Origin of the sequence: Streptomyces sp. NPDC005374, from assembly GCF_042872225.1 — a bacterium.
Taxonomy (GTDB): Bacteria; Actinomycetota; Actinomycetes; order Streptomycetales; family Streptomycetaceae; genus Streptomyces.
The window spans coordinates 226,949-277,211 of the sequence record NZ_JBIAKA010000014.1 but is presented as its reverse complement, the minus strand read 5'-3'; the positions used below and the strand labels follow the sequence as shown (position 1 = coordinate 277,211).

The 50,263-nt window shown below is 68.1% G+C and carries 27 protein-coding genes (1 of these 27 only partly in view); 15 read left to right on the top strand and 12 right to left on the bottom strand.

Annotated elements, in window-relative coordinates:
- Positions 1-678 precede the first annotated feature (678 nt).
- Together ACFYRX_RS32670 and ACFYRX_RS32665 are read left to right on the top strand one after the other, a co-directional pair.
- Entirely contained in the window at positions 679-7,434 is a 6,756-nt protein-coding gene (locus ACFYRX_RS32670) for a DUF3320 domain-containing protein (protein WP_389107521.1), read from the top strand.
- Positions 7,435-7,735: 301 nt separating this feature from the next.
- The gene (locus tag ACFYRX_RS32665; RefSeq protein ID WP_389107518.1) at positions 7,736-9,622 is read left to right on the top strand and encodes a DNA/RNA helicase domain-containing protein; all 1,887 of its coding nucleotides are present in this window, start codon (positions 7,736-7,738) and stop codon (positions 9,620-9,622) included.
- 95 nt (positions 9,623-9,717) lie between these two features.
- Here the strand turns inward: ACFYRX_RS32665 and ACFYRX_RS32660 are convergent, their stop codons facing one another.
- The gene (locus ACFYRX_RS32660) at positions 9,718-11,529 is read right to left on the bottom strand and encodes an HNH endonuclease (protein ID WP_389107515.1); all 1,812 of its coding nucleotides are present in this window, start codon (positions 11,527-11,529) and stop codon (positions 9,718-9,720) included.
- Positions 11,530-11,931: 402 nt separating this feature from the next.
- Here ACFYRX_RS32660 and pglW point away from each other — a divergent pair, with 402 nt between their 5' ends.
- Together pglW and pglX are read left to right on the top strand one after the other, a co-directional pair.
- Positions 11,932-16,635, top strand: a complete 4,704-nt coding sequence (pglW, locus tag ACFYRX_RS32655; RefSeq protein WP_389107513.1) for a BREX system serine/threonine kinase PglW — start codon at positions 11,932-11,934, stop codon at positions 16,633-16,635.
- Positions 16,632-20,258, top strand: a complete 3,627-nt coding sequence (gene pglX / locus ACFYRX_RS32650) for a BREX-2 system adenine-specific DNA-methyltransferase PglX (RefSeq protein ID WP_389107510.1) — start codon at positions 16,632-16,634, stop codon at positions 20,256-20,258. The genes pglW and pglX overlap by 4 nt, the downstream gene beginning before the upstream one ends.
- Here pglX and ACFYRX_RS32645 read toward each other — a convergent pair.
- Complete coding sequence (locus ACFYRX_RS32645) at positions 20,185-20,769, bottom strand: ATP-binding protein (RefSeq protein ID WP_389107506.1); 585 nt, start codon at positions 20,767-20,769, stop codon at positions 20,185-20,187. The two genes, pglX and ACFYRX_RS32645, sit on opposite strands and share 74 nt — an antisense overlap.
- Before the next feature lie 203 nt (positions 20,770-20,972).
- Between ACFYRX_RS32645 and ACFYRX_RS32640 the strand changes: the two genes are divergently transcribed.
- The 3 genes from ACFYRX_RS32640 to ACFYRX_RS32630 all read left to right on the top strand — a co-directional run bounded on the left by ACFYRX_RS32640 (position 20,973) and on the right by ACFYRX_RS32630 (position 23,234).
- On the top strand, positions 20,973-21,803 hold the full coding sequence (locus tag ACFYRX_RS32640; protein WP_389107504.1) for a helix-turn-helix domain-containing protein: 831 nt from the start codon (positions 20,973-20,975) through the stop codon (positions 21,801-21,803).
- Positions 21,800-22,003 carry a DUF397 domain-containing protein gene (locus ACFYRX_RS32635; RefSeq protein WP_389107502.1) on the top strand — a complete coding sequence of 68 codons (204 nt, stop codon included), beginning with the start codon at positions 21,800-21,802 and terminating at the stop codon, positions 22,001-22,003. Before ACFYRX_RS32640 ends, ACFYRX_RS32635 begins: the two co-directional genes overlap by 4 nt.
- A 364-nt stretch (positions 22,004-22,367) precedes the next feature.
- Entirely contained in the window at positions 22,368-23,234 is an 867-nt protein-coding gene (locus tag ACFYRX_RS32630; protein WP_389107499.1) for a hypothetical protein, read from the top strand.
- Between the two features lie 161 nt (positions 23,235-23,395).
- On the opposite strand, the gene ACFYRX_RS32625 is transcribed toward ACFYRX_RS32630, so the two are convergent.
- The 4 genes from ACFYRX_RS32625 to ACFYRX_RS32610 all read right to left on the bottom strand — a co-directional run bounded on the left by ACFYRX_RS32625 (position 23,396) and on the right by ACFYRX_RS32610 (position 29,858).
- Positions 23,396-23,848 carry a hypothetical protein gene (locus tag ACFYRX_RS32625; protein WP_389107497.1) on the bottom strand — a complete coding sequence of 151 codons (453 nt, stop codon included), beginning with the start codon at positions 23,846-23,848 and terminating at the stop codon, positions 23,396-23,398.
- 116 nt (positions 23,849-23,964) lie between these two features.
- Positions 23,965-28,446: an RICIN domain-containing protein gene (locus tag ACFYRX_RS32620; protein ID WP_389107494.1), complete on the bottom strand. Its 4,482-nt coding sequence runs from the start codon at positions 28,444-28,446 to the stop codon at positions 23,965-23,967.
- Positions 28,447-29,163: 717 nt separating this feature from the next.
- The gene (locus ACFYRX_RS32615; RefSeq protein WP_389107491.1) at positions 29,164-29,562 is read right to left on the bottom strand and encodes a hypothetical protein; all 399 of its coding nucleotides are present in this window, start codon (positions 29,560-29,562) and stop codon (positions 29,164-29,166) included.
- The gene (locus ACFYRX_RS32610) at positions 29,559-29,858 is read right to left on the bottom strand and encodes a hypothetical protein (protein WP_389107488.1); all 300 of its coding nucleotides are present in this window, start codon (positions 29,856-29,858) and stop codon (positions 29,559-29,561) included. Before ACFYRX_RS32610 ends, ACFYRX_RS32615 begins: the two co-directional genes overlap by 4 nt.
- A gap of 109 nt (positions 29,859-29,967) precedes the next feature.
- Between ACFYRX_RS32610 and ACFYRX_RS32605 the strand changes: the two genes are divergently transcribed.
- Together ACFYRX_RS32605 and pglZ are read left to right on the top strand one after the other, a co-directional pair.
- Complete coding sequence (locus ACFYRX_RS32605) at positions 29,968-33,846, top strand: phage resistance protein (RefSeq protein ID WP_389107485.1); 3,879 nt, start codon at positions 29,968-29,970, stop codon at positions 33,844-33,846.
- Positions 33,843-36,740 (top strand): BREX-2 system phosphatase PglZ, encoded by a 2,898-nt coding sequence (gene pglZ / locus ACFYRX_RS32600; RefSeq protein WP_389107482.1) that lies wholly within the window; start codon positions 33,843-33,845, stop codon positions 36,738-36,740. The genes ACFYRX_RS32605 and pglZ overlap by 4 nt, the downstream gene beginning before the upstream one ends.
- A gap of 87 nt (positions 36,741-36,827) precedes the next feature.
- On the opposite strand, the gene ACFYRX_RS32595 is transcribed toward pglZ, so the two are convergent.
- The gene (locus ACFYRX_RS32595; protein ID WP_389107480.1) at positions 36,828-37,874 is read right to left on the bottom strand and encodes a CBS domain-containing protein; all 1,047 of its coding nucleotides are present in this window, start codon (positions 37,872-37,874) and stop codon (positions 36,828-36,830) included.
- Positions 37,871-39,688, bottom strand: a complete 1,818-nt coding sequence (locus tag ACFYRX_RS32590) for a DUF262 domain-containing protein (protein ID WP_389107547.1) — start codon at positions 39,686-39,688, stop codon at positions 37,871-37,873. The genes ACFYRX_RS32595 and ACFYRX_RS32590 overlap by 4 nt, the downstream gene beginning before the upstream one ends.
- Before the next feature lie 172 nt (positions 39,689-39,860).
- Between ACFYRX_RS32590 and brxD the strand changes: the two genes are divergently transcribed.
- From brxD to ACFYRX_RS32565, 5 genes are all read left to right on the top strand, one after another.
- On the top strand, positions 39,861-41,201 hold the full coding sequence (gene brxD, locus ACFYRX_RS32585; RefSeq protein ID WP_389107477.1) for a BREX system ATP-binding protein BrxD: 1,341 nt from the start codon (positions 39,861-39,863) through the stop codon (positions 41,199-41,201).
- Positions 41,201-43,399, top strand: a complete 2,199-nt coding sequence (locus ACFYRX_RS32580) for a DEAD/DEAH box helicase (protein ID WP_389107474.1) — start codon at positions 41,201-41,203, stop codon at positions 43,397-43,399. The genes brxD and ACFYRX_RS32580 overlap by 1 nt, the downstream gene beginning before the upstream one ends.
- 393 nt (positions 43,400-43,792) lie before the next feature.
- A complete protein-coding gene (locus ACFYRX_RS32575; RefSeq protein ID WP_389107471.1) occupies positions 43,793-44,410 on the top strand; it encodes a hypothetical protein in 618 nt (205 codons plus the stop codon).
- 2 nt (positions 44,411-44,412) lie between these two features.
- The gene (locus ACFYRX_RS32570; RefSeq protein ID WP_389107470.1) at positions 44,413-45,003 is read left to right on the top strand and encodes a hypothetical protein; all 591 of its coding nucleotides are present in this window, start codon (positions 44,413-44,415) and stop codon (positions 45,001-45,003) included.
- A 135-nt stretch (positions 45,004-45,138) separates the two neighbouring features.
- Complete coding sequence (locus ACFYRX_RS32565) at positions 45,139-46,821, top strand: SWIM zinc finger domain-containing protein (protein WP_389107468.1); 1,683 nt, start codon at positions 45,139-45,141, stop codon at positions 46,819-46,821.
- A gap of 121 nt (positions 46,822-46,942) precedes the next feature.
- Here ACFYRX_RS32565 and ACFYRX_RS32560 read toward each other — a convergent pair whose 3' ends face one another.
- The 4 genes from ACFYRX_RS32560 to ACFYRX_RS32545 all read right to left on the bottom strand — a co-directional run bounded on the left by ACFYRX_RS32560 (position 46,943) and on the right by ACFYRX_RS32545 (position 49,906).
- Complete coding sequence (locus ACFYRX_RS32560) at positions 46,943-47,545, bottom strand: hypothetical protein (RefSeq protein ID WP_389107466.1); 603 nt, start codon at positions 47,543-47,545, stop codon at positions 46,943-46,945.
- Between the two features lie 176 nt (positions 47,546-47,721).
- Positions 47,722-48,849 carry a M24 family metallopeptidase gene (locus ACFYRX_RS32555; protein WP_389107464.1) on the bottom strand — a complete coding sequence of 376 codons (1,128 nt, stop codon included), beginning with the start codon at positions 48,847-48,849 and terminating at the stop codon, positions 47,722-47,724.
- A gap of 90 nt (positions 48,850-48,939) precedes the next feature.
- Positions 48,940-49,296: a MazG-like family protein gene (locus ACFYRX_RS32550; protein WP_389107462.1), complete on the bottom strand. Its 357-nt coding sequence runs from the start codon at positions 49,294-49,296 to the stop codon at positions 48,940-48,942.
- Between the two features lie 37 nt (positions 49,297-49,333).
- The gene (locus tag ACFYRX_RS32545) at positions 49,334-49,906 is read right to left on the bottom strand and encodes a DoxX family protein (protein ID WP_389107459.1); all 573 of its coding nucleotides are present in this window, start codon (positions 49,904-49,906) and stop codon (positions 49,334-49,336) included.
- 130 nt (positions 49,907-50,036) lie between these two features.
- Here ACFYRX_RS32545 and ACFYRX_RS32540 point away from each other — a divergent pair, with 130 nt between their 5' ends.
- On the top strand, positions 50,037-50,263 hold the 5' portion of the coding sequence (locus ACFYRX_RS32540) for a nuclear transport factor 2 family protein (RefSeq protein ID WP_389107457.1). The gene runs 100 nt beyond the window's last position; the window shows 227 of its 327 coding nt (coding positions 1-227); it begins with the start codon at positions 50,037-50,039; the stop codon falls past the right edge of the window.

The following is a 50,263-nucleotide window of genomic DNA, read 5'->3' as shown; positions in this document are numbered from 1 at the left end:
CGCTCGTCTGCGCAGCTCAAGAGGGTAAGGGGAAGGGCGTGCCATGACTCGATCCTCTCAAATGATCGAGTCCCTACCGAACCCGGAACGGTTCAAGGAGCTGCTCCAACAGGTGGTTGTCACCGAAGAAGCTCTTCACCGAGGCGTCCTCGTTGCGTTGAGGGCCCATGCCTGACCAGTTCAGGACGTATCCCCGTCGGTCCTCGTTGGGCAAGGAACGCCCGCTGGGCACGGCCGTTGCTCTCACGGAAGGGGAGGAGGACGTTCATGTCGCCGTACGGCGAGGCGAGTTGGATGATGAACTCCTGACGGGGGAGATCTCGCAGAGGCCGGACGAGGCGAGACGGCCGAAGGCCTCTCCGGCGTACAGCCCGACTCGTCTGACCTGACCGACGGGCCGTAGGCGAGGTGGCTGCGTTCGATGGAGGACCTGCAGGAGACGCCTGCGCCAGGCGGGCGCACCGAGGTTTCGCGAGCGCTGAGGAAACCGTTCGTAGTTCACGCTTCACGCACTGGTGAACTGACCGTACAATTCCGCATTCAGGGGGGATCAGCGGGACTTGTGCGGCCACCAGGACAGTACGGACGTCTGTGGCCGCGCTTTGCGTTGGAGGCAGAGGGGACTGCCGTCGACGCACATGCTCCGTTGGCCCAGAGGCGACAACATCAGGGGCCAGCGTGACGAACTCGGGTGATTTCGGGGGCAGCCAGGAGATCGACCGCCTCAAGTCGATGCTTGAGAGCTGGCGTAGTTCTCTGGTGGACCTGAGTGGCCGCAACCGGCTCCTCAACTTCCGTCACACCAAGTCGGCCACGCTGGAGATCTCGATCCCGTCCGCGCAGGAACTCCTCGAAGGCCTCGGCCGTGGCTGGGACTTCGCGCCGCTACCCGACGAGGAAGCGGAGACCGGCAAGGCCACGCGGACCGGCGATGTCGTCCTCGCGAAGAAGGGCGACCGCGCCGATGGAATCTGCACCCAGAAGACCACCGCGCCTTCTCTCTCGCGTGCGTTGAACAGCCTGCGGGCCAAAGCCACGCAGGTTTTCAACGACTACGGTCTGTGGACCCTCAACCTCGGTGTCGGCATGCTCCGTTGGTGTGAGGACGGAGCCCAGACAAGTAGCGACGCCCCCTTGGTTCTGATGCCGGTCGTCATCGAGCGAGCGCGCAACGGCCGGATCCGCCTCAGGGCCAGCGACGTCGAGGAATCGCGTCTCAACCCGGCTCTGAAAGCGAAGCTGCAGCAATTCCATATCGACTGGACGCCGGTCGTCGAGCAGGACCCCACGGACTTGCAGGCGGTGCTTTCCGCCGCGACTCGCGCGGTGGCCGGCAAACCCGGATGGCAGGTCTCCGACCGCGTGGTGCTCGCGCTCTTCGCCTCTCACAAGGAGTCGATGTACCAGGACCTGCTGGACAACGAGGACCGCGTTCTGGGCAGCGACCTTGTACGGGCGATGGCGCTGGGGCCGGACTCCGGACTGGCCTCCGACCATTTCGACTTCGAGGAGATCGAACTCGACCGGATCGACGAACTGAGTCCGCCGGAGGACAGCCCGCTGGTGCTCGACGCCGATGCCTCACAGAGGCAGGCCGTCGCCGCCGCCGTAGCTGGACAGTCGTTCGTTCTGGACGGTCCTCCCGGCACAGGCAAAAGCCAGACGATCACGAACATGATCGCCGGTCTGATGCACGCGGGCAGGAGTGTGCTGTTCGTCAGTGAGAAGGCGGCGGCCCTCGACGTCGTCCTCGACCGGCTGAAGTCGGTCGGACTGCACTCGTACGCCCTTGCGCTTCACAGTCACAACACCAGCCGCAAAGCGGTGGCCCAGGAGCTGGGTCGGGCGCTCGCGGAGGAGACGCGCGCACCACAACTGTCACAGCAGACCCTGGCGCAGGCCAAGGAACTGCGCCTCACGCTCAGCGCCTACGCCGAAGCGATGAACGAGGTCCGCGACCCGCTGGGACGGACCCTGCACGACGTGCTCGGTCTGGTCGGGCGGCTGTCCGAGGCGCCGGTGGCCTACCTGAGCCAGGGTGACGACATCTCCACGGAGGCAGAGACGAGGTTTCACGCCGAGACGTTCAGCGGCGAGGACCTGCGCCTGATCATCGAGGCGACGAAAGTCATGTCCGACGCCTGGGAGGCGGTTGCCGATCCGTCGTTCCCCTGGCGTCACCTGCGGGTGGGTATGCCCCATCCACGTCCTGTGCTGGAGCAGGCGCAGGCGGCGCGGGACGCGCTCGCGACGGCGGTCGACCGTTACCGAGACCTCGCGTCCGAGGGAGCGCCTGTCACGGATCAGAGTGGAATCGACCGTCTGATTGCGCTTCTGCGGCTGCTCGACGTGCGAAGCCCTGTTCCCGAAGCCTGGCTGACCACGGATGCCTTCGCAGACGAGGTGGACGACCGGGTGGACACCTTCCTGGTCGAGCTGCGCAAGGTGCAACGTACGAGCACCGCCGTCCGCGCGACAGTGGGGGAACGGTGGCAAGAACTGTCCACCAGGCTGAGGGCTGAACCCGGTGAGGCTGAGAAGGCGCTCTCGGCGATGGCGCCGCGCGGTCTCGACCTCGCCGGCCTCACGGAAGAGCGAGCGCGACAGTTCGCCGGCGAGTTCGGCGCCACCGCTGGTGTGTTGGAGAGGACTCTGCAGAGCCTCACCCGCGTCAGCCACATCGCCGGGCTCACGAATCCCGGCACTCCCGATGAAGCACGTCATCTGTGTGATCTGCTCGCCGTGGCCGCCACTGAACACCGTCCTCTTGAGCAGTGGTTGGTCCCTGACGGTCCTGCGCGGGCGGAGGAAGCGGCCGTGCGCAGCATCGCCGACGCACTGAGCGACTTCTTCTCACGACAGCACCAGGTGCTGTCCGCCCAGGCGTTCGCTACCGACCAGGCGGGGCCGGGGTGGGCTGAACTGCGCCCTGAACTGAGCGCAGGACGACCGGCCAACGAGCAGGCCCTTGCCACACTGGAACCGACGGGCGCGGACATCGCGTCGCTGACCGGCCGCGAAGCGGCAGACCTGGCCGAACGGTTCGACACGCTCGCCGACACACTTGAGATGGCCGCCAAACACGCCGACTCGGTGTCCGAGCGCCTCGGGTGCGGTCGGCCGAAGGCGACATCCGAAGCCGAGGACCTGGCCACGCTCGTAGTGCTCGCCACGGCCGAGGACCGCGGGCTCGAAGCATGGCTCGACCCCCGGACACTTCCCGGTGTCCAGGCAGCTGTCGCGGAGATCTCCTCGGCCGCCGAAGAACTGGCAGTTGCCGCGGAAGCGGCAGGCGACACTTTCCTGCCCGACATCCTCTCCACGCCTGAACTGCGCGAAGTGATCCACCGGCTCACGGAGGGCCGTCAGGGACTCACCGGCATGCTGTCCAGCGGCGTCCGGGCCGACCGCAAGCTCATGGCCCGACTGACGCACGGCGGCTCATGGCGCGGCGAACTCTACGACAAGCTGCCACTCGCCGACGCATGGTTCACCACGCACAGGAAGCTGCGGTCGCTGGCCACGACTCACGCCGAACTGATCGGCCGCTATCGCGGCACGGTGTTGCCCGACGTCCCGGCACTGCGCAAAGCACTCGCGCACGCCCAAGCGGTTCACAAGCTTGCACCGGAGACTGTCGCGGACCCCTACCGCCGGAGCACGCTGGCGGCTCACTTGGCCGACGGTCGGGAACCACACCCCGCGCTCGTCGAGCAGGGCACAGCACTGCGTAGTGAACTCGCAACGTGGCGAAGGGACTTGGACAGCCCATCGCTGGCGCCGCATGCGGCGGCCCTTGCCAAGCAGCCGCTGGATGACGCCGCCCGGTGGCTGCGGGCCCACGTCGCCCCGCTGCGACAGGCCGTTGCGCTGCTGGACACCGTGTCCTCGGTCGGGCGTCGGGACAACGGACCCGGTTCCGAGCACACGCTCGCCTCCGCGCGCACGGCGGTCACGGCCGCGCACTCAGCATTGAAGGAGACAGCCGCGTTCGCCGCTCAGGCGATAACTGACCGCAGCCTCTTGGGCCCCTGGTACCAAGGCCTCGACACACAGGCGGAAGACCTGCGGGACGCTGCGCCCAACAGCGTGACGGGCTATGAGCCCATGGGGCAGCTCCTGCTCCGTGGCCTCGACCTGACACGACAGCGACCAGGTCCGTACGCCACCGAGCAACAGCGCGAGTTGCTGGGCCGCTACGTTGCGGAAGGACACCCTCACACCGAGGCCTTGCGGACCGCTCTGGACTCCGCCCGGCTGGTCGCGCGCCTCGCACCCGACACGCTCTCGGAACCAGTACTTCGGGTCAGCCTTGTCGACGTACTGGCCGACGAACGACCCGAACCGGGCGAACTCCTCGCGCAGACGGACCAGATCCGCCGTGACCTGGACCTCTGGCAGGCGTACACCAGGCAGCCCCAGGTCGCGGCGGTCGGCACGGCACTCGCCGTGCGCCCCCTCGAACGGGCGGCGAGCTGGCTTCGCGCGCATGTGGAGCCCTTCGAAGACGCGGCCGACCTCATCCGCTCAACCGCCCGCGTCATCGACGCGGCGACTGGCCTCACCCTGTCCCGGGCCAGGGAAGCGGTGGCAGCCGTCGTCTCCGCCCGCGCCGCCGAGTCCTCATTCGCGGAGAACGACACCTCGTATCGAAACCTTCTCGGTTCCCTCTACCAGGGCCCCGAGACAGACCGCGATGCAGTCCTGGATGCGCTGGACTGGGCCCAGAAGGTACGCCGTACCGCGCACGCCGGCCACTCCGCACCGCTGTCGCAGGCGGCGGCCCGGCTGGTACTGACTGCACCCGCGGACTCTTCCGTTGGGGCTCGCGCCAACGACTGGCGCGGCCGGCGCGAGGCACTCGCCGGCTACTTCGAGCCTGAGCGGGCTGAGGAGCTTCGAGGCGAACTCGCAGAATCCCTCACCGCAGCGCAGTCCGTCTTGTCCCGCCTCGACTGCGACCCCTCCGGCCCGGAAGCCTGGACCAGCTGCGCCAACGCACGGACCCTGCTACGCCGATACCACCTCGACGGGCTGCCCGACCAGCTCGCCCGTCGAGAGGTCTCCGCCGAGGACTTCCCCGCAGCGATGGAACGCGCAGTGCTCACCGCGTGGGTCGAGCACCAACTCGCTGCCGACGGGAGGCTGAAGCCGATGCGTGCGGTGGAACGCGACCAGTTGGTGGAGCGCTTCCAGAGGGCGGATCAGGACCTGGTGGCGGCAGCACACGCCGAGGTCATCGCCGCCTGCAACTCCCGCATTCCCCGCCGGACATCGGTGGGTCAGGCCGCCGTGATCCGCCGCGAAGCAGAGAAGCAACGCCGTCACATGCCCGTGCGGCACCTGTTGCAGGAGACACGCGCCGTCGTACGGCTGGTCAAGCCTTGTTTCATGATGAGCCCACTGACGGTCAGTCAATTCCTACCGCCGGACTTCGAGTTCGACGTCGTCATCTTCGACGAAGCGTCCCAGGTGCTGCCCCAGGACGCGGTGAACTCCGTCTACCGGGGCAAGGCTCTCATTGTGGCGGGTGACCAGAAGCAGCTCCCGCCGACTTCTTTCTTCGCCGCAGCCAGTGACAGTGACGATGACGAGTGGGACGAGGACGCGACCGACAGCTTCGAGTCCATCCTCGACATGTGCAAGGCCAGCGGAGTCCTGCGCGGACTGCCCCTGCGCTGGCACTACCGCAGCCGACACGAGAACCTGATCGCCTTCAGCAACCACGACTTCTACGACAACTCCATGGTCACGTTCCCGGGCGCACTGGAACAAGGGCCGGACATCGGCGTGGAGTTCATCAAGGCGGACGGCGTCTACGACCGCGGCGGGAGCAGCGACAACCCTCTCGAGGCCGCCAAGGTGGCCCAGCGCGTCCTTCACCACTTCGACACCCGCCCCGAGCACACCCTCGGCGTGGTCGCACTGTCGAAGGCACAGGCGGAGGCGATCGAGGAGGCGGTGCAGAAGGCCAGGGAGACCCGCCCGGACCTCGAGCACCACTTCACGGAGGGACGGCTCGACGGTTTCTTCATCAAGAACCTCGAAACCGTCCAGGGCGACGAGCGCGACGTCATCATCCTCTCCATCGGCTACGGTCCCGACCACCGGGGCAAGCTGCTGTCGACGTTCGGTCCCATCAACCGGGAGGGCGGCTGGCGGCGCCTCAACGTGGCTGTGACCCGCGCCCGGCGTCGCATGGAGGTCGTCGCCTCCTTCCACGGAGGCGATCTGCCGGACAGCGGCAACAAGAGCGTGCAGCACCTCAAGCGGTACCTGCAGTACGCCCAGCACGGTCCTGCGATCCTTCAGACGGCGGCCGCCGATCCGGATGCGGCTCCCGAAAGTCCCTTCGAAGAGGAGGTCATCGACGTCCTGCGCGGCTGGGGGTATGAGGTCCAGCCGCAGGTGGGGGTCGCCGGCTTCCGTATCGACATGGCGGTACGGCACCCGGGCGCCCCCGGTACGTACGCGTTGGGTATCGAGTGCGACGGCGCTATGTATCACTCCTCCCGGGCGGCTCGGGACCGTGACCGGCTCAGGGAAGCGGTCCTGCGCGACCTTGGCTGGAAGCTGCACCGAATCTGGGGTACGGACTGGTACCGGAACCGGCGCGATGCGATGGCACGGTTGCGGGCCGCGGTGGAGGCTGCGTGCGCGGAGGATCCGCACGCGGTGCGAGCGGCGCCACCCGTGAGGGCGGTTGGAAGCGGCGACAACGGTGACAGCACGGCGGAGGCTGTGGAGGGGCCCGTGAGCACGGAGGGCGGGGGGCCTGGAGAGGTGTCCGGCGGTCCGGGAGTCTCGCGAGTGGAGTTCGTGCCTGTCGTCGTCGGCCCTGCGCCCTGGAGCCGTCCCTACCAGGAGGTCGACCTTCACCTGTTGGCTGAGGCACGTGACAGGTCGAGCAGACAGCGCGGTATGCGAGCCGTGGAGTTGCAGGACCCCGAGGCCCTCGACGTGGTGGCGGATGTGGCGCTGTGTGTGGTCGAGGTGGAAGGACCCGTCGAGAAAGAGGTGATCTACACCCGGGTCCGTCTCGCGTGGGGTCTCGGACGAGCCGGTCAGGTGGTTCGCGACCGCATCGACCGTGCTCTTCGCCGCCTGCTCAAGCAGGGCAAGATCGTCCACGTCGGTACGGCGTACGACAGGCCCGGCCACGAGACGGAGTTCGCCCGCACACCGACGGAGCGGTGCGCCCGACGAGTGGCGGAGGTCCCCGTGTCGGAGCGGCAGCTAGTCCTCAGGAACGTGGTCGACGAAGGACCGGGGGTGCATCGCGAGGACCTGTTGCGCGAGGTCGCCCGCTTCTTCGGGTGGGCGCGGCTCGGCGCTGATATCCGGGACGCGTTGACGGGTGACATCGACGCGTTGCTCGCCGCAGGGGACTTGATCGAGTCGGAGGGCGGACTGATGCCCGCGGAGGGTTCCTGATCCGTTGCTGACCCTTGCGCCCGCCGCATCCGTCGGGATGACGCGGGCGCCGTCGAGGTCGGCCGCGTCGGCTTTAGGGGCCAGAGGCTGCCACGCACGTCGGCATACGGCCATCGGTAGGGGAGACCGGGCACGGCGTGCGCTGCCGCCACTGGCCATCACCGGTACGACTGTGTGTACCGCCAGGTACCCTCGGACACATCGTCAACGCGGCCCGACGGGCTTCCGCTCCACCCCGGTGGAGTCTCGAAGGACATGCCCCCACCCGCACGAGTCTCTTCGTGCTGCCTGGGGGAAGTCCTTGCTGTTCCGCGCGTCCGCGAAAACGGTCGCCGTCATGGCACTCGACGGTTCGCTGTTCCTGCACCTCACCGACCAGTTCATCCACATGCACGGATATCGGCCCGGAGTATCGGAGGTGCGCTCCTGGGAGCGCAGCATCCCTCGGCTGACCGCCGCGCTCAACGACGCCGGCCTGGGCGACGTCGAGGTCATGCTGGAGTACTCGCTCCCGCTGAACAGTAAGCGTGCAGACGTGGTGCTCGCGGGAGTTCATCCGGTCACGGGCGAACCGTCGTACGTCGTGGTGGAGTTGAAGCAGTGGAGTCAGGCACTTCCTCACGAGGACGACCCGACCCTGTGCCATGTCGATGCGTATGCCCAGCCGGTCCTCAACCCCATCGAGCAGGTGCGCCGCTACTGCGATTACCTCGTCAATTTCAATGGTGCGGTCGCTGAACACGGCCAGAGGATGGCGGGAGTGGCGTATCTGCACAACGCCACCGAGTTCGGCGTGACCGGTTTGCGCGAGATCGAGCGTGACGGCCACGGACTGCTCTTCACCGAGGAACGTCGCGGTGCCTTTCTCGATCACCTTCGTACGAGGCTGAGTGCCAAGCATCCGGGGGGTCAGGCCGCGGACGAACTTCTTGCGGGTGCCAAGGTGCCGTCGAAGCAGCTCATGTCCGTGGCTGCCGAGGAGGTGCGCGAACGCACCCAGTTCGTCCTCCTTGACGAGCAGCAGGTCGCGTACCGCCTGGTGCTCAACGCGGTGGAGAAGGCGAAGCACGCCGATCGCAAGGAGGTCGTCATCGTCACGGGCGGCCCCGGCACCGGCAAGAGTGTGATCGCTCTGCAGCTTCTCGGAGAGCTCTACCGGCGCGGAGTTCCTGCTCTGCACGCCACCGGCTCGCAGTCGTTCACGAAGACGATGAGGAAGATCGCCGGAGCGCGCAAGCGTGAAGTCCAGGACCTGTTCAAGTACTTCAACAGCTTCATGACGGCCGAGAAGAACAGTCTGGGCGCGCTGATCTGCGACGAGGCACACCGCATCCGGGAGACCTCGGCCAACCGGTACACGCGCGCCGAGAACCGTACCGGCAGGGCACAGATCGACGAACTCATCGATGTCGCGTACGTGCCCGTTTTCTTCCTCGACGAGCACCAGGTCGTCCGCCCCGGCGAGATGGGCACAGTGGCCGACATCGAGGAGGCGGCGGCGAAACGGGACATCCCGTGCCGTGTGGTCCCTCTGGACAGTCAGTTCCGCTGCGGCGGAAGCGACGCGTACCTGCGATGGGTGGTACGGCTCCTCGGCTTGGAGGCAGGGGGCCCGGTCATCTGGCAACCCGACGGCCGCATGCAGCTCCTGGTCGCCGACAGCCCTCAGGAGATGGAGGCGTTCCTGGAGGCCCGACGAGCCGAGGGCTACGGTGCGCGCATGTCCGCCGGCTACAGCTGGCGCTGGTCCCCGGAGCCCAAGCCCGGCGCTCCGCTGCCGCCCGATGTCGTCATCGGTGACTGGGCCCGCCCCTGGAACCTGCGGGGCGACCGTTCCGTCTCCGGCGCGCCGCCGGCCGCTTTGTGGGCCACCGACCCGGCGGGCTTCGGACAGGTCGGCTGTGTCTACACCGCTCAGGGCTTCGAGTACGACTGGTCCGGTGTCATCGTCGGCCCCGACCTGCTCTGGCGCGAGAATCGCTGGGTCACCGACCGTGCGGCGTCGAAGGATCCCGTCTTCAAGCGGTCCACCTCCGACGCTGACGTGGACCGCTTGATCCGCAACACCTACAAGGTGCTTCTGACCCGGGGCATGGTGGGCACCGTTGTGTACGCGACGGATCCCGAGACGCGGGAGAAACTGCGGGAGTTGGCGGGTGGACCGACACGACAGGTCGTGTCGGTCTGACGCGTGACCGGATCCTGCTGGGCTCGGCGCATGGAGCGGCTCACCCTTGATGCGCATCGCGGGTGGCCGAGCGGCACGGCCGTGTGACCCGCTGCTCAGCTCTTCGTGATCCTGTTGAGTTCGCAAAGAGTCCGGTGGTAGTCCAGGTGTGCTTCGTCGATGTGATGACCATCGTGCTGCCGAAGCAGCCCCGCCGATTCGCCCCCGTGTGTATGCCTCACGACGCCGTCTACATCGACGTAGATTTCGAGCCCGTCGAAGAGAACGTGGTGGTTGGGGCACAGGCAGAGCAGGTTCGGCAGCTCGTCCGGACCGTCGTGAGGGTTCCCGAGGCCGCGTATGTGAGCGGCCTCGCTGTACGGTCTGCGCTTGTACTGCAGGCGTGTCTCGCAGACCTGGCAGGCGTGACCGTGCAGTTCCTTGACCCGCAGGGCGATCGCGGCGTCGCGAACAAGCTGAGAGGAGGTGCGCGTCCGTCGCGCAGCCGGACCGGTCGCCCGCTCGGTCGACGTGGCATCCTCCTGGCCGTCCGCGTCCTCGTCCCCGTCGAGCAGGCCATCAGCCGTGGCGTACCCGGCGAGGCCCACCCGGCTGAGCAACGCACGCTGGTCGACACCGTCGAAGTATGTGCTGCACACCTTGATCACGGCCTGCAGACGGATGAGGGGGTCTTTCAGTAGTTCAGCGCTTGTATGGGTGAGGCCGGCGACGGGCTGGATCGTGTCGAAGGCGCCTGCTCCCGGCACAGATCCGGCGTCCTGCTGTATCCCGTGCACCTCCCAGAGGCCGCTGCCACGCAGATGCCAGAAGGGGTACTCGGGGGTGACTTTGGAACCCGGGAGTCCGAACTCGTCGAGGAGCGGGCTCACTTCCGCCTGGAAGAGGGACCACGGTGTCAGACGTGGACTGTCCGCGGAAATCCGGGCTATCGCCCACAGCAAGGCCAACGGCTGGTGGCGGCTGGGCGCTTTGCTTCCTGGTTGACGATGAGTGCGGAGGGAGCCCAACTGCTGCAGCAGGCCCTCCGCGGTGAGCTGGTCAGACGTGATTGTGTCTGAAGGCGGCGTCGGTGGTGACGGAACTACCGGTCGGCTCTTCGCTGGTAGGAGCGGGAGGACGCTGCGGTATATCTCGGAGGACCGCAGAGTAAGGCTCCACAGAGGTGCCCGAACGTCCATCTGTCGCAGCAGGGGCGCTGCGAGGACAGGAGTGGGAAATTCCTCGACGTCCCCAAGCGCCATGATGTGTTCCCAGGTGGCGTTGGCATCGTCGACTCCCCAGACCCTCCGTGCCACAGGCGAGCTGGTGAACAGGTGGAGAATGCGCGCGCGAGCGAAGAAGTGGTTCGCCGTGTAGAAGTACACATCGTCGCCGACACGGCGATCTCGCAGGGCTCGCACTTTCTCGTTGTTGGCTTGCGCCGTGGGAGTGGCACCCCAGAGTCGGGCGACCCCGTCCGGATAGAGAACATTCAGCGTGGGCGCCTGGTCGCCGAGCACATCCTGAATGTCTGCGATACGGATGCCCTGGCGTACCGACTTGGCGAAGTTCTGTGCGCCTCGAAGTCGAGCTCCGCCGCGAGGCTGGAGAAGTATCTGCGGCTCCACCTGCTGCGGGGGGTCCGCATCGGTGACTCCGTCCTTGACGGTGAAGCCGAGCGCTCGCAGACGGTGTGCCACTGTGTGGGCGCCTCCGCTGAAGTCGTCAGCCGACAGCAGAGAGCCGACCGAGTACAGATGAGCTACGCCGGCTATGGCCTTCGAGTCGTAGCTGTCTCCGTCTACGACCAAGACGTACGTCAATGCCCGGCCGAAGCCGTATCGACGGCGAAACGTTTCGCGTCCCAAGTGCTGACACTCCGCGACTGCAGCCAGCACGCCTGCGCGAGTGATATCCCCAAGTCCCATGGCCAGGACATTAGTAGGTAGGTATGACAAGTGCTGTGGCGTGTTGATCCGCTGTCTCGCCACCTGGCCGCCTGCCCTGTCACTCCTGGGTGGTGTCGACGCGAACAGCGCGGTGCATGGTGCCAGGTTGTGCAGGGGGTGCCGCGTTGCAGAGCTTTCGATCGAGGCTCGGGCGCATCTGCACCAGAGGGCGCCGCCGACGTGCGGCACCGAGCTCGTCGTCTCACCTTCATAGGGCAAGAGGGATAAATCGCCCGTGTTATTTCGCGGTGCGAGGCGAATGGCCCGCAGCCCCGCTCTTCACGACCTCTTCTCGTGTCACGTGCACCCACTAGGATCTGCTGCAGGGGTCTGACCACGGGCTGCGGCGACCTCGAGGGACACGAGGAGCGGGGAACAGGCATGCGGGAAGGCCGGTGGGTCACGGTCACCGAGTCCGAGTTCGATCACGAACGCCGCGGCCTGGAGGCGATCCGGGAGAAGCTGCCGGACTCCGACCCCTGGCGTGCCTGGTCGAACTTCACCTTCACCGCGAACACCGGCCACGTCCGCGAGGTGGACCTGCTGGTCGTCGCCCCCGGCGGCGTCTGCATGATCGAGCTGAAGGACTGGCACGGCTCGGTCACCTCCGAGAACGGCACCTGGGTACAGACCACGCCCGGCGGCCGCCGCCGTACGCACGGCAACCCGCTGCACCTGGTCAACCGCAAGGCCAAGGAGCTGGCCGGCCTGCTCGCGCTGCCCGGCAACAAGCGGGTCTGGGTCGCGGAAGCCGTCTGCTTCACGGACAACAGCCTTCGTGTACGGCTGCCCGCTCACGACCAGAACGGCGTGTACACCGTCGACGAGCTGGTCGAGATGCTCAAGCAGCCGCCGCGCGACGAGCGGCGCCGCGTCACCGCGATCAGCTCGCGCGAGATCGAGACGGCCCTCAAGCACATCGGCATCCGCAAGAGCGACGCACAGTACAAGGTCGGCCCGTACGAGCTGGAGCGGAAGTCCTTCGACTCCGGCCCCACCTGGGCGGACTACCTCGCCCGTCACAGCGACCTGCCCGAGGCCGCCCGCGTCCGTATCTACCTCAGCGAGCGCGGCTCGGACGCCTCCCTGCGCCAGTCCGTCGAGAACGCCGCCCGGCGCGAGGCCGCGGTACTGGGCCGTTTCAAGCACCCGGGTGCGGTAGAGCTCAAGCAGTACTTCCCCTCCGGTCACGCGGCCGGACCCGCGCTGATCTTCGAGTACCACCCGGACACCTTGAAGCTGGACGAATACCTGGTCCAGTACGGCGAGAAGCTGGACATCCTCGGCCGGATGGCACTGGTCCGCCAGCTCGCCGAGACCATGCGCTCCGCGCACTCCAGCCGCATCCACCACCGAGCCCTCGCCGCCCGCTCAGTGCTCGTCGTCCCCCGGTCGCGCGGCAGGAAGGGCCAGGCGGTGGGGGAGGAGGCAGCGTGGCTCACCCCGCACCTCCAGATCTCCGACTGGCAGATCGCCACCCAGCGCAGCGGCGACTCCTCCCAGGGCCAGGGCATGACCCGCTTCGCGCCTACGGCCCTGTCCGCGATGCACCTGGCCGACGATGCCGACGCCTACCTCGCCCCCGAACTCACCGCCCTCAACCCCGACCCGGTCCACCTCGACGTGTACGGGCTCGGCGTCCTCACCTACCTCCTGGCCACAGGCAAGGCCCCGGCCGCCAGCCAGGCCGAGCTGCTGGCCCGACTGGAAGCCGGGGAAGGCCTGCGCCCCAGCTCCCTGGTGGACGGTCTGTCGGAGGACGTGGACTTCCTGGTGCAGGCCGCCACCGCCTACCGGCCGGGCCAGCGCCTGTCCAGCGTGGACGAGTTCCTGGAACTCCTGGAGGCCGTCGAGGACTCCCTCACCGCCCCGGCCCAGGCGGCCACCGCTACGGAGGGGCTAGCCGACGAGGATGACGAAACCGCCGCCGACAAGGACCCGCTGGAGGCCGTCGCCGGTGACCTGTTCGCCGGCCGGTGGGAGATCCGCCGCCGCCTCGGTACCGGCTCCACCAGCCGCGCCTTCCTCGTCCGCGACCTCCAGGCCGAAGCCCGCAGGACCCGCCCGCTGGCCGTGCTGAAGGTCGCCCTCTCCGACAGCCGCAGCGAGATCCTCGCCCGCGAGGCCGAGGCCATGGGACGCCTGCGCCCGCACTCCGGCATCATCCGTCTCGTCGAACCCGAGCCGCTGCAGATCGGCGGCCGTACCGTCCTGGCACTGGAGTACGTCGGCGACGAGCGCGACGACGCCGGGCAGGGCACCGAGGGCGGGAGCCGCCCGCGCCGTCGTGAGGAAACGGTCGCCCGCCAGCTCCGCGACAACGGCCGCCTTCAGGTGGACCAGTTGGAGGCGTACGGCGACTACCTCTTCGGCGCCGTCGACTTCCTGGAGGGCGAGGGCGTCTGGCACCGCGACATCAAGCCCGACAACATCGCCATCCGCATCCGCCCCAACCGCACCCGTGAACTCGTCCTCATCGACTTCTCCCTCGCCGGCTACCCGGCGAAGAGCACCAACGCGGGCACCGACGGCTACCTCGACCCCTTCGTCGACGTCATCACCCGCGGCTCGTACGACTCGCACGCCGAGCGGTACGCCGTCGCCGTCACCCTGCACCAGATGGCCTCCGGTGAGCTGCCCAAGTGGGGCGACGGCAGTCTCCTGCCCCGCATGACCGACGCGAAGGAGTGGCCGTACCCGACCATCGCGGCCGAGGCCTTCGACCCGGCCGTACGGGACGGTCTCGTCGCCTTCTTCCAGAAGGCCCTGCACCGCGACGCCGGCCAGCGGTTCCCCGAGCTGAAGCCGATGAGGGACGCATGGCGCAAGGTCTTCCTCGACGCCTCCCAGACGGTCCCGTCCAGCCACCGTTCCCGCCACCCGGCCGTCGCGACCACGGGGGAAGGGACACCCGCCGAGGGAGCCGTCGCAGCGGTGATCGCGGACGCCGAGCCGGAGACCGCTGAGCAGCAGCGCGACCGCCTCGCCGCCGAGGTCACCCGCGACACCCCGCTGACCGTCTCCGGCCTCACGCCCGCAGCCCAGTCCTTCCTCTACGGCCTCGGCATCACCACGGTCGGCGAACTGCTCGACTACAGCCGCCGCAAGCTCGTCAACGCCCCCGGCCTCGGCGCCAAGACCCGCAACGAGGTCCAGCAGCGGCAGCGCGAGTGGGGCGAGCGGCTACGCGAGATCCCGGTCTCGCCGCTCACGCCGAAGGGTCGTGCGGAGGCCAAGGAGGAGCTGGAGCAGCTCACGGCGGCTGAGTCGGCCTTGGTGGGCCACCTCGCGGCGGGCGAGTCGGCGAGTGCGCTGCCCGCCCGCACGCTGCGCTCGGTCAGCCTCGACACCCTCGCCACCGTCTTCGTGCCCGCCGTCAACAACAACGGCTCCAACCGCAACAAGGCGGAGATGGTACGGCTGTTGCTGCGCCTGCCCGACGAGCACGGGGTCCTGCCGGACATCGGTGTCTGGCCGAAGCAGAAGGACGTCGCGGAGGGTCTTGGGCTGAGCCATGGCCGTATCCCGCAGATGCTCAAGGACGAGCGCAAGCGCTGGAAGGCGGAGCCCGCCGTCCAGGCACTGCGCGAGGAGATCATCGATCTGCTGGTGACCATGGGGCGCGTCGCCTCGGCGGTGGAGATCGCGGATGCCCTGGCGGTCCGGCGCGGTACGCATCTCGCGGGGCGGGAGCAGCGGCGGGCGATGGCGTTGGCGGCCGTACGGGCTGTGGTCGAGGTCGAGCAACTGGCGCCGCAGGAGGCCGAGTTCCAGCACCAGCCGAACCGCAAGGCGACGGACGAGTCCCTGGGCGCAGGCCTGCTCGCCCTCGACGTACGGGAGAACGACGGCCCGGACACCCCGACCGCGCCGGGTCTGCTGGAGTACGCGACCCGGCTTGGTCGTACGGCGGACCGGCTGGCCAAGCTGGACACGCTGCCGACGGCGGCGACTGTCCTGGCCGAGCTGGGCGCGCTGACGGTGCCGCCCGGCTCGGTGGACTGGGACGAGCGGAGGATGGTGGAGCTGGCGGCTGCGGCGTCGGTGAATGCTGCGGCTACTCCGCGCCTGGAGATCTATCCGCGTGATCTGTCCCTGGTCCGGGCGCTGCGCCTCACGCAGGCCGGGCTCGTCCGCTGGATCCCCGGAATGCCGGAGGGGCAGCAGCCGGGCCTGACCGGCGAGGCCGTGCACGAGCGGGTCCGGGCTCGCTTCCCGGAGATGGTCGTTCCTGACGGGCGTGGCGGCACGTACCACGAACTGCCGACGGGGGGCCCGCTCACCAAGGCGTTGCGCGACGCCGGCTTCGAACTGTCCCTCAACATGCACGAACGCGAGGGCGTGCTGCGCTACCTGCCGACGCGGGTGGACGACGCGTCGAGCTATCTGACGACGGGTGCGTGGCGACAGTCGACGCGTACGGGCGCGGTGACGCGGTACGCCGACGACCCGCAACTCGCGGGCGCGGTACGCGCGGAGGAACGGCTCCTCGCGTCAGCCCGCCGGGACGGGTACCGGGTGCTGACCGTACGGCAGCAGCTGGTGCGGGACGCGGTGCGGGAGCTGGGCGCCGGGCGGCTGGGCACGGATGCGGTGTCGGTGACGGAGCTGTTCCTGGAGGCCCTGCATGCTCAGGTCACGCCCGGCACCAAGCCCACCTGGGAGACCCTGCTCAAGGCGGACGCCGCCGAGCCGGGCTCGAAGGGCGCGGTGCGGTTCGCGGAGTACACGCGGACGGCGTGGGGTGCGGTGGAGCCCCGGATCTCGGAGCTGCTGGGCAACGGTGGCGGCGGGGCCGGGCCTGTGCTGCTGACGGAGGCCGGGGTGTTCGCGCGGTACGACGCGATGGGCGTCCTGGACCGACTCGCGTCGGTGGCCCGGCAGGGCGGGCGGGGGCTGTGGCTCCTGGTCCCGCAGAGCGATCCCTCGCGCGAGCCCCGGCTCGGACAGGTGGCCGTGCCGTACCAGGCCGGCCTGGGGGAGTGGATTCAGCTTCCGGACACGTGGGTGGGCAACGCCCATCGCGGGTCCGGCGAGGGTGTGGCAAGTGCTAGTGCGAGTGGTGTCGAGGGAGACGTCAAGTGATCGACCGCAAGGCTCTGTTGAACGACCTGAAGCAGCAGGTCAAAGCGGTCGAGACCGACCTCGGGCGCCAGGTGAAGGCGCTGGGGGATGTCGGCGCGCGGTTGAAGGCCGAGTACGACCAGGCACGCAAGCTCGGGCGTACGGCGGCGACGTGGACCTCGTGGCTGGACGAGCGGGTCACGCAGGTCGCGGTGGCGTGGGTGCTGGGGACAGTGTTCGTACGGTTCTGCGAGGACAACCGGCTGATCCCGGAGCCGTATCTGACGGGGCCGGAGGGTGACCGGCGGGAGCTGGCAGAGTCGCGGTACGACGCGTATGTGGAGTCGGACGAGGATCCGACGTATCGCGGGTGGCTGGAGAGGGCGTTCGAGGAGCTGGGGCAGGGGCAGGCGGGACGGCTTCTTTTTGATAAGCGGCACAACCCGCTGTACCAGGTTCCGCTTTCGCATGACGGGGCGCGGGAGTTGGTGGAGTTCTGGCGGGGGAGAGATGAGGGCGGTGTTCTCGTCCATGACTTCACCGATCCGCTGAACGAGGACGGTACTGAGGGGTGGGACACGCGGTTCCTGGGGGATCTGTACCAGGATCTGAGCGAGGCGGCGCGGAAGACGTACGCGCTGCTCCAGACACCGGAGTTCGTGGAGGAGTTCATCCTCGACCGGACGATGAATCCGGCGGTGCGGGAGTTCGGGTACGAGGAACTGAAGATGATCGACCCTACGTGTGGGTCGGGGCACTTTGTGTTGGGGGCGTTTCGGCGGTTGGTGCGGCTGTGGGGGGAGGGGCAGCCGGGGAAGGACGTTCACGAGCGGGTGCGGGCGGCGCTGGACTCGGTGCACGGGGTGGACATCAATCCGTTCGCGGTGGCCATCGCACGGTTCCGGCTGCTGGTCGCGGCCATGGCGGCGAGTGGCGTACGGACGCTGGCGGAGGCCGGGAAGTATGCATGGCCGATTCGTCTAGCTGTAGGTGACTCCCTCATCAAGAGTCGCCAACTTGAATTGCAGCTGGGAGACGAAAGCGATGGTATCGATGCACTCGCTGATTTTGTGTATTCCACAGAAGACGTGCATGAATATCCGGGAATCCTCACTGAAGGGCGCTATCACGTCGTCGTCGGGAACCCGCCATACATTCAGGTCGAAGACAAGAATATGAGCGAGGTGTACCGGTCCCTCTATAAGAGTTGCTTCGGACTGTACAGCCTTTCCGTTCCATTCGCGGAACGTTTCTTTCGCCTGGCGCTTTCTGGTGGAGCGAGTGGAGAAGAGTTCGGTTTCGTGGGGCAGATCACCGCGAATTCCTTCATTAAGCGAAAGTTTGGGAAAGCTCTTATTGAGGCTTTTTTCGCCCGAACTGTGGAGCTTACGGAGATCATCGACACATCAGGTGCGTATATCCCAGGTCACGGCACTCCCACGGTAATTCTTTTCGGCCGCTCTCGAAAAGGTGATCTACGGGCGCCGACAGTCCGAGCGGTATTGGGCATTCGCAGTGAGCCGAAGGCTCCTGCCGATCCCGAAGAAGGTCTTGTCTGGCGCGCCATTATCCAGCAGGTTGACGCTCCGGGATGTGAATCAGAGTGGGTCAGCTCACGGGATGTGGAACGTGAACAGTTCTCGTCTCACCCCTGGAATCTCAGTGGTGGTGCAGCCATGGAAGTCCAGGGCGTGATCGAAGGGGTCAGTTCCTCGCGACTTTCGAGTCACGGGCTCCTGTACCGAATTGGGTTCGATGGTGACACGCACGCTGATGAAGCCTTCACTTTCTTCTTTTCCGGGCCATTGGCCAGGCGAGCCGGTGTGCTGCACGGGAAGGTGGGGCATCGCGGTGACCAGGTCCGGGACTGGGGGTTCGTTGATCGAGATTTCATGTCCTTCCCTTACGGTGAGGATCGGGCTCCGCTAGGCTTTGCTGAGCTGAGCCCGGACTTCGTCAGGCATTTCTGGCCGCTGCGTACGGAACTCTGGTCTCGCACTGTGGGCTCTGGAAGCACGTATTCCCAGGCCGGAAAGGGGTGGTGGGAGTGGCATCAGCTTCCCAAGGACCGACAAGCCCATGAGTGGGCGCTGGCCTTCAGTGAAATTTCTACACACAACCATTTCACGCTTAGCCGTGGTGAAACTCTCTTCAATCGCACCGCTCCGGTCGTGAAGCTCAGTAGTGGCGCTACACACCAGGACTTCTATGACCTTGCGGCCCTGTTGAACAGTTCGACGGCTTGTTTCTGGCTGCGGCAGGTTAGTCACAACAAAGGGCGGCCCGGTGCAGAGCAAGCAGGTGCCGACGAACCGTGGGAACACCGCTTCGTATTCAACTCTACGAACATTAAGAACTTTCCACTGCCTCCACGCTTTCCTACTGAACTTGCGAGGGAATCTGCTGTAGTGGCGTCCGCGTTGCAAGTTTGTTGTTCACCCGAAAAAATTGCCTCCAAGTCTCACACTCCCACCGCCCATGATCTTCGCGAAAAGAGAGCGGAGTGGCGGCGCCTTCGTATGCGCATGGTGGCCATCCAGGAAGAGTTGGACTGGTGGTTCTATTGGGCCTATGGATTGACTGACGAAAATCTTTGCTGTTCGGCAGAGGATATCCCTGACGTTGATCCCGCTGAGCGTGCGTTTGCCATCAAACTTGCAAGGGGTGCGCGTGATGGGACGTTGAAGACGTCATGGTTCGATCACCACAATCACAAGCATGCGCAAGTTTTCGATATGCCGAGCCGTTGGTCCGCGGCCTATAAGGAAATCGTTTCTCGGCGTATTCGAAAAATGGAAGAAGTTCGCGCTGTCGGGCTTATCGAGAAGCCCGAGTTTAAGCGGCGGTGGGAGAACGCGAGCTGGGATGCCTTGCAGGAGAAGGCCCTGCGTTCCTGGCTGCTCGACCGCATGGAGAACCGCGACCACTGGTTCGACGAGAACGGGCAGCCCGCCATCCTCACCCTGGCTCGCCTCAATGACGCCCTCTCCCGTGACGAGGACTTCGTCTCCGTCGCCAAGCTCTACGCGCCCCGCAAGGAACTCGCCAAGGTCGTCGCCGAGCTGATTACCGGCGAGCATGTGCCGTTCTTGTCCTCCCTGCGCTACAAGCCCTCCGGCATGAAGAAGCGCGCTGACTGGGAAGAGGTCTGGGACCTCCAGCGCAAGGAGGACGCCGCGCCCGACGAGCCCGCCAAGCGGAAGATCCGGGACTCCATCCCCGTGCCGCCGAAATACACCTCGGCTGACTTCCTCCGCGCCTCGTACTGGAAGGCACGCGGCAAGCTCGACGTGCCCAAGGAGCGGTTCGTCTCCTACGGGCAGACCAACGCCGCCACCCCCGAGCTGTACGGCTGGGCTGGCTGGGATCAGCGGGAGCAGGCGCAGGCGCTCGCCACGTACTTCACCAACACCGCGCTGTCGACCGAGGAGATCACGCCGTTCCTCGCCGGCTTGCTGGAGCTCCAGCCGTGGCTGTCCCAGTGGCACAACGAGTTCGACATGAACTACAGCGGGTCCCCGGCGGACTTCTTCGCCGGTTACCGCCAGCAGAAGCAGGGCGAGCACGGGCTCACCGACGGCGATCTCCGGAAATGGCAGCCCCCGGCCGCAACCCGAGGTCGTCGCGCCGCTGTGAAGAAGTAGTCGCAAACGACTCGGTGTTGTGCCCGTACGCCGATGCCGAGTCTGCCGGACGAAGGGCCGCCGAGTGCGTATGCGGGCGGCCTCCGGTCGGTACCCGCAGCTCCGCCCAGACCGTTTTGCCGGGGGCGGCCGGGCGAGGCGTGACGCCCCAGTCGTCCGCGAGGGCGGCGACGAGAAGCAGGCCGCGGCCGGACTCGGATGTGGAGTCGGGGGCCGGGGGAGTGGTCGGGGGCTGTTTCTCGGCGCGGGTGTCGGTTACCTCGATGCGGAAGGTGCCCTCGGCCAGAGTGAGTTGGAGGTTGAAGTCCCGGCCGGGGACGTGGCCGTGGCGTACGGCGTTGGCACTGAGTTCGGCCGTGATGAGGGTGAGTGTCTCGTTGACCGGGGTTGTGTAGGGGTGGCCCCAGTCGTTCAGGCGGTGCGAGACCAGTCTGCGGGCGAGGCGGGCACCGCGTGGGGTTGAGGTGAAGCGCATGGTGAACTCGCGTTCGGGTGCGGGGTGCTGTGGCATATGCCCATTCGGGGGAGTTGCTGACTTCATGCGGTCAACAGTCACGGACTCTGCGTAGCGTTGACCAGGAGCGACGTGCTGACGGGTGCGGGCTGTACACGTGGGCGGCGCGCTTGTACGTGGTGGCGGGCGTGACCGGTTCCCTGGCCGTGGGTTGGGCGGGAGTCCGGTGACTGTGAAGGTCGTACGGGAGGAGCTGCGGCGTGGACGACGAGGTTCAGCAGCCGGAGTACGAGGTCGGGACAGGCATGTTGTGCGTGTTCGGGCGGCAGTTGAAGTTGTTCCGTGAGCTGGCGGGCATGGACCGCGCGAGGCTCGGGTCGCTGACCGGGTACTCGGCGTCGACGATCGCGTCGTTTGAGCAGGCGAGACGTATTCCGCCGCCGAAGTTCATCGACCAGGCCGATGAAGTGCTGGACGCGGGTGGGGTGTTGAGCGCGAGCAAAGAGGAGGTGGCTCGGGCTCAATATCCGGCGTTCTTTCGGGACGCGGCCAAGTTGGAGGCCGAGGCGGTTGTACTGCATGTGTACGCCACCCAGGCGGTGCCAGGACTCTTGCAGACCGAGGAGTACGCGCGGGCGGTCTTCGCCATGTGGCGCCCGCAGTTGGATGAAGAGGTCATCGAGCAGCGGTTGGCTGCTCGACTGGCACGACAGGGGATCTTCGATCGGCGGCCAGCTCCGCATCTGAGCTTTGTGATCGAGGAGGCCGTGCTTCTGCGTCCGCTCGGTGGTGCGGCGGTATGGCGGGGGCAGTTGGAGCAGATCCTGCTCATCAACGAGAGGCGGAACGTGGAGATCCAGGTGATGCCGCTCTCCCGTCAGGACCATGCGGGATTGGCTGGGCCGTTCACCTTGATGGAGATGAAGGATGGGCACAGGATCGCCTACGCGGAGGTTCAAGGCGACAGCCGTGTGCACACGGAGCGTCAGAGAGTCCGGGAGCTTGAACGCACGTACGGGACTCTGCGCGCGCAGGCTCACACTCCGGCAGAATCATGTGCACTGATCGAGAAGCTGTTGGGAGAGAGATGAGCGGGGATAAGGCCAAGCGCGGCCTGGACGGACTGGCATGGTTCAAGAGCAGTTACAGCGCTGGCAACGGCGGCGAATGCGTCGAGGTCGCCGCCCGCCCCGGCAAGGTCCACGTCCGCGACTCAAAGGACACAACCCGTACTGCACTGGCCGTACAACCCACGGCGTGGACCGCGTTCGTCGAGTTCGCGGCACTCTGACAAGGCAGGGTCCTCGGCAGGCGTGTGCTTGCCGAGGACCCTACATGTGTCCGTCTCGCGCGGCACCTTCAGTGGTCCCGGTGTCTTGTCCGCAAGGTGTCGTCCCGGCCTGGGTCTGCCAGGACGCTCAACGCCCGCACAAGGGGACTCAGTTCGCGGCGGCAGATGACGTTCAGAGCCCTGCCGGACCCAGCCGGCGTTCGCCGGAACGCAGGGGCAGCAGGGCGTCGCCGAGCACCCAACTCAGCCGTACAGACCATGCGTTGTGGCCGACCCGCCTTCCAACCGTCACCCACATGAGTCAGCCCGAACCGAGCTGACACAACATGGTCACCGGAAGGCGGAGTTACTGTAAGTTCCTGCTATGAATGAGGGCAAAGTGAGCGAGAACCCCGAGTCGCGCTTCTCCGCAGTGCTGGTGGGCTCGGCCAGGCTTCCGGGCGTGCGTATCCACCGGGAGGCGTACCTCCGGAAGGCGCTGGCACGCTATTGCTCCGAGGACCAGATCCGCGTAGCCGTCGAGGAGACCCCCGCAGCGGCGGGTATCTCTCTCGATGTTCTGGACAAGGCGGCCAACGACTCCATCCGCTACGAGACCACGAAGGTCAGCGCTCTCTCTGCCGCTGCCGGGCTACCCGGTTTGTTCGCGCTTCCCGCCACCGTGCCCGCCGACATGGCCCAGTACTTCGGCCACATGCTGCGTATCGCGCAGAAGCTCGCCTACCTCTACAGCTGGCCCGATCTGTTCTCTGACGACGGCGATGACGTCGACGACGCGACCATGGGGGTGCTCACGCTGTTCTTCGGCGTGATGTTCGGTGCCCAGTCGGCGAACGTCGCTGTGGGGAAGGTCGCCGAAATGATGGCGAAGCAGGTCGCCAAGAAGCTGCCCCAGAAGGCACTGACCAAAGGCGTCATCTATCCCGTAGTGAAGAAGGTCGCGGCCTACATCGGTGTCCAGATGACGAAGCAGACCTTCGCGAAGAGCGTCTCGAAGGCCATTCCCGTCATCGGGGCCGCTGTTTCCGGCGGGCTCACCTTCGCCACCTACCGCCCCATGGCCAAGCGGCTGAAGAAGCACCTCTCCGAATCGGAACTGGCGAAGCCTATGCACCGAGTCGTGGTTGTGGATGCGGAGGAAGTTCACGAGCCCTTCGCCACAGAACACGCTGAGCAGCAGCATGATGCGGACGAAACTGCCGTCGAACTGGAGAAGCCTCATACCTCTTGACGCACCGGCGTTGACCGGTAGTGGTGATGTCGTGACTGGCGTCCCCGCTCCAGGTCGTGCCGAAGTCGACGACGCCGCCTTGCCGCTGGAGCGAAGGACGATGCTGTTGGCGGCATTGATGTCCCGATGAGTCAGGTCCGTCCCGTCTCAAGCACCGCTGCTCACGAAGACGACGGCGTATCGGCGTGAACGTACACATCGCCCTCGGCGACATCGTCGATCTCCTCGGCTCGCACGACGGAGAAGCCGGCCAGCCGCAGGATCCCGATCAATGCCGTCTGCATCAGACGAACCACCTCGGCGTAGTGCTTCCACTCCGGCGCCGCCGGATCCTGCCGTTCCGTCACCGCCCGCATACCGGCCTCTGCCAGCTCCGGGGCGTTCCAGCGGACGTAGAGGCCCCCGGCGTACTCGCCCTGGGTGTCGACTTCCACCCAGACGCCGGGCTGGTTCGGCTCTTCCGGACGCTCGACATGGGCGGGAAGACCGGCGCGGTGGAGTTCTCGGCAGACCCGGCCTGCCAGATCGTACCCAGCGGCGATGATTTCCTCCGAGGCATACGGTTGACCGTCCGCCTCGGCTTTGGCTCGACTCTCGGGGTCTATGTAAGTCACTCGGCATCTCCTGGCGTGCGGTCGTCCTCGATGGTACGGGTACGGGAAGTCTCATTCTCCGGTACGCACAAGAAGGGGGGCGTCAAGGGTTCAGCTCTCCGCCCCCCGTTCATGCGCTACTCAGACGGAATTGTCTTTGTGGTGCGTGCGAACTTTCCACGCTCGAACATGTCGAGCATGTACTTGATCATTTGGGCTGAGCCGGGTCCGTCCGGAGTCGAGTAGGTTACCGGGATGCCTTCCATGAGAGGGGAGCATATGGCCTTGCAAGGGCTGCGTTCGCTGTAGAGTTCTGCGATCTGGCTCTTGTTGAACCCCTTTTCTTCCAGCTTCTTGATGATCAATTCTTCGGAATGAAGCCCCAGGGGGATATTCGCGAAGGCGACGTAATCAGTCTTCGCGCCGGTGGCCTTGGCCCATCCAGGAACCCTGGCAACAGCGACGTTCCGTCCGAACTTGTACCTGAGTCCGCTGTCCACCCGGAACTTGTAGGCGACAATGGCCAGTTCCGTGCTGGCGTACCGGATGATCTCCGCGCAGGCGCCGCCTTCAGAGAGCGCTGCAGAGAGCGCGAACGCGGCCTTGGACCGCTTCGTGCACGTCTCGTACAACTGCTGGAGGACCCTGGCGCCGATTCCTTCCTTCGCCAGCGGCGCCAGACCCTCCAGGCTGCGTAGTGCCTTGAAGGCGTCTTCGAAGCCGATACCTGTCTTGGCTGCGGCGTCGAGCGCCTTGACAGCGCGTGCGATCGGGGCGATCAGCCCTTCGATCGGCACGTATATGGCGATGCTCCAGGCGCAGGCGCTCTTGCTGCCGTGCCAGCAGTCCAGCAGGTCTTCGGCGAAGAAGGAGAACAGGATCGATCCCGCGACATCACCGAAGAGGCTCTGCCATCCCGCGCGGACGATGTCCTTGCCGGAGAACTGGTGCGTCCAGCCCTCGATCTTGACGTCTTTCAGCGTCGCCCGCTGGAGGAACTGCCACGATGCCTTCGGACAGCCGTCGGCCGTGGCCTGGGCCTGCTCGTCGGTGCACAGGTAGAAGTCGGCCTCATAGGAGATGACCAGGTCGTACTTCGCGTTGCAGCCTTGGAAGGCTGCTTCCGGCATACCCGGGCAGACACCGATCTGCTTGCTGCTGACGATCTCGACGGTTGACTCGTCCGGAACGGCGAACACACCGGGAATGCCGGTGCCGACTCCTTGTGATGCCTCCTTGTTGGCTTCCTCCCGTTCGGTGCGGTCAGCGGCGTCCTGGGCTTCCTTGGCGTACTTGTCCGCGTCCTTGGCGGCTTCTTCTGCCTCGGTGGCGGCGGCGTCGGCGCGGTCGGCGGCGGCGCGGGCATCCTTTGCGTCCTGTTCGGCACGGGCAGCGGCGGAGCGGGCCGCCTCGGCGTCGAGTGCCGCGGTGTCGGCGGAGTCGCGGGCGTCCTTGGCGTAGCCCTCGGCGCGTCCGGCAGCCCTGTCGGCGGCTGCCGCGTCGGCGGTCGCCTGGTTGTCGTACTCGATGGTGCGGGCCAGCGATGCCTGGGCCGCGGCCGCGGCTCTGGCGGCGTCGGCCGCGTAGCCGAGGGCCTCCTTGGAGTAGGTACGGGCGTCGGCGGCGTACTTGGCGGCGTTCGCGGCGTGCTGGTACGCCTCCTTGGCGTCGCCCGTGGCCTGTTCGGCGAGGTTCTTGGCGGCGTCGGCCTCGGCGGCGGCGTTCCTGGCATGCGCGTCGGCGACGGCCTGCTGCTGCTCGGCGATCGTCTTCGACGCCTGGCCGGTCAGCACCACCAGGCCGGCGGTGGAATCGGTGTCGACGTACGGAGAGCCGAGCTGGATCGCGTCGTTGGCGGGGTCCGCGACCTGTCGGGCCGCCTCCCCCGCTTCCACCGCCGCCCTCGCCGTGACGTGGGCGTAGCCCGCGGCCTTCGCCGCGGCCACGACCGCGAGTCCGGCCTCCTTCTTGGCGCCGTCGGCCTCGGTCTTGGCGTCCTTGGCGTGCTGCTCTGCCTCGTCGGCGAGCTTGACCGCGGTTCTGGCCTCGGCGGAGGCGTCCTGGGACGCCTTGATGGCGTCCGCGGCGGCACTGGTGGCGGTCCTCACCGCCGCGTCGGCTCTGAGCTTGTCCGCCTGCGCGGCATCCGCGAGCGAACGGGACCGCTTCGCCGCTGCCTCCGCTCGTGTCGCTGCCGCGTCCGCCTCGGCCGCGGCTTGCGTGGCGGCATCCGCCTCCGAACGGGCATTTCCCGCAGCCGTTTCGGCGTCGCCGGCCGCTTTGTCCGCGTCGTTCGCCGCGGCACGGGCCGCGTCGGCCGCTTCGCCCGCGTCGAGAGAGTTGGCGTAGGCGTCCTTCGCGTCGGCCTTCGCGCGGGCCGCGTCAGCCTTCTGCTCGGCGTCCCATGCGTCGTCCCGCATGGCTTTGGCCTGGTTCTTCGCCGTGACCGCGTCATCGCGGCTGCTTTCGGCGGTCCTTTCAGCGGCCTCTGCCCTGTTCCTGGCGTCGTTGGCCTTGGTCGCCTCGGACTCGGCGTTGGTGCGGTGCTGGGCGGCCTCGGCCTGCTTGGCGGCGGCATTCTCCTTCTCCGCCTTGGCTGTCTTCTCCTCGGCCTCAGCCGCGAGCCGCTTGGCGTGCGCGTCGGCAGCGGCCGCCTTGGCGTCGCCCTCGGCCTTCACCGCGACCGCGAGTTTGGCCTCCGCCGTCTCCTTGTCCTTCTTTGCGTTGTCGCGGTGCATCTTGGCGGCGTCCGCGGCGGCTTTGGCCTGCCACTCGGCTGCCGCGGCGGCGTTCTTGCGGAACTCCGCCTTCGACTGTGCCGCCTGTGCCAGGGCGCGCTGCGTGATGGCCGCACTGTCTCCGGCTGAGGCGCGGGTCGCGGCCTCGGCGGTCTCGCCCGCCTTCACCAGCGCCTGGAGGGCGGCAGCCGCACCCTTGGTGACCTGGTCCTTCTGCAGACCGACCAGCAGACCACGGCCCCGTGGGGCGCCGTTGGTGTCGGCGATGCCGTACGCCGCCTGAAGCGCGGTGTCCGACGAAGTCGCGGCCTTCTGGGCCGTCGCCAGCTGGGTCCTGAGGAGGGCGAGCTGCTTCTTCGCCTCCACCTGCGCAGCGGTGACGTTGGCCTTGGCCTTGTCCACGTCGGCCTTGGCCGGTGCGGTGCCGGTGTGGGTCTTGGCGACGATCCTGAACTTCTGCGCGGTGGAGCCGTTGCACGTCGACGACACGGCGTCCTTGCTGTTGTCGAACGTCGGCAGGTGCAGACACTTGCCGGACGCCGCGTTCACCAGCGGAGTGGCGCTGCGCACATCGAACTTCCACTGCTGGGCCTTGGCGCTGCCGCAGTCGCGGATCTGGACCTTCGTGCCGTCGGAGGTGCTGCCGTTCAGCACCTCCAGGCACTTGCCCGAATTCGGGTTCTGCAGGGTGTAGCCACCGTCGTAGGAGGCCCACCGCTGCCACTTCTGGGCGGCCCCGCCGTTACAGGTGTAGACCTGCACCGGGGTGCCGTTGGTCTTGCCGCCCCCCGCGACATCGAGGCACTTGCCGGCGGCGCCCGGCACCTGGATCTCCAACTGGCCGTCGCCGATCCAGTTGAAGCCGCCCTCGGTGTAGTAGTCCAGCCAGCGGGTGGAGTAGTCCGCGATCCACGACTGACCCAGCACCTTGCCCAGAGCGAAGGTGCCGTCCTGCAGCGCCTTGGTGGCGGTGCTGCCGGCAGAGAGGATCTGGTTGCGCTGCGTGGCCTGCGAGGTGATCTCCTGCTGCCACTCGCCGGACGCCTGCGCCACCTCCTTGCCGAGCACCCGGTCAGGGTCGATCGGCGTGTGCCACGCGCACGAGGCGAACCGGGACTTCAGGTCCTCGACCGCGATACGGAACTCCGGAGTGTCCGGCGACGGTGCGGTCCTGGGGAAGCCCCCGGAGGCGAGGAAGATCCTGGCGTCGTCCTCGAACACCCGTGGAACGAACAGCTCGTTCGGGATGATGTCTCCGGAGTTCTTCTTCCAGAGCTTCCAGGCCTCCTGCTCCTCGCTCGTCCCACCTGCCGTGTACAGCGGGTCTCCGACAGCGAGGGCAGCCTTCTTGGTCGTGTCGTCCGCCTGCGGTGACGGGTCGTAGAGCGGCGACATCAGGTCGACGGACTTGAAGTACGACTGGTAGAGCCAGGGAAGCATCCCTGTTTCGTCGAAGATCCTTTCGTCTTTGGGGGAACCGGGATAGGAGTCCAGGCCGCTGACGGTGTTTCTCCACGACGAGTCCGTGTCCCGGACTTTCTTCACCCAGGCGTCGGAGTCGTCGCCGTCCTTCTGCCATGCCTGAGCGAACGCACCAGTGCCGTAGGTGCGGTCTGCCTTCTGATGCAGTTGGTCCGAAGGCAGGGGCAAGGAGGCGGTGGCCAGGCCGTACAGGTTCGGCCCGCCTCTGCGCAGGCCGTCGGCCATCAGACACTGGTCCAGACGCAGTTGCTCGGCGGCCTTGGTGTCGAACCCGTCGTAGGAGTCGGCGACCGGGCTGGTGCGCGGATCACGGTCGGTGGTCGGCTCCGGGTGCACCACCAGGGTGGCGAGGAGAGCGAAGGAGGCGAGCGGGACGACCGGAGTCGCCAAGACCGCCATCCATCTGGGGCGTTTGCCTTGCTTCCGTGCAGGTCTGCGCAACACGCGCATCCCTCTCTGTAGGGGGTGGCTGCTTCAGGCGCACTCCCAGGAGGGAAACGTCAGGCCCGCGTGTGTTCTGGGACCTCAAGTTGTGTGGCGCTCCCCCCGTGGACACGCCGGTCACTCCAGTACAGGCGGACTGGTCAGGTCCTTCCCGGAGCGGACGCCACCATAGACATGTCGGTGGTTCGCAGGGCAAGGACATTGCCACGCACGGAAGTTACTCCTGGTAGCCGTGGTGTCGGGGAGTCGAACGGAATCTGTGTGGACCCTGGGTGAACGCTGTGTCGACTTCATGTCGAACCGGCGCCCCTTCCCACTCTCCGTAACGGTGAGATCAACGTCACAGTCGCAGTGAGCCTTAGGTGACCGAGCGGCCTTGATCGGTCAATAGCGATCGATCGGTCGTGTCAGACATAATGGCTTTGCTCTGCACCGGGCACTCGGAACAGCCGTCGCGGTACGGCTCCTGGCTGTGAGCTACGGCCCCTGTCCTCGGTGAGGCCGTCTGGCTGTTGGCCTCGGCGACCGGTTGGCTCCCCAGGCCGTCACCCGAAGCCGCCGCGCCTTCGCCAGGAAGCAGTCAGGTGGAGAAGCGTGCGGTGGGCCGCCTCCGAGTTCGGGGGAGGGGTGCCGGCGGAAGCGAAGGGAAAAGGGGGACAGGCCGTGCTCGCCTCAGAGCTTCACGACGACCACGCGGTCGGCGCACAGCTTGCGCATGTCGTCCTCGTCCGAAGTGAACACGGTGACCGGGCCGGGCTGCCGCAGGGCGACGGCGGCGAGGGCCGCGTCGATGGCGTACTTGTGCCCGTGCAGACCCGTCTCCTTGACGAGGCGGATGGCCTCGTTGGCGATCTCCTCGGTCACCGGCTCGACGCGAATGAGGGAGAGAGCCCAGTGCCAGGCCGGGAGGTAGCGGGTCGGGTCGTACGCCTCGATGAGGGTCATCGACGTGGTCATGACGCGGGTCCCGGACGCTTTGGCCACCTTGAGGCGTCTCTTCATGTCGGCCTCTCCTCGCACCATCCGGGAGAGGCCCTCGCTGTCGAGCAGGTAGACCACCTCGCCCTTCACGCCGCGTTCCGGGACGGCTCGGGCACATCCTCGGCGGCGGCCCCCCGGGCGTGGGCGAGCTCGGCGTGCCTGCGCTCGATCTCCCGGCGCTCGGCTTCCGCCTCAGCCAGCTCTTCCTCGGTTACGGGGCCGTACTCGGTCTCCAGCCAGTCGACGAGTTCCCCCAGCCGGTCCTGCTCCCGCTGGCGCTCTATGGCATGCGTGACATAGCGGCTGAAGCCGCCGGGGCCTACCTCGGTCCGGATGGCCTCGGCGAGCTCCTCGGGGAGCGTCACGGTGTACTTCTTGGTTGCCATACCGTCGACCATACCGAGGGTCGGGCGGGCCGGCCAGCGGACAATGGACATCTCACACGATCGAGTACAAGCGGCGGCAGAGCCCGCCAGATGGAGAGCGTGACCGGTAATGGCCCAGCAGCAGCCCCTCCTCCGCGATGTCATCGACATCAAGGAGAAAGTCTCCACCTCGGACTTCGTGCTGTCGCTCGCCGAGGCGACGACCCCCGAGGGCGCCCAGCATGCGCTCAAGGACTACGTCGTCACCGAGCGGCTGCTGGAGAACTTCGACGAGGCGCTGGCGCTCATCAAGTCCTCGCTCGACGGGCACCGCTCCAAGGCGGCCTACCTGCACGGCTCGTTCGGTTCCGGTAAGTCGCACTTCATGGCCGTGCTGTACGCGCTGCTCAGCGGCGACCCGGCCGCCCGAGCCCGTACCGAGTTCGACCCGGTGCTGACCAGGCACGAGTGGCTGACCACGGACGGCAAGAAATTCCTGCTCGTGCCCTACCACATGCTCGGCGCGAAGGCCCTCGAACAGCGGGTGCTCGGCGGGTACGTCACGCACGTCAAGAAGCTGCACCCGGACGCCCCGACCCCGCAGGTGTATCGGACCGACTCCCTCTTCGCCGACATCCGGGCCAACCGTGCCACCTACGGTGACGAGGCGGTCCTCCGTGGCCTGGGCGGCGGCGACGGTGAAACGGACGAGTGGGGTGAGGGCTTCGCGTGGACTTCGCAGCTCCTCGACACTGCGCTTGCCGCCGAGGAGAACCACGAGGGCGGCACCGCGCTCAACCTCCGCAACCCTTCCACCCCGGCCGAACTGCGCGCCAAGCTCGTCAACGACGCCGGCACCAACCTTTTCCCAGGCTTCGCCAGGAATGCCGCCGAGAACGAGCACGGCTTCATCTCCCTGGACGCCGGTCTGTCCGTCATCGCCGAGCACGCCAAGTCGCTCGGTTACGACGGACTGATCTTGTTCCTGGACGAGTTGATCCTCTGGCTCGCGACCCTCATCCACGAGCAGAAGTTCGTGGCCCGCGAGGCCAGCAAGATCACGAACTTCGTGGAGGGCGGCGACGCCCGGCGTGCCATCCCCGTGGTGTCGTTCATCGCCCGCCAGCGCGATCTTCGTGAACTCGTCGGCGAAGAGGTGTCCGGCGCGGCGGAGGCCTCCATCCAGGACACCCTGAACCTGGCCTCCGGTCGGTTCGACAAGATCACCCTGGAGGACCGCAACCTCCCGCAGATCGCTCACGCGCGCATCCTCAAGCCGAAGGACGCCGAGGCGGAACGGCTCGTAGACGGGGCCTTCGAGCAGACCAAGCGGGTCGGCACCCAGGTCTGGGACACCCTCCTCGGCTCCGAGAAGGGCACTACCGGCGCGGACGCGGAGTCGTTTCGGCTGACGTATCCGTTCTCGCCGGCGTTCATGGACACCCTCGTCCACATCTCCTCCGCGCTGCAGCGCTCCCGTACCGGTCTGAAGCTGATGGGCGAGCTCCTCGCCGACCATCGCAACGAGATCCGTCTCGGGCAGCTCATCCCCGTCGGGGACCTCTACCCGGTGATCTCGAAAGGCGGCGACAAGCCGTTCACCGACAGTCTGAAGGTCGTCTTCGATGCCGCCGACAAGCTGTACAAGACCAAACTGCGGCCCTACCTCCTCAGCTCGTACGACATCACCGAGGACGACGTCGAGCAGTACGTCAAGCGGCCCGAGGCCATCACCGACCCGCAGCACCTCAACCGCTGCCGCATGTTCGCCGGCGACAACCGTCTTGTATGCACCCTTCTGCTGTCCGCGCTCGCGCCCAGCGTGCCCTCCCTGGCGGAGCTGACCATCCGGCGGCTCGGTGCCCTCAACCACGGGTCGGTCCTCGCGCCCATCCCGGGCGCCGAGGTCGGCATCATCAAGAACAAGGTCGCCGAGTGGGCGGCCCGATTCCCTGAGATCAAGGAGACCGGCACCGACGCCAACCCCGGCGTACGGCTGGAGCTGTCCGGCGTCGACGTGGACTCCGTCATCGCCAACGCCCAGGTCAACGACAACCCCGGCAACCGGGTCGCCCTCGCCCGGCGCTTGCTGTCCGAGGAACTGGGCGTCGAGCACGGGCAGTTGAGCGACCAGCTCGGCTTCGTGTGGCGCGGTACCGCCCGCACCGCCGAGATCGTCTTCGGCAACGTCGCCGACGAGGACGAGCTCCCCGACCACGACCTGATGCCCCAGGAGGACGGCCGCTGGCGTATCGCCATAGACCTCCCCTTCGACGAGGGCGAGTGGGGTCCGGTCGAGGACGTCAACCGTATCCGGCGGCTGCGCGAGCGACAGCAGGGCGAGCGGTCCCGCATCGTCGCCTGGCTCCCCGCCCACCTGTCCGCGCAGCGCTTCGCCGACTTCCGGCGTCTCGTCGTCATCGACAAGGCCCTCGCCGACGAGCACCGCTTCGACACCCAGTACGCCGGCCATCTCAACGCCGACAACCGCAGCCGCGCCAAGGGCCTGCTCGAAACCCAGCGCGAGGCCCTGCTCAAGCAGGTCAAGGGCGCTTTCAAGCAGGCCTACGGGCTCGCCCAGAAGCAGGCCGCCGACGTCGTGCCCGACTTCGACGACCACCTCGTCCCTCTGCCCGACGTCGACGACCTCACTCTGTCCTTCGGGCAGAGCCTGCACGACGGCATCCGGCACGTCGCGGGCAAGCTGCTCGCCCATCAGTACCCGGCGCACCCCGACCTCGACCCCGACGGCACCGGAACCGCCGTCAAATCCGCCGACACCCGCAAGGTGTTCACCCACGTGCGGGCCGCCGCCGAGGCGCGTGACGGGCGGGTGGAGGTCCCGGCCGCCGAACGCAAGCTCATGCAGCGGATCGCCGGGCCCCTGCGCCTCGGGCAGCAGAAGGAGGCGTACTTCGAGCTGTCCCGCTACTGGGCCGACCACTTCCGTCAGCTCGCCAGCGGCCAGGGCGTCACCGGGGACCTGTCCCTGATCACCCTGACCGACTGGACGGACAAGCCCGACCCGCGGGGCCTGCCCGACTTCATCGCGCGGCTCGTCGTCGCCTCCTTCGCCGAGATGGACGACCGGGTGTGGGTGCGCAGCGGCACCATACTCGACCCTGCGCCCGACCTGTCAGCGATCAAGGACCATGACGCGTTGCGCAGCCAGCCGCTGCCCGCCGAGTCCGACTGGGACACCGCACGGCAGCGCTTCGAGACGGTCTTCGGGCAGAAGGCTCCCGCCCTGAGGCGTGGACGGATGGTCAACCAGTTCGCCCGTCAGATCATCGACGCCGCCCGTGTCCACCGGGACCACGCGGCGGACCTGGTGCACCAGTTGGAGGCCCACGCCTCCTTCCTCGGCCTCGACCAGACCGCCGACACCGGGCGGCTCGCCCTCGCCCGACGCTCCCTGCAACTGCTGGACGCGCTCACGGCGGAGGCCGGCAAGGGCGCGGCCGGGGCGAAGAAGACAGTGGAGGCCCTCGCCTCCTTCGACCTGGGCGAGACCAGCGCCGACCGCTACGGCACCTCCGTCAAGCAGGCCCGCAGCGTCGCGGAGGCCGTGGCCTCCGCACCCTGGAGCACTCTCGAACTCGCGGCCGGTCTCGGCCCCGAGGGTGCGGCACTCCTCGACTCGCTGCGCAACGTGGCCCGCGACGACCAGCGCACCGCGGACCTGCGCGACGCCCTGGCCCGCACCCAGCGCGAGGTCGTGGCCCTGGTGAAGCGCAGCCAGGCCGCCGCCCCGCCGTCCGTGCCCGTCTCGCCGCAGCCCAGGGCCGACGACCTGGACCTGGGCAGGCCGACGAGCGACCCGCGGATTCCCTTCACCTCGCCGGAGACACCCACACCTGCCTCCTCCGGCAGCGGCTCCGCGCGAACGACCGGTGGCCGCCGTACGACCGTGGCACGCGCCGCCGCCGACCTCCAGGCAGAGCTGTCCGAGCTGGCCGCCCGGTATCCCGACGCGACGATCGAGATCACCTGGAAGGTCGTCGAATGACGGACACCGTCGCCGCCGCCCCCGGTGCCGTCCGGTTGAACCCCGCGACCGTCACCCAGTACCTGTCCTCGCAGTCCTCCCTCGCCGTCTCTCTGACGGGGGACGGTGGGGGCAGGCGCCGGGTCGTGCTGCTGCGGTCCGCGCCCCAGTGGGACGGGCCCGCCGAACCAGCTTGGGGCGATGGTCGGACGGCCGGTGTCGCGGTGGCTCCCTCACCGCTCGCCGTCCACGAACTCGTCCTCGATCACTTGGCGGGCCGACGCCCCGGTCCCGCCGTCCTGGTGGTCCTCACCGACCGCGAGCAGAACGAACTCGACCCGGCGATCACCGCCCGCGTCCACAAGCAGCGCATCGACATGGTCGACAGCTGGGACGTCGTGCGGGAGGCGTTCGGCGCCCGGCAGATCGACCCGCGCCTGAAGGACGTCAACTGGGCCGCCGAAGCGCTGCTCGACGCCACCCCGCCCGGCGGTTGGCAGCCGGTGCCCGGCGGCTGGCTGTCCCGGCAGTACGCGCTCACCGCCCTCGCCCAGCGCCGCCTGCGCCTCGGTCGCTACGACATCGAGGGCGGCGCGCGACGCCCCGGCGAAGACCGGCTCGACGCACAGACCCTGTTCCACTGGTCGACCCGGCCCGGCGCCCCCGAGCGGCTGCTGGGCCTGCGGGGGCTGGAGCGCGCCGGGCTGACCGCCTTCCTCGGGGAGGAGGACCAGGCCGGTCTTGCCGGACGCGCTCTGCTCGCTCTCGTCGACGCCGAGCGCGGCTCGGACGCCGCCGCCTTCGGCCTCGTATGCGCGTCCCTGTGGCAGCACGCCGAACCCGCCCCGGAGATCTATCAGTCCCGGGGCCGTGCCGAACGCTATTTCGGTGATCAGCCCCCAGCCAAGGGAGAACAACTCGATGCCCTGGTGGGCGTCTTGGGGCGGTCAGCCGAGGAGTACGTGAGCACGCTGCTGACAGCCGGACACCGGGGCGGCGGCGCCGACGCCGACCAGGCCCGGGAGGCGCGCCGCACCAGTGGCATCGTGCTCGACCGGGCCGCCGTACTGGCCCGCCAGTTCGGCGCGGAGGGGGCCGTCGCGGCGAGCCCTGTTCTGCGCGGCGGACTGGAAGCCCGGTTCACCGCCGTCGGCCAGGCCCTCGCGGCGGGCGACACCGCCGCGGTCACGGAGGCCGTCCGGCGGCTCGCGGACCACAGGCTCGCCACCGATCCGGAGGAGTCCGCCCGCGTCGAACGCGCCCGCATGGGGCAGCGTCTCGCCCGCTGGCTGGCTACCGATCCGTCCGCCGATGCGCCCAGCGTCGGCGACGCCATACAGCGGCATATCACCGAGACCGGCTGGGCCGACCTCGCCCTGGAGCACATCGAGGCCGGCGGCGACCCGGACCCCGTCCTCAAGACCGCCTACGACACCCTCGGCACGCGCGTCAGGGACCGGCGGCGCCAGATCGACGCGTCTTTCGCGCGTGTGCTGGCCGGTTGGACGCAGGACGGCACCCCGCCGCGAAGCATGCTCACCGTTGAGACCTTCCTCGACCGGGTGGTCGGACCCGTTGTCCGGCGCGGGGAGGAACGACGGGTGCTGTTGCTCGTCCTCGACGGCATGAGTGCGGCCATAGCGAATGAGCTCGGCGAGGAACTCCGACGCTCCTGGGCGGAGTTCGACCCGCTGGCCGAGGACACTCCGCGTCGGCGGGCGATGGCCGCCGCCCTCCCCACCGTGACGGCCGTCTCCCGGACATCGCTCTTCGCGGGCACCCTGATGAAGGGCACCCAGGCCGAGGAGAAGCGGCTCTTCCCCACGCTGAAGCTGTGGAGCGGTGCACCGGCCGCGGTCTTCCACAAGGACGACCTGCGCACCGAGACAGCGGGCGACACCTTCGGCCCGGTCCTCACCGAAGCGCTCACCGACGGCAGGACCCATGTCGCCGTCGTCCTCAACGCCATCGACGACCGCCTCGCCAAGGAACAGAAACTCGGCGACGGTACCTGGCGGGTCGACGACGTACCCGGCCTGCGCGACCTGCTCCGAGTGGCGGCCGCCCAGGGCATGGCGGTCATCGTCACCAGCGACCACGGCCACGTCGTCGACCGGCACGGCACGAAGGTCGACGCGACCACCGAGCCCGCATCCGCGCGGCACCGCCTGTCCGGCGGCGGCCCGCTCGGCGAACGGGAGATCGCGCTCTCCGGGCCGCGCGTTGTCTGGCCCGAGCCCGGCGCATCCATCGTCGCGCTCTGGGACGCGGACTCCCGCTACACCGCCCTCAAGGCGGGCTACCACGGTGGGGCGTCCCTTGCCGAGTTCACCATTCCGGTGCTCGCCTTCCTGCCGTTCGGGGCGGAACCTCCGAAGGAATGGAGGGAGTTGGGGGATCAGAGGCCGGTCTGGTGGGCTCCGGAGGAGGTGGGAAGACTCGTCACGGACGAGCGTGCGGCTCACATGGGCGGCGCGGCTGCGAAGAAGGCCGCCGCGAAGTCCCGAAAGAAGCAACCCGACCCCGGGACGCTGCCCGACGCGCTCTTCGACGTGGCGCTGACCGTCGGGGGGGACGATGCCCTTCTCACCCCGTCCGTCGTATCGCGGACCGAGGCGCTCGTAACGGCACTGCTCGACTCGGAGACCTACCAGGGGCAGCTCGACGGTCTGGCCCGCAAACCGCAGCAGGAGCCGGTCCAGAAGGCTCTCGCAGCCCTGCTCGACGCAGGTGGCACCCTGCCGGTGACCGCGCTCGCCCAGCGTGCGGGCATGCCCACCACCCGTGGCGACGGGTTCGCGGCCGTCCTACGGCAGCTTCTCAATTACGACGGCGTGCAGGTACTGGAGACCTTGCCGGACGGGCGCACCCTCCGGCTCCATGAGGGTTTGCTGCGCGAGCAGTTCGCCCTCTGAGGTGGTTGACGGTTCGGGGCGGACCCGCTTCATAGCGGGGCCGCCCCGAGAGCGCTACCAGTCGTGCTTGACCTGCTTCGCCTATCTCTACGCCACGAACGCCCGCAGAAGTTTCGCGAACGTGGTCAACTCGTCGAGCATCTCCTGCGGAAGTGGCTTCTCGTCGAAGTGGGCAATCCGGTTTCGGATGTCCTTCACCTGCTTCAGCCGGCCGATGAACTGCTCCCTGGGCATGTTGGGCCACTTCAGCGCTGCCCAGTTGGCGTCGGCCGCTTCGGCCATCGACGTCTTTGTCTGGTCGCCGTCCAGAAGCCTCAGATAGTCGCCGAACATGAGGTCGGAGACCTGACCGGTGCGGTGTTCGGGCTTCTTGTTCGTCTGAACGGCCTTGATGGTCTCCTCGTCCAGTGCCGTGCCCAGGCAGCGACGCAGCAGGGACTCGATCTCCCCGACGATGAAGAAAGGCCGTGCCGCGCCCTCGAAGCGGTCCGTGACATCCGCGGCGGTGACCATGCCCGACAGACAGCCGTCGTCACCGCGGACCAGCAGGTAGCCGTGTTCGCGGATGACCGGCAGGGCGGAGAAGAACTCCTGGCGGGTGTCGGCGACCGGGAGGGAGTCCTTCTCCATCGCGTTGTCCAGCGTCGGCTGCTTGCCCGCCTCATACATCTTGGCGACGGAACCCCAGGTGACCACCCCATGGATCTGCGCCATGCCGGTGGTCACCGGGATCTGTGCGACGCCCTTCGTGCGCATCAGGAAGGTCGTCTGCGACAGAGGCGTACCGGGACCGACGCACACCAGTCCGCGCCGCGCCGACGGGATGTCCCCGAGCAGCAGACGCTGAGGAAGGGCCGCCGACGGCAGAGCCTCCTCCGTCTCGTCCGCCTCGATGTCGACGGGGGAGGCCTGTGCGGGGACGGACGCGAGTGCCACCACGTCGACGTTGCTCCGCTGGCCGCACACGGCGAAGTCCGGCAGTGTCGTCAGGCCGACGTCCGTGAGTGCCTGCGAGATGCGGTGCACCGTCCGGTGGTCGCGGACCCTGACCTGGAACAGGTCGAGGATGTCCTGCACAGGCACGGTCCTGCCCTTGAGCGCGGTGAGGTCCTGCCCGCTCGGCATGCTCGTCATCGGGCGTTGCCCTCCGCGAGGTCACGGAGCATGGTCCGCTTGCCCATGGCGGCGTGCACGAGATCCTGCAGCTGCTTCGAACGGTCGTTGTAGAACCGTTCGTAGTCGTTGTCGCGGAGCGCTTCCGGATCGATGAGGTGGGTGGTGAGTACGTCGTCGAACCACTCGGGTCGCATGTCGGAGGCCGCGACCATGGTGGACAGATACGACGCAGGCGCCCCGGTCATGTCCATCGCCGCGCGGTAGGACAGCGGGGTCTTGTTCACGATGGAGTTCGTGGGCAGGCCATCGCTGTTTCCCCGCCTGAACCAGGCCTTCGGGAAGATCTGCCGGACGTCCACGCTGTACTCGTCCAGCCTGCCTGGTTTCAGCGGGCTGTCCGTGTAGTGCAGGTCGACCGCCCCCTGCTTGATCAGCAAGGCGTAGATGCCCTTGTAGGCGGCGCTGTTGCGGGTGGTGAGGCTGTCGAGGCGGTCGGCGAAGAAGAAGGCGTCCGTGACGGTGTCGGGCGCCCGGTCGTCCTGCGCGATCCATGGGACGAGCTGCTCGACGTCACGGGTGAAGCGGGTCTCGGTGGAGCCGCCGTACATCTCGCCGAGGACCCCGCACCAGTACCACTGCTCGGTCCTCTCCTCCGCTCCCAGGCCGTCCAGCGCCGTGTCGAGGATGGCGCGGACGGCTGCGAGCGGGACGAGCTGTGTCTTGTAGGGCAGATCGTTCGGGCGGACGATGCACTGCCGTTCCAGGAAGTCGCCCACCCAGGCGAAGGCCTCGGCGAGCTTCGGCGCCAGCCGGACGAAGTCGGCCAGCGGAAGGTCCAGCAGATCCCGGCGCTTGCACGACACCGTCGTCCCGATGCCCGCCTGCTTCCGCTCCCACGTGCGTACGAGGGCAATGGCCTGCAGGAAGTCGATGCTGCTCAGCCCGTTCTCGAGGTTGCTCTCCAGACGCCCGAAGACCGGGTACTTGGCCGCCAGCCCTTGCTTGATCTCCCGCCACACCACGGGGAGTTGGTAGTAGTCCCCGGTTCGGTCCACGTACTCGGGGTCCCCGGCATAGGTCGCGGTGAGCAGTTCGAAGACGTTCAGGGGCACACCGCCCGTGTTGACCCGCTCGAACACCGCACAGACGGCGTCCATGGAGGTGGAGGCGGCCAACCGGATCATCGGGACCTGGAAGGCGCGGACCTGTTGGAGGACCGACTCGTCGAACTGGCCCCACAGGTCCCAGTTCCGGGTCTCGTCCGCTTTGACGTAGGACATCATCCACTGGTTCACGCGCTGGGCGTCGAAGACGAGGTGCAGAGGGAAGAGGCCGGCCGCGCACTCGCCCTCCGTGGTGCTCAGATCGAGCACCACCGTGCGGTTGAAGTCGGTGCGGAGCACCTTGTCCGCAGGGACGGACAGGATGGCCTCGTCGCGGTCCGCGGAAGGGCCGACTGCCTTCGCGATGTCAACGTAGTACCACCGCTCGATGGGCTTGCCGCGGGCGTCCGCGGTCTCCACCGGGGCGTCCAGCCACAGGGCCTGGAAGAGGGAGGTGAGGCGTTGCTGCCCGTCCAGCAGGAGGAGGTCCGCGGACGGATCCCCGTCCGGTCGTGCTCCGGTGAGCGTCCGGGAACGGAATCGGGTGGCGCCGCCGGTCTGCAACGTCATCACCACGCCGAGCGGGTAATCCAGCGTCACTGTCGCGATGATGGCGCGGATCCGGTCGTCGTCCCATTTCCAGTTCCGCTGGAAGTCGGGCAATTGTAAGGAGCCCGACGCCACATCCGCGAGTACGTCCTTCAGCTTCACATTGTCGAGTGCCGCCACGTTCGTCCCACTCTCCACCCTGGCATATGTACGGAGAGTGATTCCAGCAGCGTCTTCAGGTGACCGTCAACCGATTCAACGAAGTAGGCGGCTTGCGACCGTGGCCCGTGTAGCGCGGGCCGGCATTCGGTCCCCGTACGGCGGTGCGCGGAGAAATGGAAGACTGGTTGTTGTGAGCACCACCGGATCCCAGCGCCCCGCACAGGTGAGCGCCGCCCGACGCCGTACCGTCATCGACGCGCTGCGGCGCGGTGCCGTGCCCGACAGCGGACTCGACCTGCTGGCCACCGGACTCGACCGGTTCGAAGCAGCTCTGGACGCGGAACTCGATGCCGTGGCCTCGGGTGGCTCGGTGTTCAAGGCTGTGCGGGGCGAGTACGGGTCCGGTAAGACGTTCTTCACCCGCTGGCTGGGGGAGCGGGCCAAGCGCCGCAACTTCGCCGTGGCCGAGATCCAGATTTCGGAGAACGAGACCCCGCTGCACCGGTTGGAAACGGTCTACCGGCGGCTCACCGAACGTCTCACCACCTCCAGTTTCCCGCCCAGCGCGCTGCGGCCCGTGGTCGATGCCTGGTTCTACGCCCTGGAGGAGGACGCCCTCGCGGCCGGGGCGACCGAGGACGCGCTTCCAGGCGAGGTGGAGAAGCTGCTTGTCGCGCGCCTCGCCGAGGTCTCCCGGCACGCCCCGTCCTTCGCCGCCGCTCTGCGCGGCTACCGAGCGGCCCTCGCCGTCGGGGACGAGGCGACCGCGGCGGCCGTCCTGGCGTGGCTAGGCGGCCAGCCCCACGTCGCGGCCTCCGCCCGCAGGACCGCAGGGGTACGCGGCGACCTCGACCACTTCGGTGCGCTCGGATTCCTGCAAGGCCTTCTCACCGTGCTGCGCGACTCCGGGCACACCGGGCTGTTCGTCGTCCTCGACGAGGTCGAGACGCTGCAGCGGGTCCGGTCGGACGCCCGCGACAAGGCCCTCAATGCGCTGCGGCAGCTCATCGACGAGGTGCACTCCGGCCGCTTTCCCGGGCTCTACTTGGTGATCACGGGCACTCCGGCCTTCTACGACGGTCAGCAGGGCGTGCAGCGACTGGCCCCGCTCGCTCAGCGACTGGCCACCGACTTCACCACCGACCCTCGCTTCGACAACCCTCGCGCCGTGCAGATCAGGCTTCCCGGCTTCAACCAGGAGTCCCTGGTCGGACTCGGCGTCACCATCCGTGACCTGTATGCCGATGCCACGGAAACGCCCGAGCGTCTGCGGAAGGTCGTCGACGACAGGTACGTGGCCGACCTCGCGGTGGCCGTCGGCGGGGCATTGGGCGGGAAGGTCGGGGTGGCTCCCCGGCTGTTCCTGAAGAAACTCGTCGGGGATGTGCTCGACCGGGTGGACCAGTTCGACGACTTCGACCCCCGGCAGCACTACCGGCTCACCGTTGCCGGCAGCGAACTCACCGATGTCGAGCGGAACCTGGCCGCCACGGTATCCCCGTCGGCCGATGACATCGACCTGGAGCTGTGATGGCGGACGCGGGACTCCCGGCCGGAGAAGACCCGGGTGACGAGGGCGTCGACGTCCTGGACCGACTCGACCCCGTCGTCCTGCATCACATCGTCAACACTCTTGGGTGGCCCGATCTGCGCCCCCTGCAGCGGGCTGCGATCACGCCGCTCCTGCAGGGGCAGGATGCCGTACTGCTGGCTCCGACAGCGGGGGGCAAGACCGAGGCTGCCTGCTTCCCTCTGCTGTCGGCGATGACCGAGCAGAAGTGGACCGGCACCTCCGTGCTGTACCTGTGCCCGCTCAAAGCACTCCTCAACAACCTGGTCGTCCGTGTCGACTCCTACGCCCAGTGGCTGGGGCGACGCGCTGCGCTCTGGCACGGCGACACCAAGGAATCGCAACGGCAGCGCATCCGGGCCGAGGCCCCGGACATCCTGCTGACCACGCCCGAGTCACTCGAAGCGATGTTGATCGGCGTGAAGACCGACCACACCCACCTGTTGGGGAGTGTCAGGGCCGTCGTCATCGACGAAGTGCACGCGTTCGCAGGGGATGACCGGGGATGGCACCTGCTCGCCGTGCTCGAACGGTTGGAGCGGGTCACCGGACGGCCCATCCAGCGAGTCGGGCTCTCGGCGACCGTCGGCAATCCGGCCGAGTTGCTGCACTGGTTGCAGGGCGCGGGCGTCGGCAGCCGCACCGGCCAGGTGGTCGCCCCCGGAGTGCATTTGCCGACCGTCGCCGTCAGCAGACATGGTGACAAGGCGAGTCCCAAGCCGTCCAGCCGGCCGGCGGGCGAGGTGGAACTCGACTACGTCGGCTCCCTCGACAACGCGGCCAAACTCATCGCGGCGCTGCACAGGGGAGAGAAACGGCTCGTCTTCTGCGACTCGCGCCGCCAGGTCGAGGAGTTGGGCGCGGCGCTCCGTGCGCGCGAGGTGACCGTCTTCCTGTCCCACGCCTCGCTCTCCGTCGATGAACGCACCCGCTCCGAGCAGGCATTCGCCGAGGCACGCGACTGTGTCATCGTCTCCACGTCCACCCTCGAACTCGGCATTGACGTCGGTGACTTGGACCGTGTCATCCAGGTCGACTCACCCGCCACCGTCGCCTCGTTCCTGCAACGCATCGGACGCACCGGCCGTCGGTCCGACACGGTGCGCAACTGCCTGTTCCTGACCACTCGCAAGGAGACGCTGCTCCAGGCGGCGGGCTTGTTGCTGATGTGGTCGCGGGGCTGGGTGGAGCCGGTCATCCCCCCGCCGGAGCCGCGTCATCTTGTGGCCCAGCAACTGCTTGCCGTCACCCTGCAACAGCACAAGCTCGGGGACCAGTTGTGGGATCGGCAGTGGAACGGGCTCGCCCCCTTCGATAAGTCGGCCGCACCCATCCTGCGCTTCCTCACCGAGGAGGGCTTCCTCGACAGCGACGAGGGGATGCTGTTCGTCGGTCCCGAGGCGGAACGCCGCTTCGGCAAGCGCCACTTCATCGAACTCACTGCCTCTTTCACCGCGCCGCCGCAGTTCACCGTCCTGTCCGGGCGCACAGAGATCGGCCGTACCGACCCGAGCATTCTCACGGAGGAACGCCCCGGCCCCAGGCGGTTGCTGCTGGGCGGACGAAGTTGGCAGGTCACGTACATCGACTGGCTGCGCAAGCGCGTCTTCGTCGAGCCGGTCGACGGTGGCGGTATCGCCAAGTGGATGAACGGTGGCGTCATCGGGTTGTCATACGGCCTCACGCGTGCGATGCGGGAGGTTCTGCTGGGCGCGGATCCTCCCGTCTCCCTGACCCGGCGTGCGGAGGCGTGCCTGACGGAACAGCGCGAGGTGGACGGCCCTGACACCGTGCATCCGGGCGGCACACTGGTGACGCGCGTCGGCAGGGATGTGCGCTGGTGGACGTGGGCTGGCTACCGTGCCAATGTCACGCTGGCGGCCACCCTGCGGTCGGTCACCGATCCACTGCAGCGGCCTACGGACAGCTGGCTGCGTCTGCGAGAGGACCTCACCCCGTCCGACTGGCGCGCGGCCCGCGAGAGCGTCGGTGAGACCCTTGTTCTGCCTGATGTGGATCACCGTGCCGTACGTGGCCTGAAGTTCTCCGCCGCTCTCCCGGAACGCCTCGCCGTGGCCACAGTGGCGGCCCGTTTGGCCGACTTCGAAAGCGCCCGCTCGGTGCTCGGCGAGTCGACGCGCTTTCAGTACGGCGGATGAGTCGGAAAGACCGCCACGGCCGCTTCGGACGGACGCGGAAACCCAGGTACGCCGTCGGCTGGGCCGATCTGCCAACCTGACGGCGCACGGCTGAGGTGACAGTCCCCGGCGTACAGCCCGACTCGTCTGCCGCTCTGCGGCTTTGTCTCCGTCACCAGTGCCCGTCGGTCCCGCACCGGCCCGGTGCCGCGCGTTCGTCGTCCGGTTTCGCAGGGACCGGAGGAGCACCGCTGTCCCCGGTGAGTGCCTGGTGCCTGTCTGTCGGCCGCGAAGGCCCCTCGAGGCGCGACGAGTTCACCACGATCAGGTGAATCAAGCCGTGTTGAGGAACCCGCGCGAGGCCGGTGTGAGTCACAAACCTTGCACTGCACGACATATGCCCCAGGGGTGACCATGAGCCAGCAGCAGTATCCGCCGCAGCAGCCCGGATGGGGCGGCCCTCAACAGCCTTTCGGGCAGCCGCCGTTCGCGCCGCCTCCGCCGAAGAAGGCGGGTGCGGGGAAGGTCATCGGGCTGGGATGTCTCGGTCTCGTCGGTCTGTTCGTCCTGATCGCTCTTATCGGTGCCGTCGCGGGCAGCGGTTCCGGCTCGAACGACTCCAAGAGCGACGGCGACACCAAGGCAGGCGGCTCCACGTCGAAGGATGACAAGGCGGCCGCCGCCACCGGAGGCAGCGCCGAGAAGACCGACCGCGAGCAGAAGGCCGACAAAAAGGTCGTCGTCTTCAAGGTGTGGGGCACCGCACCCGCCGGCGCCCTCGGACCGATCGACATCACCTACGGGTCCGACTCCGACAACCGCGACGGCGCCTTCAAGAACGGCAAGTTCAAGGCCACCTTGCCCCTCGACGACGAGGCCCTGTACTTCAACGTCACCGCACAGCTCCAGGGGTCCGGGGACATCCACTGCTCCGTCACGGTCGACGGGAAGACCAAGAAGGCCCACGCGGCCGGCGACTACAACATCTGCAACGCTCAGCTGAGTTCCGGCCTGCTGGGCGGATGGGGCTGACGATGGCTGAGAGCACTCCGCAACCTTCCGACTCACCTCCCGCGCCCAGCCTCCCGCCCCTCCCGCCGTCCGAGGTACTGGCTCCGCCGATCCCACCGAAGAAGCGCCGCACCAACGCGATCATCATCGGCTCGACTGCCGCCGTCATCGCCGCGATCGTCACCACGGGCATCGTCGTGGCCGGGGCCACAAAGGGGTCCACCATCGACGACGACAAACCGACCACCACCGCCGCGTCGAGCGTCCCGGACGACAATGGCGTCACGGAGCCGGACCCCGAACCCACGTACGGCGAGGTCGACGCCGAAAGCTTCTCGATCGACCTGCGCACCACCGCGCGGCAATGCTTCGGAACGGCGGGCTGCAACGTGACCGTGGAGCCGGACCTGACGTACTCGGGCAGCAGTGCGGACATTGACCCGGACGCGGTGTACGAGGTCACCTACGAGATCTACGGCGACGAGTCCGGCCCGGTCATCGCAACTGCCGAGCTCACGGACCGGACCAGCCTGAGCTACCGGCCGTCCCTGATCAGCACCGCTTCGGCGAGTACAACTCTTTCCGTGGAGATCACCGACATCCAGACGGGCTGAGACTGCTCAGCCGACGAAAGGGCCGGTTGGGAAGACCTTGGCCGAGCTGACGGAAGTACCCCCACAGCTCCCCCCCCCCCCGCCTGCGGCACCCTGGTGACAGCACATGAAAACGCACCTTGGGAGCTGGGCACGATGGTCACGGGGCACCTCACCGAGGCGAGTCTCAGAACACTGGCAGGAGACCGTTCCTTCGAGCGGGGACGCGGCTATCTGGACGCCGTCTCGGGGGTCGAGGTCGGTGACGGATGGGTCACCGCGACCGTGCACGGCACCGAGCGCTACGCGGTGGAGCTCGCACTCGACGATCCCGACGGGCTCATCGGCGAGTGCGACTGCCCCTACGGCCTGGAGGGCAACTTCTGCAAACACCTGGTCGCGCTCGGGCTGACGCTACTCGCGCAGCGGGAGAGTCTGCCGCGGCAGCGGGAGGAGGCCCGGAGCCGTATGCAGGATCTCGACGCATGGCTGTCCGCGTTGCCGAAGGACGACTTGCTGGCACTGGTTCGTGAACAGGTCAGTGAGGACCGGCAGTTGCGGCGGCGCCTGGAGTTGCGGGCCGCGAGTGCTCGAGGTGACCTCACCGGGGTCCGGGCCCGCATCCGGGAACTCCTCGACATCGGCCCGTTCGCCCAGTACGGATACGTCGAGTACGCCGACGCCCGCGCCTACGCGGACCAGGCCGCAGGTGCCGTGTCCGCGCTGGACGCGCTCGTCCGCTCCGGCCGGGCCGCCGACGCGGTCACCGTGGCACGGGAGGCGATGCGACTGCTGGCCGAGGCAGGGGACAGCGTCGACGACTCCGACGGCGGGCTCGGCCAGGTTGGTGAACGTCTTGCCGACGCCCACCTCGCCGCGTGCCGTGCGGCACGCCCCGAGCCGGAGGAACTCGCGCGCTGGCTGGTCGATCACGCGCTCGGTGAACTCGACGACAGCGTCACGGAGATCGACCCGCTCGACTACGAGGACGTCCTCGGCGAACAGGGCATGGCCGCCCTGCGCGAACTGGCGGTCGAGGCGTGGCGGGGCAACCGTAGGGGCTGGGCGGAGAAATCCCTGATGGAGCGTCTGGCCAAGGTGAGCGGTGACGTCGACACGGTGATCGCCGTGTACGCGTCCGACCTCGCGCCGAACGGCTCCACGCACCTGGTCATCGCCGGCGAACTCGACGCCGCGGGACGTGCCGACGAGGCGCTGCGCTGGGCAGAACGCGGTCTCCGGGAAACGCGCGACCTCGCCGCCGTGGACACCGCCCTCGTCGACTACCTCTGCGACCGCTACGCGCGGGCGGCGCGACCCTCCGACGCCGTCGCCCTGCGCCGCGACCACTTCCGCGCGCGCCGCACACTGCTCACCTACCAGCAGTTGCGCGATGCCGCACAGGCGGCCGACTGCCGGCAGGCCGAGCGTGAAGCAGCGCTCACGCTGCTGCGTGCTGACGCCGAACAGCAGCGTGAGGGGTGGTACGGCGGACCGGTACTCCTCGACGCCCTGCTCGACGACGAGGACATCGACGCGGCCTGGCAGGCCACCGCCGACTTCGGCGCCGCCGACCGGCAGTGGCTCGCCCTCGCCGACAAGGCGCGCGCCGACCGCCCCGCCGACGCGCTCGGCGTCTACCTGCGCCTTGCCGAACCGCTCACACAGCAGACCGGCAACACGGTCTACGAGCGACTGGTCGCGCTGCTTCTGAGCATCCGCGACTGCCACCGGCGCCTGGGGACACCGGACGAGTTCAGCGCGTACGCCGACGCCCTGCGCACTGCTCAGCGGCGCAAGCGGAATCTGATGCGGCTGATGGATGAGCACGGCTTGTGAGCTCCTCGGGTCCGTACTCCGGGCGGTGCCGCGGGAAGCAGAACGCAGCGGCAACCTGGCCCGACCTTCACGAAGGGGCACGCCGGCTGTGTCTGCCCCGTCGGGCCCGTCCGCGCTCGGGTCAGCGCACCCGCTCCCAGGCGTGGAGCACCGCTTGGGCGTACGCGACGCGAACATCCAGGAGCTGCGGCTCGTAGTGGTAGACCTTGTCGATTCCCCGGTAGTCCAGAGCGGTGCCCGATCCAGCCGTACGCCATCGGGTACGGGTCGGACCGTCGAGGCCGGTGTCGCTCGTGTCGCCCTCGAACAGCGAGTACACCAGCATGCAGAGGAAGAAGAGCAGCCAGACCGGAGAACTCAGGACGTACAGCAGCCAGGTGTACCCACTCCCGACCTTGCCCGTGAAGACCTGCGGTGCGCCGCTGAGCTGTGCCGTCCACCGGATACGGCGCGGCCAGGGCAGGAATCGGTCCGCGCGGCGCGTGATGCGGGCCAGGGGCGCGCCGTCGGCGGCGTACACGTCGTGGACGTCCGGGCCGGCCGGCTGGATCGAGCACATCAGCGCACCACCCCCTCCGCCGTGGATCCAGAAGGGAATCGGAGACCGGCGGTTCCACCGTTCCGTCGTCCGGCGCTCGAACACCTCCGCCGCCGGGGTGGCTTCACGCCGAGCGCCCGGCAACTGGATCGTCGAACTCATCCCGACCTCGGACCGTGAGTCCACCGGGACAGGGTTGTGTGCTTCGACCATGAACGTGCAGCGACGCGGCGCCGACTGCATCGGCGTGGAGAAGGCCGAAGCAGGCCGCTCCTGCGGAGGCGGAGTGGGGTGCATTCTGGTCTCTCCGGGGCCGGGGTCGGATACGAACGGGGTCGAGGATACGGCCGACGAGAACGCGGTCACTCCACGATCGCCATCCCTTGGTCGGCTGAGTTCAGCCGTCTCGCTCCCTCCTCCGTGCACGTCACGACATCCGCGATCCGCATTCCGAAGCGGCCCGGCAGGCACACCCCGGGCCCGATCGAGAAGCACATGCCGGGGAGGAGAAGTGTCTCCTCGCCTTCGGTCAGGTACGGCCGCTCGTCGGTCGCGATGCCCACCCCGTGGCCGGTGCGGTCGGCGACGTACGTGCCGCCGAGTTCCGCGTCCGATACGACCCGGCGGGCCCTGCGGTCGATGTCCTGGCAGGGCACGCCGGGGGCGACGGCCTCGAACGCCGCCTGCTGGGCCGTGCGGACGAGGTCGTGGGCCGTGCGTTCGTTCTCCGTGGGTTCGCCGACGTGGACCGTGCGCGCGAGGACGGAGCCGTAGCCGTCCTTGAGGCCGCTGAGGGCGAGGACGACCGTGTCGCCGTGGGTGATGATCCGGGCGCCGGTCTCGTGGTGCGGGTTCGCGCTGTTCGGGCCGGAGGCGACCGTCGGGAAGTCCACCTGGGCGTGGCCGTGTTCGTGCAGCAGGCGGGCCAGGTCGGCGGCCACGTCCGTTTCGCTGCGGCCGGTGAAGCGGACGGTCAGGAGCTCCTCGTACCCCGCGTCCGCCGCCGCTCCCGCCGCCGCGAGGCGGGCCACCTCGTGCTCGTCCTTCACCGCTCGCAGGAGTGGGAGTACGACGTTCAGGGGGCGGTAGGTCGTCAGCGGCAGGGCTTCCTGGAGGCCGAGGAGGTGGAGCGCCCAGGTCGTGTCGGAGACGCCGTAGCGGCCGTTGGGGAGGAGGAGGCCGGTGGCGGCGGCGTAGGGGTCCTGGCCGTCGCTCCAGTCGGAGATGCGTACCGCGCCCGCGCCGGGGGCGGCCTCCGTGTCGGGGCGTTCCAGGGCCGGGACCAGCAGGCGGGGTTCGGAGCCGGGGATGAGGACGAGGAGGGTGAGGCGCTGCGTCACCGCGGTGGGGCGGTGGCCGCACAGCCACACCATGTCGGGGCCTGGCGTGACGAGCAGCCCGGCCAGGCCCGCCTCGGCCGCTGCCCTGACCGCCCGGGTCATACGGGCCGCGTAGTCCTGTTCTGTGAAGGGGGCGGGGGTGTCGTTCACGGGGCTCCTCCGACCGCTGCCGTCGTCCGGTTCATCGTCCGAGGGGTGGGGTGCGGGGTGCCTGGGGGCGTAGGCCGATCGGGTGAGGGGTCAGACGGCCTCGGGGGTCGCCCCGGTGCCGAGCGAGCGCTCCGTCACCCGGGTCAGATGGCGGTGGAAGACCTCCCTGGAGTCCGGCGTCAGTGTCCGCAGCGCCACCAGTGCCGTGATGACGACGTCGCACAGCTCGCCCTGCACGTCCTCCCAGGTGTGGCTGACACCCTTGCGCGGGTTCTGGCCCATCGCGCCGATGACGGCCTCGGAGACCTCGCCGACCTCCTCCGAGAGCTTCAGCATGCGCAGGAGGAGACCTTCGCGCCCGCCCACCGGCTGGTCTCTCTCCAGCCAGGCCCACAGGGCGTCGACGGATGCCCAGAGGTCCTCGGGAGGCGTGCCGTGATCAGTCATGCGGAACCACTCATGCGGAGCAGCTTCCCATGGGCCGTCACTCCCCGAACAACGCCTCCTGCTCCTCGAACAGGGCGGTCTGTGTGTCGTCCTCGTCCTTCTCCTCCCGCAGCCGGCGATTGCGCGCGCCCACGACCAGGGCCGTCACCAGCCCCGTCGCCCCGAGCGCCGCCGGGACCATCCAGCCGCGGTTGACGGTGTGGCCGAGTGCGTGGTCGAGCGAGAGCCGGCCAGGTCCCGTCACCGCGAGACCCGCCGCCGTGAGACCCAGTGTGGCCGCGTACTCGTAGCCGCCGCTCTGGGCGAAGAAACCGTTGGGCACGTGCACCGCGGACGCGCCGACCATCGCGCCGGCCGCCGCCGCACCCGCCGCCGGGGTTGCCAGGCCGAGGGCGAGCAGGGTGCCGCCGCCCGCCTCCGCCAGGCCCGCCGCCGTCGCGCTCGCCCGGCCCGGCGCGTATCCGACGGACTCCATGAACTGGCCGGTCCCCTCGATGCCGCCCCCTCCGAACCAGCCGAGCAGCTTCTGCGCGCCATGGGCGGCCAGCACACCCCCGGTTCCCAGCCGGAGCAACAGCAGGCCCAGATCGCGTCGGTCGTAAGCGGTCACGATGACTCCCTGCGCAGGAAACGGAATGACCCCCCTCGCGTTTCCACCGTTGCACCCCTCACACCCGCCGGGGACACCCGGGCCGCCGTTCGGGTGGCGGTCTCATAGGGACGGTGTGAGTCTGTCCGGCATGACGATTCAGACCGCCCGACTCAGCGACCCCGCCGTCCGCGCCTTCGTCACCGCCGTCAACGCCCATGACCGCGAGGCCTTCGGGGCGCTGCTCGCGCCCGGCGCGACCATGGCGGACGACGGCAGCGACCGTGACCTCGACGAGTGGGCCGACCGGGAGATCTTCTCCTCCCACGGCCATCTCGACGTCGACAACGAGTCCAACGGCGGGCGTTCCCTTCTCGC

Coding starts and splice junctions, on each gene's coding strand:
- ACFYRX_RS32660 (WP_389107515.1), bottom strand. CDS start 11,529: ATGGGACTTGGGGATATCACTCGCGCAGGCGTGCTGGCTGCAGTCGCG.
- pglW (WP_389107513.1), top strand. CDS start 11,932: ATGCGGGAAGGCCGGTGGGTCACGGTCACCGAGTCCGAGTTCGATCAC.
- ACFYRX_RS32645 (WP_389107506.1), bottom strand. CDS start 20,769: ATGCCACAGCACCCCGCACCCGAACGCGAGTTCACCATGCGCTTCACC.
- ACFYRX_RS32635 (WP_389107502.1), top strand. CDS start 21,800: ATGAGCGGGGATAAGGCCAAGCGCGGCCTGGACGGACTGGCATGGTTC.
- ACFYRX_RS32630 (WP_389107499.1), top strand. CDS start 22,368: ATGAATGAGGGCAAAGTGAGCGAGAACCCCGAGTCGCGCTTCTCCGCA.
- ACFYRX_RS32620 (WP_389107494.1), bottom strand. CDS start 28,446: ATGGCGGTCTTGGCGACTCCGGTCGTCCCGCTCGCCTCCTTCGCTCTC.
- ACFYRX_RS32610 (WP_389107488.1), bottom strand. CDS start 29,858: ATGGCAACCAAGAAGTACACCGTGACGCTCCCCGAGGAGCTCGCCGAG.
- ACFYRX_RS32605 (WP_389107485.1), top strand. CDS start 29,968: ATGGCCCAGCAGCAGCCCCTCCTCCGCGATGTCATCGACATCAAGGAG.
- pglZ (WP_389107482.1), top strand. CDS start 33,843: ATGACGGACACCGTCGCCGCCGCCCCCGGTGCCGTCCGGTTGAACCCC.
- ACFYRX_RS32595 (WP_389107480.1), bottom strand. CDS start 37,874: ATGACGAGCATGCCGAGCGGGCAGGACCTCACCGCGCTCAAGGGCAGG.
- ACFYRX_RS32580 (WP_389107474.1), top strand. CDS start 41,201: ATGGCGGACGCGGGACTCCCGGCCGGAGAAGACCCGGGTGACGAGGGC.
- ACFYRX_RS32575 (WP_389107471.1), top strand. CDS start 43,793: ATGAGCCAGCAGCAGTATCCGCCGCAGCAGCCCGGATGGGGCGGCCCT.
- ACFYRX_RS32570 (WP_389107470.1), top strand. CDS start 44,413: ATGGCTGAGAGCACTCCGCAACCTTCCGACTCACCTCCCGCGCCCAGC.
- ACFYRX_RS32565 (WP_389107468.1), top strand. CDS start 45,139: ATGGTCACGGGGCACCTCACCGAGGCGAGTCTCAGAACACTGGCAGGA.
- ACFYRX_RS32550 (WP_389107462.1), bottom strand. CDS start 49,296: ATGACTGATCACGGCACGCCTCCCGAGGACCTCTGGGCATCCGTCGAC.